This window comes from Bacteroides sp. 1_1_14, from assembly GCF_000162515.1.
In the GTDB taxonomy this organism is placed as follows: domain Bacteria; phylum Bacteroidota; class Bacteroidia; order Bacteroidales; family Bacteroidaceae; genus Bacteroides; species Bacteroides thetaiotaomicron.
Genome location: NZ_GG774702.1, coordinates 869,354 through 926,728 on the forward strand (window position 1 = coordinate 869,354; position 57,375 = coordinate 926,728).

The following is a 57,375-nucleotide window of genomic DNA, read 5'->3' on the forward strand; positions in this document are numbered from 1 at the left end:
TTCGAAAACGGTTGATGGTAATAAAATCCGGATGTTCATTACCGGAAAGCCAGATATAATGAATATCACGTAGGAGAAGCTTCTCTATTTTGCGGCACGAATAGATATTGTTCATGTAGGCGTAGATAATCACCTTAAGCATCATTTTAGGATGATAAGGACAACGACCGGTTGCTTTATAAAGCTTCTTGAAATTGTCAAGATTGAGATTATCAACAACAGTATTAACTATGCGAACCGGATCGTTCGCTGCTATGTTTTCATCAATTCTTCCGGGAAAAAGAACTGTTTGGTTGGGAATGTAAGGACGAAAATGTAACTTTGCCATAACGAAAAACTTTATGCCTAAAGATACAAAAACTTTGGGTAATAACAAAGCCCGGGCTTGTGAAAGTCTGGGCTTTGTGCATAAAAAAAGGTTGTGCCAGCGTTTTGACACAACCTCTTGACCTTGCACGGGAGGAGAGGCTCGAACTCCCGACACCCGGTTTTGGAGACCGGTGCTCTACCAACTGAGCTACTCCCGTGTTTGCGGCTGCAAAGGTAGTATAAACTTCCGAACCAGCAAATATTAGGGTAAATAAATTTCCAATTATTTTAATTTTTCCCATTCATCGGGCTTAAAACCTACCAGAACGAAGCTGTCTGTCACTACTAACGGGCGTTTCACCAGCTTACCGTTTGTTGCCAGCAATGCGATTTGTTCTTCCTCAGTCATGGAAGGCAGCTTCTCGCTCAGTTTCAGCTCCTTATATACCAAACCGCTTGTGTTGAAGAATTTCTTTATTGGCAATCCACTTCGTGGAATCCATGCTTTCAACTCTTCCACCGTAGGGTTATCTTCCACAATGAGCCGATTAGTGTACTCAATGTTATTTTCGATTAGCCATTTCTTAGCTTTCTGGCATGTACTGCACGCCGGATATTGCAAAAATAAAGGTGTCATACTATATACTATTTATCGATTAATACCTAATACTTATTACTTAATACCTATTACTTAAATTACCATCTGCAAATCCTGATACATAATCCGATAGGCGGCGGCTTTTTTATCTAATGCAAGCGGGTACGCCCGTGAGGAAGAAGGCATCCGGTAGAGTCTCATCGCCCGTCCTTCAAACACAAATTCGGCATAGTCTCCTACTTTCGGTTCTTCCACTTCCAGTTGTGCACGGAGCGTATCCGTTGCCTTCTGTCCGGTGGTGACGATCGCTCTGCATTCGGGCAGTTGGCGGAGTAATGCAGCAATGTCCGTCGGCTGCACCACTTCCAGAAATTTGTCCGAAGCGTTATCCTGCAGACGCCGGATAGATGAGGCTGTATCGAACAGGGCGATTCCTTTTTCATTCAGGAAGTCAATAATCTGTTCCCGGCAGAATGCTTTCCGCGTATCGTTCAGAAAGTGATCTTTATCTCCGAAAAACAAGAGTCCGACAATGCGCCACATATCATTGTTCAGGTTCGGATAATAAAAATCCATCGACCACCGTTTTCTTTGTGGCGGAAAACTTCCCAGCATCAGCAGCTTTGCTTTTGGCGGGAGAAAAGGTTCTAAAGGATGTTTTTCGATTTCAATCTCCATATTGATGTAATTTCCTACAAAAATAACGAATCTATTCTTTTCCCTCAAAATAGTTGTGGAAAAAAACAAATTTAAAAATATTTGGCTATTTTTGCACGGAGATGGTGAAAAACAACTTATTGAAATGCTGTTGAAAACAAGAATAATTATAAGTTGCTGTTTTATAAGCTTGTTATCTTTCTTTGAAGAAGATTGTTATGCTTCACGGCCGGGGTCGAAAGAATGTGTGAAAGTTTCCTCTGCCAGTTTTACGGTAAGGGGGCGGGTCATCGATACCTATGGTGAACCACTTATCGGAGCGACAATCAGAGAGAAAGGCGGAGCGAATGGAACAGTGACAGATGTGGAGGGGAATTTCTTTTTATCCGTTCCGGATAGTGCTGTTCTGCAAATTTCTTTCGTAGGTTACGAGTCTCAGGAAGTCAGTGTAAAGGGTAGGTCAATGCTTGAAATATGTCTGAAAGAAAATATTCTGCTGCTTGACCACGTGATTGTAACTGCTTTGGGGCTTGAAAAGAAAGAATCCTCTTTGGCTTATGCCGTGCAAAAGGTGAGGGGAGAAGAACTGAATCGTGTGAAAGAAGTGAATATGATCACGGCTTTGGCAGGAAAGGCAGCCGGTGTGCAGGTCAGCAAGAACTCTTCCGGCATGGGCGGATCGGCGAAAGTCAGTATCCGTGGGGTACGATCGGTGGCCGGTGATAATCAGCCTCTGTACGTGATAGATGGTGTCCCCATGCTAAATTCTACTTCGGAACAGGCTTATTCGGCTATCGGCGGTACGGCAAATGCCGGCAACCGGGATGGGGGAGACGGAATCTCGAATCTGAATCCGGAGGATGTGGAAAGTATCAGCATCCTGAAAGGAGCTCCTGCCGCAGCCTTGTATGGTAGCCAGGCGGCCAACGGAGTCATTCTTATTACTACAAAGAAAGGAAATACCGTAGGACGGAGGGATATTCATTTCTCTACCGGACTGACTTTTGAAAAGGCTTTCTCTCTGCCCGAAATGCAGAACAGCTACGGAGTAAGTGATGTAACAGACAGTTGGGGAGAAAAAGAAAATCTGACGGTTTACGATAATTTGGGTGACTTTTTCCGTACCGGACTGACGTCGATCACTTCTGTATCCGTCAACTCCGGAAATGACAAGCTGCAAACATATTTCTCCTATGCCAACACCACCGGTCGCGGCATTCTGAATGAAAATAAACTCTCCAAACACAATATCAATCTGAGAGAGACCGCCGTCCTCTTCAACAGCAGGCTGAAACTGGACGGTAACGTGAATGTCATGAAGCAGACGGTGAAGAATAAACCCGTATCGGGAGGCTTTTATATGAATCCGCTGGTAGGTCTATACCGCTTTCCTCGTGGCGAGGACTTGTCTTATTATAAAGAGAACTATGAACGTTATGACGAGGACAGAAAGCTGAATACACAAAACTGGCATACTTTTACCGAAGACTTTGAACAGAATCCGTATTGGATACAAAACCGCATACAGAGTAAGGATGCACGTATCCGCCTGCTCCTTTCCCTTTCTGCCAATTTGAAAGTCACTGATTGGCTGACACTTCAGGCGCGTGGCAATCTGGATCACTCTGCCGATAAACTGCGTCAGAAATTTTATGCCTCCACCGCTACGGCACTCTGTGGGATGAACGGGCGCTATATTGAAATGGATTATCAGGAAACGCAGATGTACGGAGACGTGATGGCGATGGTCAAGAAGCAACTGAATGACTTCACATTGGACGTAGCCATTGGCGGCAGTATCAATGACAGAATCACTAACTCCACTCGCATTGATTCCAAGAATGCTTCGTTGAAATATGCCAATGTGTTTAATCTTGCCAATATCGTGATGAGCAGTTCTGCCAGTATCGATCAGAAAATAGATGCCCATTACCAACTGCAATCGGTCTTTGCGACGGCACAGATAGGCTATAAAGAAGGAGTCTTCCTTGACCTGACCGCACGTAACGACTGGTCGTCTACGCTGGCTTACACGAAGTACGAGAAGAAAGGATTCTTTTATCCTTCCGCCGGTGTCTCTTTCCTTCCGGATAAGTGGGTAAAGATGCCCGAATGGGTTTCGTTCTCGAAGTTGCGCGGTGCTTATAGTATCGTAGGCAACGGTGTGCCTCCTTTTATCACCTATCCTGTTTCGTATGTGACTGCCGGTGGAGAGATACTGGCAAGCGATGCGGCCCCTTTCGCCGAGATGAAACCGGAAATGACGCATTCCGTCGAATTGGGTATGGAGTGGAAGTTTTTGCAGCACCGCCTCGGATTGAATCTGACCTATTACCGTACCGACACGTATGAGCAGTTTTTCAAACTGCCTGCGCTTGCGGGCGATAAGTATGCCTATCGATACGTCAATGCCGGAGATATCCGGAATCAGGGATGGGAGATAACGCTGGATGCCACTCCGGTACTGACCCCCGACTTTACGTGGAAAACCTCTCTCAACTTCTCTGCCAATAAGAATAAGATTGTAGAACTCCATGAAGAACTGAAAGAATTTGTTTACGGACCTACCAGCTTCTCGTCCAGTTATGCGATGAAACTGGTGAAAGGCGGCTCTATCGGCGACATTTACGGTAAAGCCTTTATACGTGATGAAGAAGGGCACATCGTTTATGGAACGGACGGAGACTATAAAGGACTTCCGTTGGTCGAAGGCGACGGAAATACCGTAAAGGTGGGCAATGCCAATCCGGTCTTTATGTTGGGGTGGAATCATTCCTTCTCCTACAAAGGTTTCAGCCTTTACTTCCTGCTTGACTGGCGCTATGGAGGTGAAATCCTTTCACAGACCCAAGCGGAGATGGACCTCTATGGAGTATCGAAAGCGACGGCACAAGCCCGTGATAAAGGATATGTTTCGCTGGAAGGTCAGCAGATAAGCGATGTCAAAGGATTCTATAAAAATGTAGTGGGCGGACGCGCCGGTGTGACGGAATACTATATGTATGACGCTACCAACCTCCGTCTGCGGGAAGTATCGCTGAGTTATAGCTTCCCCCGAAAATGGGTACAGAAAACGAATTGTCTGAAAGACCTGCAACTTTCTTTTGTAGCCCGCAACCTTTGTTTCCTGTACAAGAAAGCGCCTTTCGATCCCGATCTGGTACTTTCTACGGGCAATGACAATCAGGGAATTGAAGTGTTCGGTATGCCTACCACCCGCAGTCTGGGCTTTACTTTGACATGTGAATTTTAAGAGCAGGAGGGAAGATGATGAAGAAAAAACATATTTATATATACTTGCTGGGGATTCTGCTGCTTTCTGTTGGCTGTACAGGAAAATTCCGTGAATTTAATACCGACCAGTCGGGAATTACGGACGATGATTTGCTGATTGACGACAATGGCTTCGGTATTCGTCTGGGGATTATCCAGCAAGGCATTTACTTTAACTATGATTTCGGTAAAGGCAAGAACTGGCCTTTCCAGTTGATACAGAATCTGAACGCGGATATGTTCTCCGGTTATATGCACGACGGCAAACCCTTGAACGGAGGTACGCATAACTCGGATTATAATATGCAGGATGGCTGGAACAGCGCCATGTGGACACATATGTATTCGTATATCTTTCCACAAATCTACCAGTCGGAGAATGCCACCCGTGATACGGAACCTGCCTTGTTCGGCATTACCAAAGTGCTGAAAGTGGAAGTCATGCACCGTGTGACAGATTATTACGGCCCTGTTATTTATAAGAATTTCGCGAATGCCCAGAATCAATATCGCCCTGATACGCAGAAAGAAGTCTACTATGAGTTCTTTAATGAACTCGATTCGGCTGTTGTCTCTCTTGCCGATTATATAGACAAGAAGCCCGACTCCAATGGATTCACCCGCTTTGATATCTTGCTGGATGGTCAATATTCCTCCTGGATCAAGTTTGCCAATTCGTTGCGTATGCGTCTGGCAATGCGTATTTCTGCGGTTGATCCGGATAAGGCGCGCGCCGAGTTCCGGAAGGGACTGGAAAATGAATTTGGTGTCTTTGAAGCGGAAGCTGAACGGGTAGCAGTCTCTACGAAATCCGGATTCACGAACCCGTTGGGAGAGCTCAACCGGGTATGGAATGAAACTTATATGAGCGCTACAATGGAATCTATTCTGACAGGCTACGATGATCCCCGACTGAAAGTTTACTTTGAAACCTGTACCGACAAAGCGTATGCAGGAGAGTACCGCGGCATCCGTCAGGGAACCTGCTTTGCGCATAATCATTATGCAGGCTTATCCAAATTGTCCGTCGATCAGAGTACGGATGCCCCTTTGATGAGCTCCGCCGAAGTCTGGTTTCTCCGTGCCGAAGCTGCTTTGCGCGGATGGATTCCGGAAGATGAAGAAGAATGTTATCTGAACGGAATAAAGGCGTCTCTTCATCAACACGGCATTTATCAGATGGACGATTATCTGAACAGTGAGCGGACGGCTGCCGATTTCATCGACACACAAGACTCCGAAAATAACATTCCTGCCCGTTGCCGGGTTTCTCCTAAATGGAATCCCGCAGACGACAAGGAAATAAAGCTGGAAAAGATCATTACGCAGAAATGGATTGCCTTATTCCCGGAAGGTTGCGAGGCATGGGCGGAACAGCGCCGCACGGGATATCCCCGCCTGTTTCCGGTACGCTTCAACCATAGCAAGAACGGATGTATTGACACAGAGACAATGGTACGTCGTCTCAACTTTCCCGGTACGCTGCAAACCGAAGACAGAGAGCAATACCTGGCTCTTGTGGAGGCTCTGGGCGGGCCCGATCATGGAGGTACCCGATTGTGGTGGGATACAGGAAATAATAGTCTGGATTAAAATTTTAGTGTCGGAATGTGAATATATGTATAGGTTTAACTATTTTTGCACCTTCATTTAAACACATTTGTCATGAAAAAGATCATTTCTGCTCTTTTCCTATGTATGCTGTTTTCTGCCGTACCGGAATTGCAGGCACAAAACATTCAGTTACATTATGATTTCGGACGTTCCCTGTATGATAAAGACTTGAAAGGACGCCCGCTGTTGACCTCCACTGTCGAGAAGTTTCATCCCGACAACTGGGGAAGTACCTACTTCTTTATCGATATGGACTATACGTCCGAAGGAGTCGCTTCCGCTTACTGGGAGATAGCCCGTGAACTGAAATTCTGGAAAGGTCCTTTCTCCGCCCATCTCGAATACAATGGCGGACTGGCGAAAGGATTTTCCTACAACAACGCTTACCTGGCGGGAGCCACCTATACCTATAATAACGCTTCTTTCTCCAGAGGCTTCACATTGACAGCCATGTACAAATATATACAAAAGCACCCATCCCCGAATAACTTCCAGTTGACAGGAACATGGTACATGAACTTTTGCAAGGATTTGCTCACCTTCTCCGGTTTTGCCGACTGGTGGCGTGAAGAAACCAAGTATGGAAAAACCATTTTCCTCTCCGAACCACAATTCTGGGTAAACCTGAACCGCATCAAGGGAGTGAATAAAAACTTTAACCTGAGTGTCGGTTCCGAAGTGGAACTGAGCAATAACTTCGGTGGTCGTGACGGCTTCTATGTAATTCCGACACTGGCTTTGAAGTGGACGCTGAACTAAACTTCGAAGTACGAAATTCCCCAACGGATATACATCAATTATTGAATAAAAATATCGAATGAAAACAGATTTGATCTATGGCGTAGAAGACCGCCCCCCATTTAAAGATGCCCTGTTTGCTGCCTTGCAACATCTGCTGGCTATCTTTGTAGCCATCATTACACCTCCTCTTATCATTGCGAGCGCACTGAAGCTGGATGTTGAAAAAACAAGCTTTCTGGTGTCTATGTCCCTTTTTGCTTCGGGGGTATCTACGTTTATACAATGCCGTCGTATCGGCCCGATAGGAGCGAAGCTGCTCTGTATCCAAGGTACCAGTTTCTCCTTTATCGGTCCTATCATAGCGACCGGATTAGTAGGCGGACTTCCGTTGATATTCGGCTCCTGTATAGCTGCCGCACCTATTGAAATGGTCGTCAGCCGTACCTTCAAGTATCTTCGCAATATCATCACTCCGCTAGTGTCCGGCATTGTCGTACTACTAATCGGATTGAGTCTGATCAAAGTCGGTATCGTTTCCTGTGGCGGCGGATATAGCGCGATGGACGATGGCTCCTTCGGTTCGTGGGAAAATCTGTCTATTGCGGCACTCGTACTGTTGAGCGTCTTGTTTTTCAATCGCTGTAAAAACAAATACCTGCGCATGAGTTCCATCGTGATCGGCCTGTGCCTAGGTTATGGACTGGCTTTCGCCTTGGGAAAAGTAAATATGAGCGCACTAAATGTCGAGATGCTGATGAGTTTCAACATCCCGCAACCTTTCAAATACGGTATTGATTTTAATATATCTTCATTTATCGCCATTGGTCTGGTCTATCTGATCACCGCCATTGAAGCCACAGGCGATGTGACAGCCAACTCCATGATTTCTGGACTGCCGATTGAAGGTGATTCTTATCTGAAACGTGTTTCCGGCGGTGTGATGGCAGATGGCTTCAACTCTCTTTTAGCAGGTATATTCAACTCCTTCCCGAACTCCATCTTCGCACAGAATAACGGTATCATCCAATTAACAGGAGTTGCCAGCCGCTATGTAGGCTATTATATTGCCGCTATGCTCGTTCTGCTGGGATTATTCCCCATTGTAGGAGCTATATTCTCTCTGATGCCCGATCCGGTACTGGGAGGCGCCACCTTATTAATGTTCGGTACAGTAGCGGCAGCAGGTATCCGCATCGTTTCCTCACAGGAAATAGGCCGCAAAGAAACCCTAGTCTTAGCAGTCAGCCTATCTTTAGGTTTGGGTGTGGAACTAATGCCGGACGTATTAAAACAAGCTCCAGAGGCGATTCGAAGTATTTTCTCTTCAGGAATCACCACCGGAGGTTTAACTGCAATTGTTGCTAATATGGTAATTAGAGTGAAGTAATAAGTATTAAGTAATAGGTAATAAGTAATAGGTATTAAGTATTAAGCCATGCGGATAAACTAACCAGTAGCTACGGTTATTACCTATTACCTAATACCTATTACTTATTTCTAAATTACTCATTTTATCTGTAATCCGAAAGGGGAAATCTGGATACTCGTAGAGGCTGAAACGAGGTTCGGTTTCCCCTTTTGTATAGCTCCAGATAGAAGCGTAGTCTTCCGGGTCTTCCCCCATCTTGCTGAGTTGGCGTAGATAAGCTGCCAGTGATTTATTCTCTACGATATAGATTTGTCCCATCTGATTGATAATAGGGCTATGGTGACGGGTACCGTCATGTTCGAAGCGAAGAATTCGTTTGCCTTCCTCAGTCAATCCTACCAATTGGAAAGTCATACTCTTGCCGATAGCAGGCAGATTCAGTATACTGCGGTCGGTAGCAAGGAAAGGCAGATGATGCTTTCTCATGAACCGTCTTATTTGTTTGGCGGTGTCAGCATCTTCTTTCGGTTTTTCTTCATTTATACCTGCACTGACTTTGGTTTCCAGTATTTTATACAGTTCTTCCGCCTGTTCCGGAGTCATCTGTCCGTAAATCTTTTCTTCCTGCTGTTCCTGCATTGAGCGACTGTTGGGTGCAAACACCGCATAATTCTCATTAAATCCCTTCACCGAGAACGTATAATAACATACCACTCCCAGTGAATTGAGTACCTGGCGAAGCCGCGTAGTATGTCCTCTGCGTGAGGCAGCCACCGTATATACCAACTGGTTCGTAATAATCCATCCGGCAGAAAGAATTTTCCGAATCGCCTCTTTTGCTTCGGGCGTCACCTCCAGCGGTGTCTGAAAATGGGTCTGAATGATAAACTGCTTGACGCCAACAGCTGAAGCCTTTTCCTTAAACTCCCGCAATATGTCAACCAACTCGTCATTAATACGCATCGGCAAATAAGCCAATAAACGAGAACCCAGTCTCACCCGTTGCAATTCTGCATATTTCTCACCTTCCGGACGTTCAAGATTTGCTCTTTGCTTGCGTACCGCCATACGATACACCGCTTCTAATATATTCTTCAACGTCTTATTCTGACTCATCAGCGCATCGCCTCCCGTAATCAGAATATCGCGTAACTGCGTATCCTGTTCAAAATAAGTCATCAAACGTCGCAACTTACTGTCCCACGACTCCTTCGGTCGTAACGTCTCAAACTCAAAATTCAGCCGTTCACTCTGAAAGTCATACATACGCTGGCAAGATGCACAAAGGCCTCCACAAGCCCGTCCCATCGTATCAGGAATAAGGATAGCCACCTCCGGATACCGTCGGTGAATATTATGTCCGTCCGGCAAGAGCCATCCGGCAGCATTCGGCTTTCCTGCCTCCACAATATCTTCCTTCTCCCATGCACGAATATTGCCATACGTCTCCACTAATCGTGGCGAATAAAGTATATAACTCCGAATCGCTTCATCATTATACCCATACCCCGTCACATTCAGCAACGACAAATAATAAGGCGTAGCAAAGAACGGCATTCCCTTTTTACGTGCCCGATTCAGCAAATACATCGTCTCCGACGAAAGTGAATTTCCTAAAAAGCGATTCAACTCAGCCGGACTTTTCACAGCCATCGACAAATGAAAGCGGAAATCTCCCCACCATTTGCTTACCAACTGATACTTCTCCTCATAACTCATCCCTTCCTCAAAATGAAACCGCACCGAAGGCTTCGACTTCCGGTTCTCAATCTTCTGAATCAGCAGATGCAGCATCCGTTCCTTATTCTCATCACGCATCTCCCGCACTTCCTCATCCAATCCGGTATCCCACCGGTCATTCCGGCTCTTGATGCGCTGCGGAGACGTCAAAGGAACACTTTCCCCTTGCAAACGTTTGAACAACTGGAACAATTCTAGAAACAAATCCGTCGGCATCTCTATATTCTCCAACTTCTCTGTCAGAAACTGATAAAGCAACCGTATCGTCTGTACCGAAATATCCTGTCCCGTAGACAGTTCATGAACATCCTGTCCATCATACTGGAGTAAGAGTCGAATTTGCTCCCTTGCCTCTTCCGCAACCTCATTAACCATCCCGCAACTATCCAGATGTTTTAGCAGACCAGCCTTAAAGTCCTCCACTGTCGGACTCACCGCCGCCATCTCCACCAACTCCGGCATCTCCTGCGTGTAGATTTGTTTCAACTGCGAAAAAGTAAGTACAAGCATTTTCTTTTGTTTCATAAGCATCCTCTATATTATTATATTATTTATTGATTAGTAACGACCTATCCCTCCGCAAGGTTCCCCCGGCCTCGACTGCCCGGCGTCAAGCGCAGGTCTTATTTACGGCGTTAAAAAGGGCAGACTGTTTGAGCGAAGCGAGTTTCTGCCCTTTAGCCGGAAATGAGACCGGAGTAGCCGGGCAGGCGCAGCCTTGATTTTTTCTTTTTGGTACTTTTTCTTTTGCATCAAGGCAAAAGAAAAAGTACATAAAGATAATAAAAAAAGCGGAAGTATGCCACTCCCGCTTTTCCTGCTATGCTATTCTTTACGATTTTCTAACATTTACGCGACCTTATTTTTTCGTTTCCGTGTCGTCGTTCTTTCTTTTCGGTTCCTTTTTGGCGAGGAGTACTATATTATATACATAGTCCGTCATCCACTGTTCCGAATACCCCAGACGTTCCTTGTACTGGCGGACAGTCGCCGCAGTCTTGTGCACATCATCAGCCTTCCACACCGTCTTCGTACAAACATCGTGTACCGTCTTCTGCGTCATCCCGTAAAGCGCCTTCTTGAATATAGACGGCATACGGAACTTCCATTGCATCAGATTTCCCATCAGCATCATCAAGTCGTTGGAGAATCCCTGATACATAAACAGATAAGACTGGATATCATTCTGAGTACGGCAATTACGCTTCACGGAGCTGTCGATCTCCTTAAAGAAACTTTCATTCAGTCCGTAGTCCTGCATTAGCATTTTGCGTGAAGCCGACTTTTCTGCCAATCCCAGCTTACCTCCCTGCGTAGGAATCTTGAACAAACGTTTGAAGTTAGCCACATCCGGTAAAAAGCGGATGTTGGTAATACCTAAGTTAGTAGCGATGACTGACTGGAAATAAACCCGGGTCAGTGATATGAAATCTTCTACATTGCCGACTTTTGTTTCATCGGATTTCTTTTTGAATAAACCAAATAAGCCCATCGTTATATTTACTATTTTATAATTTACAATTTACAAATCGTGTGTGGAGATTTTAATGAGCCGCAAAGGTACGAAAAAGTGTTGGTTTTCACCAACATTCCAAGTCCTTTTCGATGTCCGGCATGGTCTCTTTCCTGAAAACAGGACTTTGGATGCCCGCTTTCTTCTGGGCACGATAGTCCGAGAGCAGGCGGATGGCATACTTTCCGAGAAAGATAATGGCGATCAGGTTGCAGACAGCCATCAGAGCCATAGTGATGTCCGCCAGACTCCATACCAAATCGAGCGTGGCGACAGACCCGAAAAGTACCATGCCGCTGACCAATATCCGGTAGGTGTGGAGCACCCATTTCTTTGCGGTGATGAAACGGATATTCGCTTCGCCGTAATAATAATTTCCCAAGATACTGCTGAATGCGAAGAAGAACAACGCTACGGCAACAAAGATGCTTCCGGAAGCACCGATCTCATTCGTGAGTGCCTGTTGGGTTAGTTGCACCCCATTGGAGGAACCGTCCAAAGGAGCACCGCTGAAAAGAATGATAAATGCCGTACAGGTGCAAATTAATAAAGTATCGGTAAATACTGCCAGCGTCTGTATCAACCCCTGTTTGACAGGATGAGTGACGTTGGCCGTCGCTGCTGCATTCGGAGCCGAACCCATACCGGCCTCATTGCTGAATAATCCACGCTTGATACCCTGCATCAGCGCCATGCCGACACCTCCGCCCAATGCCTGTTCCCAGCCGAAGGCATGGCTAATGATGAGAGATATCACTTCCGGCAGATGCGTGATATTAAGTAATACGATGACCAGTGCCAGCCCTACATATCCTAATGCCATAACCGGGACGATAATGCTGCTTACACGCGCTATCCGGCGGATACCACCGAAGATGATGACAAGAGTCAGAGCGGTAAGCACTCCTCCCAACACCATATGATTGAATCCGAACGCATGTTCGGCAGCAGCACAAATCGTATTGCTTTGTACTGAATTGAAAGCAAAACCGAAAGTAATGCTGATGAGCACAGCGAAAAGCATCCCCATCCACGGCTGTTTCAATCCCTTCTTCATATAATAAGCCGGGCCTCCGACAAAAGAGTCCTTCCCGCGTATCTTATATAACTGTGCCAGGGTAGATTCGATAAAAGCGCTCGAAGCTCCCAGCAGGGCGATCACCCACATCCAGAAAACAGCTCCCGGTCCGCCGATGGCGATGGCGGTGGCCACCCCTGCCAAGTTGCCCGTACCCACACGGCTGGCAATCGTAATAGCGAATGCCTGAAAAGATGAAACATGTTTCTCGCCCTGTTTTCCTTTTCCGGCGGACTCGCTGAGTAATACAATCATTTCGCGAAGCATACGGAACTGTACGAACCGCGTTCGGATGCTGAACCAGACGGCACAGCCCAGTAACATGATAATCAGGATGTATGTCCAGAGTATATCATTTATTTCATTGATAAAGTTCATAGTTAGGTTTTTGAAAAGAATAAATCGTAGTATATCACTCGTTTTTCATTCGGAAATAAAATTTATGATTTTCGAATACGGGCTCTACTATATCATACCGAACAAATTTGGCAAGCAGATGTTCGGCGGCACGTCGGGAAATACCGGTCTGCCGACAATACCGGTTGAGTGAAAGTAGCGTTCCCTGTTCCAGCAGGTCGAGCAGGAGTTGTTCGCGTTCCGTATAGCGGATCAGTTCTCCCCGCGGGCTGCCACTTTGTTGCCATACACGCAGGTGGATAGGGGTAGCCAGTATATTCTCATCCTTGATGCGGAGATAGGCGAGAGGCTTTCCGTTTTCGTCTTTCGCATAGACAGGCTTGTGCGGATTCTCTTCGATGGTGGCTACTAATACCTGTTTGCCTTCCACGATATATGTTTGTAAAGTATAATCTATCTCCGGGATGCAATAAAGTTGTGCGGCTGCTTCAATCATATATTTTTCCTCTTCAGATCGTACGCCGGCTATTCGTCCATTGTCTTTCACGCCGATCAATAGCCGTCCTCCGTCGGTATTGGCAAAAGCCGACAGCGTTTTGGCAATCTTGCGTGCGTCGGAAATTTCGAATTTGAAGTCCTGTTGCTGATGCTCTCCTTCAGCTATCAAAGTATGTATGTAATCCGTATCAGTAAGCGTTTTCATGGCTACAAAGGTAGGGAAAAATGGTGAAAAGCCCTTTTTTTAGCTTATTTTCGCAGATAAATTCAAAAAAAATATTGTTTTTATGCGTTTATTTCGGGAAACAGTGTATTTTTGCGACACATTATTAACGAAAAAAATAAAAGGATTATGAAAGAATTGGTAGAAAAAGTAGCAGCTCTGTATGCTGACTTCTCAAAAGATGCTAACGCTCAGATTGAAAACGGTAACAAAGCAGCAGGAACTCGTGCTCGTAAGGCTTCTTTGGAAATCGAAAAAGCAATGAAAGAATTCCGTAAAGCATCTTTGGAAGCTTCTAAAAACTAAGAAATAGAAGTCTACTAAGATATCAGGAAAAAAGAAGAGGATGTGTCGTGAGATGCATCCTCTTCTTCTATTTATACCTCCTTCTCTTTTCTGAAACCCGAAATATCGGACGAATGTGCTATTTTTAAGATTACATTGAAAAACGGTCACTCTAAAAATAACGAACTAGAGAAAAATCTGCATAAATAAATGCAATAATATACGAAAAAAAACCATTCTTTGCATGAAACTACATGAAATATACACCTTTTCAAAACAAAAAAGTATCTTTTGGTTTTAAACCAAGGGGGTGTTTCTTTAAAACCAACACTTCCTTCCTCACCGACCAACCTGTTTTCCGTCGGTAAGGAAGACCTGAAAAAGCTGTTTTTGCTTAATTTTCTTCTAATTGATCCATAAATACCGGGAAAATAAAAGTGTCATTCGGAACTGTTTTTCTTCAGTAAGCGATCAGAATGATCAGTGAAAAAGAATTATACTTCTGATTTGACCGATAAACTCTTTGAATAGTAAAAAAGAGGAATCCTGTATTTGTGAATGATGGCATTTTTATGCCTTTCTTTAAAGTGGGATACAATTATGCCCTTCTTTCACTGTTTAAATATTCCTTTTTTAAGAAAGGTCCTTTTTTAGTGATCAATAGATGTCGCTATATGTGAAAAGTTATTCATGGTAATTTGAATAAATGAACTCAATCTTTCCCTATTTGTTGTTTCGTTTTTCGGTGATACTGATTTTCGGAGTGTCTTATTCTGAAAATTGGTCGTGTATATGCGTATTAGGCAATTATAGTTGCTGAAATATGTGTATATTTATTGTGTAATATTTAATACTGAGTACAATGTTAAAAGTAGTAGCATTTATGAAGCAAGTAGCCGAAGAGCTACGGATGGGGGGAAACTTTGGTACGGCGCACGTATATCGCAGCAGCACCAATGCCATCATTGCTTATTGTGGGGAAGGGGATTTTTCTTTTGACGAGGTCACCCCGGAGTGGTTGAAAGGTTTCGAGATACACCTTCGTGGGAAGGGATGTAGCTGGAACACCGTTTCCACTTATCTAAGAACATTTCGTGCGGTGTACAATCGTGCCGTCAACAGTAGGATGGTCGTTTATACGCCCCATCTGTTCCGCTCTGTTTATACGGGCACGCGTGCGGACCATAAGAGGGCATTGTGTGATGAAGATATGAAGAAGGTATTCACCAGACTGCCTTCATCTTCCGCCATACCTCTTGCCGTGAGACGTGCGCAGGACATGTTCGTGCTGATGTTCTTGCTTCGTGGTCTGCCGTTTGTCGATCTCGCTTATCTGCGCAAAAGTGATTTGAGAGATAATGTGATCACTTACCGCAGGCGGAAGACAGGCCGGCCCTTGTCGGTGACGCTTACTCCGGAAGCGCTCGAACTATTAAAGAAGTATATGAACCGCGACAGCCATTCGCCCTATCTCTTCTCACTGTTGAAAAGCGGAGAGGGAACAAAGGAGGCCTACAGGGAATATCAGTTGGCATTGCGCAGCTTCAACCAGCAGCTCACGCTCTTGGGGGAGGTATTGGGACTGAACGATAAACTGAGTTCATACACCGCCCGCCATACATGGGCTACAACAGCTTATTATTGCGAAATTCATCCGGGTATTATCTCCGAAGCTATGGGGCACTCGTCCATCAAGGTGACCGAGACTTATCTAAAACCTTTCCGTAATAAGAAAATTGATGAGGCTAATAATCAGATTATTGATTTTGTAAAACATTCAATAGCTGGAGTAGTAGCTTGAAAATGAATCTGTTACTTTCTAGGTAACGGAGCTAAATAGCGTTGCAAAGATGGATATATTTTGGAAAACATGCAAACAAAAAAGATATTTTTTCTGATAAACTACTAAAAAAAGAGAAATAATACGATAAAACAACGGATTTCTTTCTGTTAGGGACCTGTTAACCTCTGATCAAGATACAAAGAATTTCCTCCCCTCTGCCGCATGTCTGAAGCAGGGGTAAATATGTTTCACTGTAAAATAGTCTGGTTTTTCATATAGATAGCTCCACAGGAGTCAGGACAAAGGTTTACCCGTTACCTAGAAAGTAACGGGTAAAGGCTGTTTGGCCCGTATGCTTCATAGTGTATTATATAAGGGAAATAAAGGTTGAATGAATTAAGAAAAGGAGGTCGCACGAGAAATGAACGGAACAACACATGGGATTTAAAATCAAAAGTGAGAAATTATATTTTTATTATTTTTTTAATTTATAAATTAAAAGTTTTTATTATGAACAAAAAGTTTTAAATGCTGTCCTGTTTGGAGCGCTGATAGCGTCCTCGGCAGGTACATTTACTTCTTGTAAAGACTACGATGACGACATCAAGAGTCTGCAGGAACAAATTGACAAAAGCGGAAGCACCGTTGGCGATCTTCAGACTCAGCTGACAACGCTGAAGAGTGCTGCAGAAGCTGCACAGGCTGCTGCTGATGCTGCAAAGACAGCTGCTGCAGAAGCTAAGACTGCCGCAGAAGCTGCAAAAACTGCCGGCGACCAGGCTGCTGCCGATGCTGCTACAGCGAAAGCGCTGGCAGAAGAAGCGAAAGCTGCCGCTGCGCAAGCAAAAGCAGATGCGATAGCGGAAGCCGCAACACAGGTTGAAGCATTGAGAAATTCAATGCAGGCTGCTATTGACAACAAGCTGGATGTGACAGTACACGAAGCTGCTGTAAAAGCACTCGGTGCTCAGATTGAAGGTATCGAAACAGGTTTGAGCAATCTTGCCAACGGAGCAGTGAAAGAAAATACCGAAGCGATCAAAAATGCTCAGGATGCTATCGAAACGTTGATTACAGCAGATAAAGACTTGCAGACTCAGCTCGACGCTTTGAAACTTTATGCAGAAGGTGTAAAAGATATAGCTGACGCTAACAAGGAAGATATCGCGGCAGCGCAGGAAGCTATTGAAGCTGCACAGGATGAGATTAAGAAACTTTGGGATGAAATCAACGGTGAAGGCGGTCTGAAAGCTTTGATCGGTGAGAATAAATCTGCCATTGAAGCGCTGAAGAACTCTACAGCTCAGGATATTGCTGACCTCGAAGATAAGATCAACGATGAGCTGGATGCTATCAAATCGGATATCTCAGGTATTCAGGGTGACATCAGAACCATCAACAGCCAGATTATTACTATCAACGCTGACTTGGTGAGCCTGCACACTTTGATGACTTGCCGTCTGACAAGCATCACGTTTGCTCCCGACTATATCGTAGACGGTGTGGAAGCGATCAAGTTCAACTCATTGAAATATGCTCCGATGGGAAGCGGTGAAAATGCTGCTATTCCTACGAATTATAGTATTTCTACAGCTGCTTTGGCAACTGCAAGCTACCACTTCAACCCGGCTAGCTTCAAGTTGGGCAATGCTGACTATAGCTACTTGGATCGTAGCGCTACAGTGATCAACACTCGCGCGGCTGCCAGCCAGTGGGTTCAGATCAGCGGTACTCCGGTTGCTAACGCTGCAACGGGAACAGTGGACTTCAAACTGCTTCGTCTTAACGTCCATTCTACTCAGCCGGCAGAAGATAAAGTAAACATGGTTGCTTTGCAGGCTACTCTGAAGGGTGATGCTGTAGACAAAGACGAGACTAACGTAGTGGTTACTTCTCCGTATGTATCTATCTATGATGACGTACTGGCTGCACCGGACGTTCGCATCTCTGACAAGGCTACTTTAGTTTCAGGTGCTGACGGTGCTCATTATGCAACTACTTTCACTGCTTGTAAGTCAGAAGCTGTTCGCTATACAACTCCTTACGATCAAGTATTCAACCTGAAAGACCTGGTGGCTACTTGCTTCGGTAACGGTAATCACAAAGAATTCCCGATCGAAGACTATAAGTTGTCATATAAGTTCTCTGTAGCTTCTTCTGATTACAACATCACTGAAGGTGAAACTTCAACCAACCAGCAGAAATGGGTGGTATGTAACGACGCTGCGGCAGGTTTGTACCAGGCAGAAGGCTTCAATAAAGAAGCGATCGGTCGTACTCCTATCCTGAAAGTGGAATTGGTAGACGAAGCAGGCAATGTAGTACGTCGCGGATTCGTGAAGATCGAATTTGGTGTGACGAAGCAAGATGACCTCGTAGTAGGTGACAAGGCTTATGACTTGGTAGCTAAATGTACTGAAACAGCTGCTGAATACACTATCACAGAGCAATTCATCCGTGAAAATGTTTACCGCGTTATTACTAACGGTAAGGAAACAAGCATGAGCCACGAAGAATTCTGGAACTTGTATGATGCTTCCGGTGCTGTTGCTGTAGTGAAGAAGAACAACCTGTCACACACTATGACTCTGCCGAGAATCGTTGACGGTGATACTTCAGTAGGTACTGCTACGAAGAAGATCGTATGGTCATTTAATCATGGTGAACTGGGTAAGATCGGTGCCGGTGGTTCTCAATTTGTTGCAACTGTAACAGTGAAGAACAAGCTGACTTCTTCTGAATATCCTGCAAGCATCACATTCAAGTTCACAGTAAACGTGAAGTTGCCTGAACTTACTTTGGATGCTACTGAAAATGATATTTACTGGACGAAAGATGGTGATGAGTACAAGTACTTCAATGTAAATGTGAGTGTACCTAACTCAGTTGCTTCTCCTGCAAGTGATTGTCAGTTCAGAAGAGCATTGACAGAAGCTTACTCTGCTTACACTGTGAAAGGACTTCCGGGTTGCGAATCTGCTCGTTACAAAGTAATCAAGACTTACTCTAACGGTAACTTGACTTCTCCTGTAATGTCTGGTGTTCAGATCGACGGTAACTATATCACCCTGGATAAGAGCAATGCTGCTGTGAAGGCTGCGTTGAACAGCGCAAACGGTCTGCAAGCTGTCGTTGCACACATCTACACGATGAGCAATGGCGACGAAGTGACTGTTAACGAATTTATGGTTGACTTTATCCGTCCTGTTAACTTGAACATGCCGAGCGGTATTGCAGTAATAGACGCTAAGACTGGCGGTGATGTTGCTGACTTCCAATGGAATGGTCTGTTGACTGACTGGAGAAACGAAGCAATTGTAAAAGATAGCTGGTCATGGGTTGAAAATGTTCATTCTTACTGGAAGAGAGTTTGTACTCCTGAATTCGAATATGTTCAAGGTCACGAAGAAATGGTTACACCGGCTCAGTTGGATGTAGAATATGGTACGATTAAGTTTACTACCACTACTGTGACTACTATGTATACAGGTAAGGCTACTTATAGATACTATAACAGATTGGGTGGATCTACTAAGAAGACTTACACAACTGAAGAGTTCTTGACTCAGGCAGAAGTTGACGCTTCTCTTGAAGCACAGAAATTAGCTGGATGGCCGTTGATATATCCATATGTTGAATTAGATGGCGATATTATATATACGGAAGTTTCTAAACCTGCAAGCACTACTATTGAGTACGACTATGTGAAGAGTATCAACTATGTACCGGCAACTTACAAGTGGGTTGAAGGTAACTGGACAATGGTTCCTCACAGACACACTGAAAAGCCTGCATTCGAAGGAACATCTTACGGACAGATCTCAGGATGTTGGGAATGGACGAAGAAAGAGTGGGGCAGACCGGATTGGAATCCTGGACAATACTGGTTCTTCTATGGTCCGTTCGGCGATGTAACACTGGATTTGAACAAAGTAACTACAAGCTTGGAATACAACGGTAACAAGTTGCCTGATGGCGCTACTTTGGTTCAGACTGGTAACACTGTGAAGTATGTGAATGTTAGCTCACCGGTTGGATATACTTATCAGATATTCATTCCTGCTACAGTAAATTACGGCTGGGGAACTACTTCTTCTACATTGACTATTACAGTTAATCCGAATAACTAAGAATCGCAAATGTCAATGAATTCTTAGACATTCAACAACAAAAGGGTGCTCTAATCAGAAAAGGGCACCCTTTTCACCATAACAAGTACATTCTGTGGAATACTCTGTGATAAGACATTAAATATATAAAATTATGAGAATAAGAAATTTACTAGTAGCCATACTTACTGTCAGCAGCACAGTAGCATTCGCTCAGGAACAGCGACAAATCAAGGAAGAGGGCAAGACAGTGTTCAAACCTCATTGGTTTATGCAAGTTCAGGCTGGAGCTGCACATACGGTAGGCGAAGCCGATTTTACAGATCTGATCTCTCCGGCAACAGCCGTTAATGTAGGGTATAAGTTTGCACCCGCATTTGGAGCCCGTTTAGGCGTAAGCGGTTGGCAGGCAAAGGCAGGATGGGTCACTCCTTCTCAAACCTATCAATACAAATATCTGCAAGGCAATCTGGATATCATGGCAGATCTTAGTACTTTATTTTGTGGTTTTAATCCTAAACGTGTATTCAACGCATATATTTTTGGCGGTGCAGGACTGAATCATGCTTTCGACAACGACGAAGCAAACGCACTGGACACAAGATCTCATGAATTAGAGTATTTATGGCAGGACAAACAAAATCTTATAGCCGGACGTATGGGACTGGGATGTGATCTGCGCCTCAATGACCGGTTGGCTATCAATATTGAAGGAAACGCAAATGCACTGTCCGACAAATTCAACTCGAAAAAGGCAGGCAACTGCGACTGGCAATTTAACGTATTAGTGGGCCTGAACATCAAATTAGGAAAAAGCTATAAGAAAACAGCTCCGGTATATTATGAACCGGAACCGATAGTAGAACAACCCAAACCACAACCTGTCGTGAAACAGCCCGAACCGGAACCTGTGGCAGTGGTAGTGGAACCTATGAAACAGAATATATTCTTTGCTCTGAACTCCGCACTTCTCCAGGAAGACCAGCAATCGAAGATCGATGCAATGGTGGCATACATGGAAAAGTATCCGGCAAGCAAAGTTGCCATAACCGGATATGCCGACAAGGAAACCGGTAATCCGAGAATCAATATGACTTTATCCGAAAAACGTGCGAAGATTGTTGCCGATGCCTTGAAAGCCAAAGGAATAGCGGCGGACAGAATCGTTACGGATTTCAAAGGAGATACAGTACAACCTTTCCGGGTGCCTGAAGAAAACCGGGTAAGCGTCTGTATTGCAGAATAATATTTTCCCACTTCTCATGCGGGTATATACCCCATTCCTCTATTCTATTAATAAAAGTATGAGGGACCTGTATGGGAGGTAAAAGAGGAAGCCCGTGCTTGTGAAAGCCCGGACTTCTGCAATGAACCCTTTCTTCACTTGTTAGTGAAGATAACCCCACAGGGAACAGATGGAAAGCAATGCTTGTGAAAGTCTTCTTTCCCGATATCTGTTCCTTACAGAGGATGCCCCTCACATTTTTCCCACGGGCATCCTCTTTTTTTATATATATAGACTGATTTTATTATAAAGTCTGATTGTTTTGTTTATAGAGAACAAAATACGAGTGATTTGGTTCGTTATCAACCGGCATTCCGATTAAAATCGTATATTTGCGTCTGTAATCAGATTGGGTCCATGAACGAAAATGTCCTCACTAAACTAAAGATACTTGCAGAATCGGCCAAGTACGATGTATCCTGTGCATCCAGCGGTACAGTGCGCTCCAACAAACCGGGCATGCTGGGCAATACCGTAGGTGGCTGGGGAATCTGCCACAGCTTTGCCGAAGACGGACGGTGCATCTCCTTGCTCAAAGTTATGCTGACCAATTATTGTATTTACGACTGTGCCTACTGTATCAACCGGCGCAGTAATGATCTGCCTCGCGCCACGTTATCCGTCTCCGAACTAGTAGAGCTGACGATTGAATTCTACCGGCGCAATTATATCGAAGGCTTGTTTCTTAGTTCCGGTGTGGTCCGTAGTCCGGATTATACGATGGAGCGGCTTGTGCGTGTGGCGAAAGATTTGCGTCAGGTGCATCGCTTTAACGGATATATTCATCTGAAAAGCATTCCCGGAGCGAGCCGGGAACTGGTGAATGAAGCCGGGCTGTATGCCGACCGCCTTAGTGTCAACGTAGAAATCCCGAAAGAAGAGAACCTCAAACTGCTGGCTCCCGAAAAAGATCATAAGAGCGTTTTCGCTCCGATGAAGTATATCCAACAAGGTGTGCTGGAAAGTAAGGAAGAACGGCAGAAGTTCCGTCATGCTCCCCGTTTTGCGCCTGCGGGACAGAGCACGCAGATGATTGTAGGGGCTACCTCCGAGTCGGATAAAGATATCCTTTACCTTTCGTCGGCACTCTATGGGCGACCGACGATGAAGCGTGTTTATTATTCCGGATACGTCTCCGTGAATACGTACGATACACGTCTGCCTGCACTGAAACAACCGCCTTTGGTACGTGAGAACCGTCTTTATCAGGCGGACTGGCTGCTACGTTTCTATCAGTTTAAAGTGGATGAAATCGTAGATGACGCATATCCTGATCTAGATCTGGAGATAGACCCGAAGCTCTCATGGGCTTTGCGTCATCCGGAACAGTTTCCTGTCGATATCAATAAGGCGGATTATGAGATGTTGCTTCGTGTGCCGGGCATCGGGGTGAAGTCGGCTAAGTTGATTGTGGCATCCCGTCGTTTTTCCCGTCTGGGCTTTTATGAGTTGAAGAAGATAGGCGTAGTGATGAAAAAAGCGCAGTACTTCATTACGTGCAGGGAACTGCCTTTGCAGATGCAGACGGTGAATGAGCTTTCTCCGCAGCGGGTACGCAGTCTGCTGCTTCCGAAGCCGAAGAAGAAGGTGGACGACCGCCAGTTGGTACTGGATTTTGGGGAATAAATGGAGTTTCAGATGTTGTAAACCGCAAGATAATGAACGTCTATATCTACGATAAAACTTTTGATGGTCTGCTGACTGCTGTCTTCGACGCTTATTTTCGTAAGACCTTTCCCGATTTCCTGTTGTCGGAAGGGGATGCTTTGCCTTTGTTTTATGATGAATTGCATACGGTGGTCACCGATGAAGAGAAAGCCGCCCGTGTGTGGCGTGGCTTGCAGAAGAAAGTCTCTTCTTCCGCGCTTGGCTGCCTCACCCAGTGTTGGTTGTCGGAATTGCCCGATATAGGGATAGTTATCTTCCGTTATATTCGTAAGGCGATCGACGCTCCCCGTTCTATCGAGACTAACTTCGGCGATCCGGATGTGCTTCTGCTTGCCCAGATATGGAAGAAGGTGGATGGCGAACGGATGCATCTGATGCAGTTCGTGCGTTTTCAGAAAGCGGCGGACGGTACTTTCTTTGCTGCCTTCGAACCGCAGTATAATGCCTTACCACTTACTGTCCAACATTTCAAAGATCGTTTTGCCGATCAGAAGTGGATTATCTATGATATGAAGCGGCGTTATGGCTTTTACTATGATTTGCAGGAAGTGACTACGATTTCTTTTGATGACGACAGCCGGGAAGCTCATCTGATTACGGGTATGCTGGACGAGAGCTTGATGGATGAAAATGAGAAGATCTTTCAGAAGCTCTGGAAAACGTATTTCAAGGCTATCTGCATTAAAGAACGCATGAATCCGAGGAAGCATAAAAAGGATATGCCTGTCCGCTACTGGAAGTATCTGACGGAGAAGCAGAAGTAGGCTTATTCTATCCGCTGCACCGTCACATCCGGAAATTTCTGCATCAACGAAAGTAAATGTCCTTCATCATTGTTCCGTTTCGATTTGATGACCATTGTGACTTGATAAGCTTCCATTTCACCCGAATGCTGTGTTTCCATTTCGTAAGAGACAATCATATAATCTTTTGAATTAAATCTGTCCGCTATCTGTTTCAAAGTATCTTTGTTGTTAGTAGAGAAGGAGATCATCGAACTTTTCATGCCTACACTCTTGAAGATGTAACTGAGCAGTTCCAGTCCGATCAGAGTCAGTACAGTAGTGGCTATGCCGATGGTGTACATTCCCGCGCCGACTGCCAGACCGATGCCGGCTGTAGCCCATATGCCGGCGGCTGTGGTCAGTCCACGGACGATTTGTTTCTGTAGGATAATGGTTCCTGCACCGATGAATCCGATGCCGCTGACTACTTGTGCCGCTACACGGCTGGGGTCGAGCGTTACACTGTTTTCTTTGATGATCTCTTGAAATCCGTATTGCGAAACGATCATGATCAGGGCACTTCCCAATGATACGAGGAAGTGAGTGCGGTATCCGGCTTCTTTGGCGCGATATTCACGGTCCAGTCCGATGATGGCTCCCAGTATTCCTGCCACCAGTAATCTTAACATAAAATCAACGTTCAACATCATAGGTTCGGTCTCCTTTCTTTTCTTTGTTTGTTTCTTCTGTTTTTTTCTTTAAAAACGGTTAGTTCTATAAATATACAATTCTTTTCTCTTTTTGTGCTATTAATTTAGTAATATTTGAATGTAGCATCTGCATTTTATCGTATATTCGCAGACAAAACCATGCATTGCGCCAAAGATTGAATAAGAAATGAAGAAAAGGATATTTTACATCATTAGTTTTTTGGTAATATTTTGTATAGAGGTATTCATAGCGTTGTATATACGTGATAGTTTCATACGTCCTTATATGGGAGATGCTTTGGTCGTGGTGCTGGTATATAGTTTCGTACGTATATTTATCCCGACAGGGGTTCCCCGTCTGCCGTTTTACGTTTTCCTGTTCGCTTGTTTTGTCGAAGTACTGCAATATTTTCAGTTAGTGGAAACTTTGGGAATCACCAACCGTGCATTAAGAATCATTCTGGGTTCCACTTTCGATTGGAAAGATATTGTCTGCTATGGAGCAGGATGTATCTTTATCTTTCTGTTTGAGCAAATATTCAGACGACGTTAATTGGAATAACTGATTCTCTTGTTTGGCGATTGCTTATTGTACGCTCTCTTTATTTTCGTTTTCTGAAGTCGGATTCAGATCGTGTCCGCAATACTTGCAGAACTGCGCATTGTCTTCATGCCCTGACCGATGGCAGTTCGGACATTCTTTGTCTCTTCTCCGTTTATATTCCTTCATCATGGAGGCGGACACAATACCGGTAGGTACCGCAATGATAGTGTAACCGATCAGCATGACGCAAGCCGAAAGAAATTTTCCCAGTCCGGTGACAGGAGTTATATCTCCATATCCTACGGTGGTCATTGTGACAATAGCCCAGTAGATACTGTTCGGAATGTTATTGAATTGAGAATTGGGCAAAGTTCCTTCGATCATGTACATTAACGTTCCGATGGAAGTAACCAGAATCACAACAAACAGAAAGAAGACCGCAATCTTTTTACTACTTTCCCGAAGTGCGGTGAGCAGTCGTTCGCCTTCATTCAAAAAATTGAATAGCTTAAAGACACGGAATACCCGTATCAATCGAAATGCACGGATGATAAGCAGATAGCGCGCTCCCGGAAAGATCAAACCGATGTAAAGCGGCAAGGTAGCCAACAGGTCAACAATGCCAAAGAAACTGAATATGTATTTCTTCGGGCGGGGAGAGCAATATATTCGTGTCAGATATTCAAAAGTAAAGAAAGCAGTGAAAAGGTACTCCATTACGACAAATGGGGTAGTCAGATAGGAGGGGAGCCCTTTCAGGCTTTCTATAATGACTAATAATACACTGGCAAGGATACAGCCGATAAGAACCACATCAAACAGTTTTCCCGAAGGAGTGTCTGACTCGAAGATGATGACGTACAGCTTATGTTTCAGCTTTTGGTCATTCATAAAATAATGGATTCTTTCTTTTAGTTTCATGAGAATAATCAGTTAACAGGCCAATATCCCAATAACCTGTATTTTACCTATTACTTATTACCTGCTACTTATTACCTATTACATTAATCTATTACCCAATGCTTGTTATATGCAACCGTCTTCTTTGGATCATAGTACATTCCCTCTTGTGTAGGTATCTGGAGAACGTATGTTTTTCCGGTCCTGTTTTTTAGGCTTTGTTCGCGTAGCCAAGGATTCGCGTCCCGAAGTTGGGCGTATGTGATTCCCTGCTGTTTGGCAAAATCGCTTAAGTTGGCAATGGGGGTAGTGACCGTTATCTCTTTGTAGGGGATAGGCGGGTACAAGTGTTCCTTTTTCAGCAGGAATCCATATCGCTGAGGATTCTTGAATATTTCTTTGACTGCCAGCAGGCGGAACATATAGCGGGAAGTCTCTTCTACCAGCCATAAGTCCATTGCGTGGCTGGCAAGTTGCTGGTCCAGTTGAGAGGAAATTCGTCCTTGTCCTGCATTATAGGCGGCAGATACAGCCATCCAGTCACCGTATTTGGCATAAGCCTGCTTGAAATATTTGCAGGCGGCTACCGTTGCCTTTTCGATGTGATAACGTTCGTCTACGTTCTCATTTACTTCGAGTCCGAATTCGCGTCCGGTAGCAGGCATGAATTGCCATAATCCGGCTGCACCGGCCGGAGAGCGGGCTATGTTGTTGAGATTACTTTCGATGACCATCAGATATTTGAAATCGTCGGGGATACCGTTCGCTTTCAGAATCGGTTCTATAATCGGGAAGTAACGGTTGGCACGCTTGATAAGCAGCATGGTGGTGGAGTGCATATAGGTGAACGCCATCATCTCCCGATCCATCCGTTCTCGGCGGTCGTAACGGCGGAGGTCGATCGTCTCTCCGTCAAAAGTCACCTGCTCGGGGACGGTAGGTGAGGTGACGCAATAAGGCACTTCCGATTTGGCGGAATGCTGTTCGTCTACATGACTGCTACCGATCAGAATAGGCAGGGTAGCTCCGATGCAGAACACTAATATAAAGGTTAGAATGTAATTGATCTTGGTAAATTTCTTCATTTTCTGTTTTCTTTTAGTCATTTGATTGGTTCTTATTCCAATATCTGGCAACCACGGCAGTAATAGATGCTACCGCCAAGATAATTCTCCTTGACAATGGTTTCTCCGCAACGGGGACAGGCTTTGCCTGCCGTGTCTTTAGAGAGGCAAGCTGTATACTTGCCATTTTCTCCAAACAGGTCCGATTCAGTGTTTCGTCCACCCTGCAGGTAGATATCGTTCATGGTCTCCTTTACTTGATAGAACAAATTTTCTTTCTCTTTGTCCGTTAATGCTGCTATTTTTTTCTTTGGATGGATGTGGGCATGATACAGAATGTCCTGTAATACACCGTTTCCCAGTCCCGGAACAGTCTGTTCAGTAGCCAGAAAGGCTTTGGCGGATTTCTTCTGCGCACTTTCATCATTAATCAGTCCGAGGAAATATTTTTTGCTGAAAGCGTCCGACATGACCTGCGGCTTGCTTTTCGCTGTCCGGTAATATTCGGATAGTACGCCGTTGGCGGCGTCCTTGCTGTAACACATGATTCCTCCATACATGCGCACGGAAGCGATAAGGCAGCTTTCGTCTTCAAAGCCGATCAGGAGTTGATGTTTGGCAGGCAGCTTCGTTCCGGGTGCGTAATACCGGAGATTTACTCCGTCCGTAAGTATCAGCATTTTGTCGCCTATTGTCATCTCTACCATGCCTCCTTGTGAACGTGCGTGGTCTATTGTCTTTCCGGTCAGCCATTCGGCATACTCGTCGGGACTTTCGGAAAACCAAGCGAATTTGTGAGGAGTGAACAGGGTGAATACATTTGTGATTCGTTTTCCCTTGACAGTCTTGTTCAGTTGCTCGCATAGATAGAGCGCTTCGGGTGCCTCAATCATGTTCTTTCTTTTTAATGGTTCTATAAATGTTCTCTTGCAAAGATAATGCTTATTAATCAGAATAGCCCTAATTCGGCAGAACAAAATACATCCGTTTACCGGAGTGTCACTTTCTTCTGAGATGTTGAGAGACGTTATCCGGCATGCTAATACTGCGCCTTGCTTTTACACACTTGTGCCAACAGCTTGTCACAGTTGTGCCAAAGGCTTGGCACGGCTGTGCCACCGCATTGGCACAACTGTGCCACAGTGTTGGCACAAGCATACCTCCGTAGGGGGCAGAGTTTATCAATATATATAACAACTGCAATGAAATAGTTTATTTTACTTTTTTCAAAGAACCTTTTCTGCTTTTGATACGTTTCTCTAGTATAGTTAAAAAAACGAAGAATCAAGATGAATATAGCAATGACCGGAGCCACCGGATATATAGGCAAACATCTTTCTAACTATCTGACCGAAAAGGGTGGACATCGGATCATTCCTTTGGGAAGAGCGATGTTTCGGGAAGGTATGTCCGGACTTTTGGTTCAGACGCTGACGCATTGCGATGTCATTATAAATCTGGCAGGCGCTCCTATCAATCAGCGCTGGACGCCAGAACATAAACAAGAGCTTTTCAATAGCCGGATAACGGTAACACACCGCATTATCCGTGCCTTGAATGCAGTCAAAACCAAACCGAAACTCATGATTTCGGCCTCTGCTGTAGGATATTACCCCTCTTTGGTGGAATCGGACGAGTATACACAGACTCGTGGCGATGGTTTTCTGTCCGATCTTTGTTATGCGTGGGAGAAGGAAGCGAAGCGTTGTCCGCAACCGACCAGGCTTGTCATTACCCGTTTCGGTGTAGTGCTTTCTCCCGATGGGGGAGCGATGCAACAGATGCTTCGCCCGTTACGCGCAACAAAGGTTGCCGCCGTCATAGGGCCGGGTACGCAACCTTTTCCGTGGATAGATATTCGTGACCTTTGTCGTGCCATGGCCTTCTTTATTGAAAATGAAGAGTTGAGAGGTGTTTTCAATTTGGTTGCTCCTCAAGCAGTTTCACAGTCCACGTTTACACGTGCGATGGGAAAGGCGTATCATGCGTGGACAACTTTGATTGTTCCGCAAACGGTCTTTCGTTTGCTCTACGGTGAAGCCGCCTCTTTTCTGACAGCCGGACAGAGTGTGCGTCCTACACGTTTGCTGGAAGCCGGATTCCATTTTTCCGTTCCTACCATAGAGAAGTTGTTTGAGGAGACAGATCACAGTACGGTAGATCGGCTTGATCTGAAACGCTATATGGGGCTTTGGTACGAGATAGCCCGTTATGATCATCGTTTCGAACGTGGGCTTATGGAAGTGACCGCTACTTATACCCTCCGTTCCGATGGAACAATTCGTGTTGAGAATCGGGGATATAAACGCAATTCCCCTTACGATATTTGTAAAACAGCCACTGGACACGCCAAGATTCCCGACCCTGCACAGCCCGGTAAACTGAAAGTCTCTTTTTTCTTGAATTTCTATTCCGATTATTATGTGATGGAATTGGATCAGGAGAATTACAATTATGCTCTTATAGGCAGCAGTACCGATAAATATCTCTGGATATTGAGTCGGACGCCCCAACTGCCGGAAGATATAAAAAAGAAATTAGTAACTGCCGCCGAACGTCGTGGCTATGATACGAATCGGCTACAATGGATTGAACAACTTTAAAATAAACATTATGGATTACAAAATTACTCATCAGCCCGAACAGAAACTGTTCAAGACGGAAGTCGACGGTCGTACCGCATTTGTAGAATATCGCCTGTTAGGTGATTATCTTGATATTATTCACACGATTGTCCCTAAACCGATAGAAGGACGCGGAATTGCTGCCGCACTGGTGAAAGCTGCTTACGACTTTGCACTCGCCAACGGGATGAAACCGAAAGCTACCTGCTCCTATGCAGTGAGGTGGCTTGAACGCCATCCGGAAATGAATGCGGATAGTTGAATAAATAGGGGCTGACCTAAAAGCACGAAAAGTCATTTTCTCTTTGCTGTAATGGATATTTGTGACAAAGATACGTTTGGAAGAAGAATTTTCGGGTCAGTCCCTTTTTAGCCTATTGTTTCCATCTCTTTAGTTGAGGGAAGAACTCTTTCATCGTTGCCCGCGCCTCTTCTATAGTGTACTTTACTTCCGAATCCTTATTAAACTCCTCAAGGTAGTTCAGGTTGAGCTCAATCATTTCATCCATTGTGCATTCTTTGGTAAAATGCCCGTCTGCATAGCAATACTGGCAATACTCTTCATTCTTGCTGCCGTCTGCTTCTGTTCCGAATGTCGTTTCATCAATTGGCATAGCACAACACTGACAAATTTTCTGTTCCATTTTTTATTGATTTTAAGTGAGTAAAAGCATGATAAATAATTCTCTTTTATCTGTTTACAAATATAGTTACTTTCAATAAGTTCTCAGTTATCCGATCTTGCTATTTTGTTTTCACCGGCAAACGTTTCCATATCCATCGGGGAATCATTCGCCAGAAGAATACGAGAATACGATAACGTCCGTCAATGATAGCTACCCGCTGTTTCCGATGAAGTGCGCGTACAATGTCGCGGCCTACCTGGTCGGTTTTCATCAGCATAGGATAATGCTTTCCGTCATTCAGCAAGTCAGTGGCTACAAATCCCGGACGAATATCGGTAAAGTGAATGTTTAACTTTTGCAGGTGGGCGAGTTGTTCAAGAGCATCGATGTATGTATTCTGAAAGCGCTTCGTTGCAGAATAGGCAGGGGCAACTCCCAGACCTTTAGTTCCGGCAATCGAACTGATGACAGCCAGGTGTCCGCCTCCATTGTTCTTAAAATAGGAAAAAGCGGTATCCACCATTCGTGTGAAGCCTTCGACATTGGTACGTGCGGTATTCAGCTCGATTTCCATCTTCAAATCCATATTTTGGAAACCGATGCCGGAACTGAGCAGAAATAAATCCATACCACCCAATTGATGGATAAGCGCATCCAGCTTTCCGGCACTGTCTTCCTGAGTGACGTCCAGTGATTGAATTTTTATCTGTTCCGGTGCGATTTGCCGGAAATCTTCGAGAGCTGACTGGCGTCTGCCCGCTATGCCGATCTGCCATCCTTCGGACAGGAGGCGTTGGGCAACTTCCTTTCCGATACCGGAGGTGGCGCCTATGATAATGGCTCGTTTCATCTTTTTGGAACAAAGATAGTCAAATCTTTCTATTTTGAAAGGGGAACTTTCCATTTTGAAAGCCATCCTTTTCGTTTTGACAGGAAACCTTTTCATTTTGGTAGGGTAGGAGTCTTCTCGTTTTTCAAAGCAGAAATAGTATGTTGCTGATAAATAGTAGCTTAAAAAGAATACGGCTGTTTTGGCATACTATTAGCTATGGGATTCGTGCAGAGTAATTCATGAGTTATGGAAGAGTATATATCAGACAATAGTGTGTATGCGCGTGCTAAAAGCAACAGCATGATCAATCCGAAAATGATAGGACGGGTGCTTGGGACGTTGCTTTTTATTGAGTTGGGAATGTTCCTTTTGTGTGCCGGTATTTCGTTGGGGTACGGAGAGGATGATTATAAGTATTTTCTTTATACGTGTGTGATTAATGCCGTAGCAGGAGGATTATTATTGCTTTACGGACGGGGAGCGGAGAATAAAATGAGCCGCCGGGACGGATATTGTGTCGTCACTCTTTCATGGATATTCTTTACCGTTTTCGGGATGCTTCCTTTTTATTTCAGCGGGAGCATTGATACCATCACCAATGCTTTCTTCGAAACGATGTCCGGATTCACTACCACAGGAGCTACGATACTCGATGATATCGAGTCCCTTTCACATGGGATGCTGTTTTGGCGAAGCCTGACGCAGTGGATTGGTGGACTGGGGATTGTCTTTTTTACGATTGCTATTCTCCCGATCTTTACCACAGGCGGCGTACAGCTCTTTTCTGCCGAGACTACCGGAGTGACTCATGACCGCACGCATCCCAAAATCAATGTAATGGCGAAATGGCTGTGGACTGTTTATCTGATATTGACCGTTTCGGAGACGATCCTGCTGATGTTTGGCGGAATGGATTTATTTGATGCCATTTGTCAATCATTTGCTACTACGGCGACAGGAGGATATTCTACCAAACAAAACAGTATTTCTTACTGGAATTCTCCGTATATCGAGTATGTTGTCGCTATCTTTATGATTATCTCCAGTATTAACTTTTCCTTATTCCTGATGTGTCTGAAAGGAAAAGTCGGCCGCTTGTTTAAAGATGAAGAAACGCATTGGTTTCTGGGCTCTGTCGGGATATTGACATTGCTTATCACTTTGGCACTCGTATTTCAGAACAACTATGGATGGGAGCTGGCTTTTCGTAAATCATTGTTTCAGGTAGCTACGGTGCATACATCCTGCGGCTTTGCGACGGATGACTATAATTTGTGGCCTCCTTTCACGTGGCTGTTGCTGTTTATAGCGATGCTTTCGGGAGGTTGTACGGGATCTACCAGCGGAGGTATCAAGAATATGCGGTTACTGATTGTGGCGCGGACCATCCGGAATGAATTCAAACACCTGCTTCATCCGAATGCAGTGCTTCCGGTACGGGTTAACAAACAAACCGTATCTTCTTCCATCGTAACGACTGTATTACTGTTCTTTGCTTTTTATCTGGTGATTATTCTGATCGGCTGGACGATTCTTTTATTTTTAGGAGTCGGTTTCTCCGAATCGGTCAGTACGGTAATCTCCAGTATCGGTAACGTGGGACCGGGATTGGGTAGTTGCGGTCCCGCATACTCGTGGAATTCTTTGCCGGACTTGGCAAAATGGGTTCTTTCTTTTCTGATGTTGATAGGCAGACTGGAACTTTTCAGCGTTCTGTTACTCTTTTATCCGGGATTCTGGAAAAACCGTTAAGACTATTTTGCCGGTATAGCTTTGCCGCTCAGGAGAATAAATGGCGTATCGCCTCTAAAGGGGCATAGAATAACATTCTGGGACCGGAGAACCGCATAACCTCTCGCATCCGTTTGCGCATGGCAGGCTTATAACAATGTACGGGACACTTCTTGCACGAGCTTTTTTTCTCTCCGAACGGACAATGGTCAAGACGGGCATGTGCGTAGCGGAGCAACTCTTCGCACTTCGGACAAAGGGTTGCATTCTTCTCTTTTTTCCGGCAATAGAGACGGATCATGATCTCTACTGTTCTCTTTTCCTGAGTGATACGCGGTTTTTTATCTGTTTCCATTTGTTTTCTTTTCGCTTTGGAGGCTGGCTTCACTTCGGCAAAGATAATAAACTGATCGTATATTCTGCAAAGAACTTCCGCTGGAATGATTGCCGTTGCTGGAAACTATGCGTATCTTTGCGGCATGAGAAAGTTATTATGTCCGCAATGCAAGATTGCTGCCCTATATGTGGTGAATGACCGTAAAGAGCGTCTTTTGGTCTATGTACTCGAAAATGGAGAAGTTGTGCCTAAAGATCCGGCAGCTTCCACCGATGGATTTGATTTGACGGAAGTTTATTGTCTGGGTTGTTCCTGGCATGGTTCGCCGAAAAGGCTGGTGAAGAGATAGACAGTTTCCGGCACTTCGTCTTTTTTTGATTTATGTCAATAAAAAGAGGGTGCGGGATTAGAATCTTTCAACCGGATTTTTCTGTATCTTTGCAGCCAATTTTTAGGACATAGACGTATGGCAACTTCTAAAGAGATGACGGCAGGGCCGGCATTACCTCTGATTTTTAATTTCACTCTGCCGCTTTTGTTCGGCAATCTGTTGCAGCAAACGTATTCGCTTGTTGATGCTGCAATTGTAGGAAAGTTTTTGGGTATTAATGCGTTAGCCTCTGTCGGGGCTAGTACATCCGTTGTGTTTCTTATTCTGGGTTTCTGCAACGGATGTTGTGGAGGATTCGGTATCCCCGTGGCACAGAAGTTTGGGGCGAGGGATTATAGTACGATGCGCAGTTACGTTTCCGTCAGTCTGCAACTTGCTGTTGTGATGTCTGTGGTCATAGCCATCTTTACCAGTATTTATTGTGCGGATATCCTAAAGATGATGCGTACACCGGAGAATATCTTTGAAGGAGCGTATGCTTATCTGCTTGTTACTTTCATCGGGATACCTTGTACTTTCTTTTATAATCTGTTGTCGAGCATTATCCGTGCTTTGGGAGATAGTAAGACACCTTTCTATTTCTTGGTACTGGCTACGGTGCTCAATATTATTCTCGATTTATTCTGTATTCTGGTACTGGGCTGGGGAGTGATGGGAGCTGCCATTGCTACTGTCTTTTCGCAGGGAGTTTCCGCTTTTCTTTGTTACGTTTATATGTATCGGAAGTTTGACATTCTGCGGGGCACGCCGAAAGAACGGAAGTATCAGTCGAAGCTGGCGAAGACGTTGCTTTCCATTGGTGTTCCTATGGGATTGCAGTTCTCCATTACGGCCATTGGCAGTATCATGCTTCAGAGTGCGAATAATGCGTTGGGTACGGCGTGTGTGGCAGCTTTTACTTCTGCGATGCGTATCAAAATGTTTTTTCTTTGTCCGTTGGAGAGTCTGGGTATGGCTATGGCTACCTTTAGCGGTCAGAATTACGGTGCCGGAAAGCCTGAACGTATTTGGTCGGGGATTAAAGCCAGCACGCTGATGATGGTTATCTATACAGCCGTCACTTTCTTGATTCTGATGCTGGGAGCCAAATCTTTTGCCTTGATTTTTGTTGATCCGTCGGAAATTGAGATTTTGGAGAAAACAGAACTTTTCCTGCATATATCAGTCTCTTTCTTCCCGATGCTTGGGTTACTTTGTATCCTGCGCTATACCATTCAAGGGGTGGGATATACTAATCTCGCCATGTTTTCGGGAGTGTCGGAGATGATTGCACGCATTCTCGTCAGTATTTATGCCGTGCCGGCTTTCGGCTTTATCGCTGTTTGTTACGGTGATCCGATGGCATGGATAGCGGCTGATTTGTTTTTGATTCCTGCATTTATTTATGTTTATCGCAGGTTGAAACGTCAGGTGCTGACAAGTGTCGTTGTATAATTGAAGTGTGTGTCAAAAGTCAATATACCCGTAGGGGAGTTTAGTTACTTTTGACACATACTTTATCATATTTTAGTCTTGTATCGGATACAGCGGGTTACCGCTTTCATCTACATCCGTCCAGTCTTTTACGCTCACGTTACCGAATGATACGGAGTTTTCGTTGATTACTGCACGGAAAAGATATGAATTTCCGGCAGCCAGAATATTGTCTGGCGGGGTAATGGTCGTATTGTAAGTACGTGAGAAACTTTCTCCGTTGACCATCAGTTCCATCGTTAAAGCCATCGGGTCGGAACTTTTCAGCGGAAGCATGATATATTGAACCGTGAAATCATTGATTCCCATGTCGGCAGGCTTATCGTAACTGACTTCTGAAGAAATGATCCCTGTTGACAGATCCATGAAAGCTCCCGGTTTCGTGGGAGTAATAGTGGCGGAGAGTACTTTGTTGAGTGTAATATTCTCACCTCCCGTTATGGTTATCACGACCTGAGTGGCTACGTGCTGGTAAGTGATGGGAATGTTGACTTGTGAACTGGTCACATCCTGATGCAGGGCATGCCACCACAGATAATCCACCCCATTGGATAATGCTTCGGACTTGCCGTTGGTAAAGGTAGGAGCGGGGTTGCTGGAATTACAGGAAACCGCATAAAAACTATAGATATCATTACTGAGATACATTTTATAACTTTGTATTCCCGTCAACACTCCGGGAGAAGAAGTGATATAGTTGCCTTCACCGACAGGCTCTCCCTCTATCGTATTGGTGGTATTGGAAGGGTAGGCACATAACCAACTCTGCAATCCTTTTCCCATCGGAGACATGGCACGCGTTATATTTCTTCCTTCTACGGAAGCACTGAAAGTAATGAGTGCATCTTTTTTGTCAGGATTGTCATTGTTTCCCTCTTCTCCGCCACTATTTTCTTCTCCGTTCGGATAGGCAACATCCATATAAATGTTGTTTTTGGAGCAGGCTCCTAACAGCAGCACCGCCAGTGCGGATACTGCCAGATACTTTGTAATTCGAAACTTAAAATTCATAGTCAGGTTCTTTTTGAAAGTTAGTAATTACCCCTATATACATTTCAAAAAGAATTTAGTTCATATCGGAAGAAACTATTTTTAGAACTCCGCTTCCTTCTGTATGCAGATGATATCGCCGTAAACGGGATGGCGGAACTCAATATATTCAGCATGGAGATAGAGCCTGTCCGCCTTTTTTCCATAGAGTTCATCGCCCAGAATGGGGCAGTTTAATCCTTGATGATGGGCGGCATGTACCCGTAGTTGGTGGGTACGCCCTGTCAATGGATAAAAAGCGATGCGTATGTACTTATCGGAATAGTTCAGAACCCGGTATTCGGTAACTGCCGGCTTGCCGTATTCTTCACTGACCATTTGCCGGGGGCGGTCGAGCGGATTGAGGCAAAGAGGAAGATTGATGGTTCCTGTTTCTTCGAGTTGCTGGTTCAATCCATTTCTATCCAGCAAGGCTACATAACGCTTCTTAATACTGCGATTGATGAACTGTTCCTGCAAGTGTTGATGAACCTCCTTAGTTTTGGCGACAAGTAACAACCCCGAAGTAGCCATATCCAGCCGGTGTACAATCATGGGACCGGTAGCTTCCGGATATTTAGCTTTTACACGATGGTAAACGGAATCTGTCTCCTCTTCCTTTCCGGGGACGGACAACATACCGGATGGCTTATTGACTACCACCAGCCATTCGTCCTCAAAAACGATTTCTAATTCTTTCTTCCTGTGTGCTTGGGGCGAAAGTGGATTCCCGTCTACTTCCAGTCCTTGCAGCATGTGTTGCAGAATCGGTTCGCATTTTCCTTTACACGAAGGGTAATAATAACCGTGATGCCGTACCTCTGTTTTCGGAGAGTTTCCCCACCAGAACTCGGCCATAGCCAATGGCTTCAGTTGGTGAAGGTAGGCATATTGCAGCAATTTGGGCAAGGCACATTCGCCTGCTCCGGCAGGGGGGATTTTGTGTACGGTTTGCTCAAAGATAGTACATAAGTCTTTTATTTCTCCTTTCGCATTCAGCATACGGAACTGTTCGAATAACTTTTGCTGTAAGGCTGCCGAACGTTGCTTTCGTTCGTTTTTTAGTTTTTCTATTTCCGTCTCAAAGGTGATAACCTCTTCTTCCAGCGTTTTGATTCGTTCTTTCCATCCCCGTTCCAATCGCTTGAATTCCGCTTTCTGATATTGGCTTTCACGAACAAGTGCGTCCTGTTCTTCTTTAGACAGGGCAGGGGATGACTTGCGGCGAAGTTCCCTTTCTTTCTTTGCTGTCTTTAGTTCCTCTTTGGCTTGAATAAGAGCCAGCCTTGTTTGTTCCGTTTCCCTGTCCAGTTTTTCTTTTAAGTGCAGATAATGAGGATTAACTTCCAATGCACTGATACGGACATTGATAGCTGAAATTTGTTCTTCTTCTATTTTAAAGAATCCCTGTGGTTGCAGCAAATCGTAAACAGGTGGGACGAAATACGGATGCAGATTCTTTCCTGCCAGATTGCCGGAAAAAGCAGCAAGATAACCGATAGAGGAAGATCCTTCTTCCTGGGTTTGTACGATCAGTACTCCGAACATTTTTCCGAGAGTCAGTTCCTCTAGCCACTCCTTCTTTGTCGAAATATAGGCTTTGACTTCTTCGGCCGCTAATACACATAGCGGATGAGGAGTATAGTTGAAAGGGTATGTAAACCTTTCCGGTAGTGCAATATGGGAAACCGGTTGGTCGAAAAAATGTATCATTGATTCTTATCTGAATATCGTTATTGATTGCAAAAGTAAGGCAAATCCGCGAATTTTATTCTATATTTGTTTTGTAGTTGGAATAAAATAGAGGAATAAAATGGAAGACAAACCAAAATTCGCTTTTGTAGGTAACAGCCACATGGCATTCTGGGCACTGAATGTATATTTCCCTCAATGGGAATGTCTGAACTACGGCGCTCCCGGAGAAGGGCTGGCGTATGTCGAGTCATTTCATGAAGATACATCCGACTGTCAGGTAGTGATTCAGTTCGGGAGCAATGACATTTATCAGCTGAATGAAGAAAATACAGATGATTATGTAGAACGGTATGTGAAAGCTGTTCTTGCGGTTCCTTCCCGAAAAACGTATCTCTTTTGTATTTTTCCCCGTAATGATTATGATGATTACAGTACGGCTGTGAACAAGTTCATCCGCATACTGAATGAGAAGATAGTTGCAAAACTGACAGGGACAGGCGTCATTTATCTGGATGTTTTTGATCAATTACTGATGAACGGCAGATTAAATCCGGAGCTGACTATTGACGATCTGCATTTGAATGGAAAAGGGTATCGGATATTAAGTACGGCGCTGAAGCAGGCATTCAACGGACAGGAGCATCTATGAAATTTTATGTTAACGCTTTTGTCATGTAAATAGGTGGCATATCATTTATTTTTCCTATTTTTGCCCCATTAATCAATATGTATAACCCCCATAAAACGATGAGACGATGGAAAAAGTTATTATCAACTCGTACGAAGAATTTGAAAAGCTGGTAGGGCAACAAATAGGTGTTTCCGATTATGTGGAACTCTCTCAGGAACGTATCAACCTTTTTGCAGACGCAACACTGGATCATCAGTGGATTCACGTAGACACAGAACGTGCAAAAGTAGACAGTCCGTATCACAGTACGATTGCTCACGGTTATCTGACGCTTTCCATGCTTCCTTACCTGTGGAATCAGATTATTCAGGTGAACAATCTGAAAATGATGATCAACTACGGGATGGATAAGATGAAATTCGGTCAGGCTGTTTTGTCCGGACAGAGCATTCGTCTGGTAACTACTCTACACTCACTGACCAATCTGCGCGGTGTGGCAAAAGCTGAAATCAAGTTTGCAATTGAGATTAAGGATCAACCGAAGAAAGCCCTTGAAGGGATTGCTGTGTTCCTGTATTATTTTAATTGAGTAACGACGAAAAGATAAGATAAGGCTGTTTCCTGCAAAGGAAGCGGCCTTTTGTTTTATTTATTGGATGTAAAATATGTAAATACACGGAAATCGGTTAAAATATCAAAATAATAAGAGGTTTGTCATGATTGTGGCATCCATAAGCGCTGCTGAGTGTTTTACATATCATATATGTATTCAAATAATCATGAAGCAATTAAAAAGTGAGCGTTATGTCTTTAAGTAGTCTTTTAATCATATTTTCATCTTCTTTTATGGCATTGTTTCCGGTGATCAATCCTTTAGGAAACGGTTTTGTCGTCAATGGATTCTTTGCAAACCTTGATCCTTCACAACGAAAAACTGCTATTCAGAAACTAACCATTAACTTTATAATGATCGGTGTAGGCACTTTACTGATAGGTCATTTATTCTTATTGATTTTCGGTCTGGCGATTCCTGTGATTCAACTGGGTGGTGGAATACTTATTTGTAAGACAGCGATTGAGCTGTTGGGTGATTCCAATTCTTCCGATAAAGAAGGGACCAGCCAGAATGTGGACAGCTTCAAGTGGAAGAGCATCGAGCAGAAGATATTTTATCCCATCACGTTTCCTATCAGTATCGGTCCGGGCAGTATATCCGTGATCTTTACTTTGATGGCATCTGCCAGTGTGAAAGGCAAACTGTTGCATACCGGAATCAATTATCTGGTCATTGCGCTGGTCATTATTTGTATGGCTGGGATACTCTATGTGTTTCTTTCACAGGGACAGAGGATCATTCAGAAACTGGGACCTGTAGGAAATCAGATTATTAATAAACTCGTAGCCTTTTTTACCTTTTGCATCGGTATACAGATTTCCGTCACAGGTATTTCCCAGATATTCCATCTGAATATATTATGAGTTCGGATGTTCTTTCTTTTTCTTTGCTTGGATAGCTTTCAATGTATTTTTTCTTACTGAACGTATGGCAGGAACCAACAATTCCGGTTCCATTATCTCCAGCATAGTGCGCAATTCTTGCTGTAGCTCGGGGATGGAACAGGTCAGCTGATAGGCAAGTTTGATGCAAAGAGACTGCACTCCTGCCGGCTCATTTCTCGATACCATTCGTTCCATACAGAAATCCAGTAAGTCTACTCGTGGAGGGTCGGCTAGCTGTTGTTGGCATAGCAGGTTCAGTAACATCCTTCGTTTTCCCGAATGCGGGCAGGTAAGTGCTGCGTCTATCAGTTCGTCTTGTTTCAGAGTCAGCCATTCTACTTCAGGCTTTGAGAAGTGCGTACAAACCCACAATGCCTGATAAGAGACAACGTCATCCTCATCAAAGATCAGCCGGTAAATTTCCTCTCTGAGCCGTTCGTCTTCTTTTATATAATGAAGTAGTTCCCGTATATTCTCTATATGGAAGCGTGTGGCCAGTTGTGTGCGTAAATCCATTTTTATTTTGGGTTCAGTATCTTATTTTTTATCGTCGGCCAGTTGTAAGTGCAGGATTGGATACGGCTTGCCCATGCTGTCTGTTTCATCCCGTCCGATGATCTCGAATCCCAGATGCTGATAGAACCGGAGAGCCTGGTCGTTGTCTTCGTTTACATCCACCTTGTCGATCTGTTTCTGGCGGATGGCATACTCTATCAATCGCTTTCCGTACCCCTTTCCCTGTTCGTCGGGGTGTACAAACAGCATCTCGATCAGTTCATCACTCAATCCCATGAATGCGGCAATCTTTCCGTGAGAGTTGCGGATGATAAAGAGCTCTACTGCCGGCAAATAGTGGTTGCGTATCAGTGGCTTATAGAACTGGATACTCTCTTCTGTCAGAAAGTGGTGCGTGGTACGTACAGACTTCTCCCACAGCTGTATCAGTTCATCGTAATCCTGTTCGGTGGGGCGTGCTATATTGGGAATGTAGTAACATTCATGATCATATATATTCCCGTTATAGGTAAGTTCTGCCTGATGAAGTGTACCTTCGTAGATAAATCCGTTTCGCTTCAGCACTTGTTGCGAACGTTTGTTGTGCGGATAACAGTTGGCAGTGATGAGGCTGAGCTGTAGTTCGTTGAAGCCATAGTTGAGCACGGCTTGCACTGCTTCCGACATGTATCCTTTTCCCCAATACGGTTCGTCCAGCCAATATCCCAGCATACGTACCTGAGGATTTTCCCGTTTCGGATCGGGTACGATGCCGATGGAAGCTATCAATTGCTGTGTATCTTTTAATGTAACAGCCCATATACCTTCCTGTCCTATAAATGCGCCGTGAAGGATTTCACGGGATTCATTCAACGTCTTGTGGGGAGCCCATCCGGCATTATTTCCCAAATTGGGGTTCTGGCAACAGGCAAAGAATGCTTCTGCGTCATTCTCCTGAAAAGGGCGCAGTAGCAGACGTTTCGTTTCGATATTCGGGCATAGAGCCGCTTCGGTTCTTTCTGCTTCCGGTTCTTTCTTGTATACACATTCCAAACGATTTCCGTCGGGGTCGAGTACAACGCTCTCAAAGTATCCGTCGCCCGAAGTGCGTGGTTCACCTGCTATGGTATACCCCTCGGAGCGCATTTCTTCCGTAAAGCGAAGAATCTCCTCCTTGCTGGGAAATGTGAACGCAAGATGTGTCAGTCCCCGCCTGTTTTCCTCTATCGGGGTATTCTGCACATCTACCCGACTCATCAACTCCAGAGTGGGACCTTCATCAAAAGAGATAAAGTATGATTCGAATCCCTTCTTGGGATTGATATATTTCTCATTACTTGTCCCGCCCAGAAAGCGGACATAGAAATCTTTTAATTCTTCCAGACGGAAAGTCCAGATGGCGATATGATGTAGCTTCATAAGAATCGTAGTTAATGTTGTTATACTTCTATTTTATTGATGCGTCACATATTCGTAAACGATACGTGAGATGTCCGCAATGATTTTACTGTTCTCCTGATTATTCTCTTCGGAATCTTTGACGAAGACAGCTATACTGTAAGCGTGTCCGTCGGGCAGGAGGACGAAGCCGATATCATTGCAGGCTACCTGTTGTCCTTTGGCATTGCGGTCACCCGTCCCCGTCTTGTGGCCGATTGTAACTTCTTTGCCGAGCAATGGAGCAACCAGTCGATCTTGGCCGGTCTGGCATTCTGTCATGGTCTGATAGATGAAGTCTTTGTATTCCTGTGGGAACAGTGCTTCTTTACGGAATATCTCCAAGAGTCTCGCGGCGGCCAGCGGAGTAGTCCAGTTTTGATAACACAGACTTTCGTCTTGGTGCATATCGTTTTCCGTACAGACAATGGCACAATCCGTAACGCCCAGGGAATGGATGTACTGGTTCACCGTATCTACCCCTCCCTGATATTGAAACAGAATATCACAAGCATTGTTGTCACTTTGTTGCAGGGTGTATTTTAATAAATCCGCAATGTCTATATTGAATCCTCCCTGTGGAAAACTATCCCGCAGCGGACTATAAGTATCGGGTTTTAAATCCTCTTTCTTTATGGTCAGTTCAAAGTTCAATGACTGTTGCTGCTTTCCCATATAATCAGCCAATGCCAACGCCTGATGAAATTTGAATACACTCATCAATGGATAATGAATGTCATTGTTGACAGTTACCGTATCTTTTCCGTCGATAATGACGGCAATACCTATTTCAGCTTTCTTGCCTTTGATAGCCTGTTTGAGTTGGTCCTCCAGAGAAAGATTCTGTGCACAGATAATAGTGGGGATCAGACAGAGAAGCAGGATGAATGAGCGCATACTAATTTTTTCATTAATTGGTTTGTATTTGGGTCTTAAGAGTCACAAAGATATAAATACTAATTTTATCAGCAAATATTTACTTGGAAATAGTAATCCTACATAAGAATTATCTATTTTTGTCGGTAAACAAAATAATAAGCCTTCTATATGTTAAAATGTCATTCAGAGTTGTTTAAATCGTCGGTGAAGTTGGCGGATGGTTTAAGATTGAGTACAAAAGAAGAATTGAAAGATGTAGCACAGTTGCTTCTTCTTCCCATTCCTTCAAAATTGCGAAAAGAAGAGTATGTATCCTGTCTTGCAGAAGCTGTTCTGACTTGTCCGGATATATGGATTCCGCAGTTGACACATTATGAATGGTTGCTCCTTCAAAAATTGGTGAAAGCAGGAGCCAATACCTATGTGGAAGAACCTAATATGATAATGACGAGTACATTAGAATTACTTTCTTTTGTTGCGACCGACCGTGGTTTGAACGGAGACAAGATTCGTTATATGATTTGTGATGAGTTGCGTGAAGCGGTTGCTCCCCATATTGATAAGTTTTTGACATCAACGGAAGAGAACAGCCGTTTTGTGCTGGAGCAGTATGCTTTAGGAATTTTAAATCTTTATGGTCTCTTACCTTATACAGAATTCTTGAAGCAACTGACCGGATACTTGAAGGGCTCAATGACAAAGGACGAAATTGCTAAAGGTTTATCAAATTCAATGTTGATGAGACAACTGACGTTTGATATAGAAGATATATATAATTCTGTTATGTATGTTCGATCTCCCTTATTATTGGAAGTTGAGGACTTGGAGGAAAGATTATATGCACATCGTGCTATAAAAAGTTTGAAGAAGTTTACCGTCGAAGAGGTTTTGTCGGCTGGAACGATGCCTGTGTTCTATATTTCCAATCCGCATTCGGATCAACTGAAAGGATTTATGATGAGGAAATTAGGTTATAATGAAGAACTGGCTGAGGCCAAGATACAGTGGCTGTGGTATGCAATACAGATGGACGAAAATCCGATGTCTGCTATTGTTTCGGCAATAGACACGAAGGTTCTTTCTATGCAAGAACTTCAGGAAGTGGTTGGAATAGCTGTAAACTATTGTAATGATTGTCCCCGTTGGTTCTTGAAAGGTCACTCATCCACCGAAGCATCTGCTTTACTTGGTAGGGGTGAATCGGTGAAAACTCCTCCTCGTATCGTTGCCGGACCAACGATGAAAGCAGCAGGCATGGATATCACTCCTAAAATGCAAACAATGGTTGATGGTATGTTTTATGATACATTCTCCGGAACGAAAATCGGACGGAATGATCCTTGCCCTTGTGGGAGCGGAAAGAAATATAAGAAATGTTGCGGCAGGGATAACTGAAAAGGGACTGTTCGTAGAGATGCTATGTCGGTATAGGCGGACTGTTCTTTGATACTTCCCGCCATCGAATAAATGAACAGTCTGAAATGGATCATTCATATAAGATTTTTGGTATCCTTGTTGGCTTGGTATGGTAAAGTTCTTACCTTTGTAAGGTCATCAAAATAAGTGTTCATGAAGAAGTCTATAAAACATTTGCCCAAGCGAACGCAGGAAGAACTGACAGTTCTGCTGGACTTAGTCTGCAAAAGCGTCGATAACTGTCAGATGATTATCCTGTTCGGGAGTTATGCCAGGGGTAATTATGTTTTATGGGATACTAAAATAGAGTTCGGTGTTCGTACCTCGTATCAGAGTGATTATGATATTCTTGTCATCACCAACGGAGCAGTCAAGCGGGCAGAAAGAAAACTGGAGCGTATCACTAACAAATATCATGATTTGTTTGAATACCGTCGTCACGCTTTTCCGCAATTCATTGTCGAACATATAAATACGGTTAACAATAATCTGGAGGTTAGCCAGTATTTCTTTACAGATATTGTAAAAGAAGGAATTTTGCTTTACGATAGTGGCAAATATCAATTGGCTAAACCACGGAAGTTGAGTTTTAGGGAGATTCGGGATATTGCACAAAATGAATTTGATAAACTTTTCCCTTATGCTTGTGACTTCCTAACTGGTGTAAAGGATTATTTTATACTTAAAGAAAAATACAACCTTTCTGCCTTTATGCTTCATCAATCCTGTGAGAAACTTTATAATACTATATTGATGGTTTTTACGAATTACCGTCCGAAAAGTCACAGACTTCAAGACCTTGGTGGAATGGTAAAGCGCTTTTCGATGGAACTGGTAACGGTTTTTCCTCAAAATACGGATGATGAAAAAGAGTGTTTCGATCTGTTATGCCGGGCCTATATCGAGGCCCGCTATAACAAAGATTACAAAATTACACGCGAACAGCTGGAATACTTAATTTCACGTTTAGAGATTCTAAAGGAAATGACTGAACGTCTTTGCAAAGAGAAAATTGCAGAATATAATGCGATGGCGGAAAATGGTTGAACACACGAAATATTTTAAAGTCTTATAACTTTGCATCCGTCTGGCTGTCACTCCCTATAAATTAAAAAGAAGAATATATCTGTCATCTGTCACCGATTTCATTCTAACTATCAGATTATAAATAGTTAATGATGTGACAGCAGTAGGTGACAGCACTGTGATGGCAATTATGCTGTCACCCTTGTATTTGTGATTCGGGATATGTTTTGAAGTCGTTGATTTCATCACGGTATGTAACTATCTTTTCTACTGTAAGAAACAGTTTGTTTTAAGTAATGAAACTAAGTATTTTTCTACAATTTACAAAGGTAGCGAAAACCAATTAACAATCAAATAGTTATCATTTTTTATTGTTGGTTGATGGTAGAGAAAGCGAGCATTATGGGAGATGTTTTGCTGCGACTTCCGTTACTTATCCGTTACCTTGCAAATACAGGTATTTCATGGATTTTAAACGGTTATTTTTCAATATATTGCGTTGCTTTTCATAACTTCAAAAAGCTCGATATTTATTAATTTTGTAACTAAAAGAAGCGAGTTTATGAGAAGTACATTTTCCGTGTTGTTTTACACCAAGAACCAATCGTTGAAAGATGGTAGGGTTCCCATCATGGGACGTATAACCATCAATAGGACTACCGCCTGCTTCAGTTGTAAGCTAGAGGTTTCACTGGCATTATGGGATGCTAAAGCCAATAGAGCGAAGGGGAAATCCGACGAGGCCAGACGGTTGAACCAGAAGCTTGACCATATCAAGGCCCAGATAACAAGACATTACCAGTATATCTGTGACCATGACAGTCCGGTGACTGCCAAAAGTGTCTATAATCGCTATCTTGGTTTTGGAGATAGTTATCACACCCTTATGGGGCTGTTTAGGGAGGAGCTTGCCTCTTACAAGGAAAAGGTGGGCAAGGAAAAGGCGGCAAGTACCTATCGCGGGCTGGTGGCAGACTACAACAATCTACTGCTTTTCCTCAAAGAGAAGAGGCGTATCGAGGATATAGCCATCGCTGACCTTGACAAGAAGTTCATCGAGGACTATTACAACTGGATGCTGGGGACATGCGCTTTGGCTAGCTCGACGGCTTTCTGCCGGGTCAACACCCTAAAATGGCTGATGTATACCGCCCAAGAAAGAGGCTGGATAAAGCTTCATCCGTTCATCGGTTTCGACTGCCTGCCCGAATACAAGCGGCGTTCCTTCCTCACCGAGGAGGACTTACAAAGAGTCATCCATGTCAAGTTGAATTACAAGCGCCAGCGTGCCATCCGTGACATGTTCCTGTTCATGTGTTTCACTGGTCTGGCGTATGCGGATCTGAAAGAGATCACGTATAAGAATATCCATACGGATTCCGAGGGTGGTACATGGCTGATGGGCAACCGTATAAAAACCGGTGTGTCCTATGTGGTGAAGCTGCTGCCTATCGCCATCGAACTGGTCGAGAGGTATAAGGGTGAGAATAAAAAGAAAAGTTCGCCTGACAAGGTGTTTCCCGTAGGCGAATACCAGACTATGGTATCCAGTCTGAGGGTTCTGACTCAAAAGTGCGGCTGCTCGACCGAGATAACCCCGCACATCGGGCGTCACACCTTTGCCGTTCTGGCCATTTTAAAAGGGATGCCGCTGGAAACCCTGCAGAAAGTATTGGGACACAAATCCATCCTTTCTACCCAGATTTATGCCGAGCTGATCAATCCGAAAGTCGGTGAAGACACGGACAAGCTGTGTATGAAGATCGGTGACGTATACCGGCTTACCAACTAAAGAAACCACCAGGTATGAAAAAACTCCTTCAGCGACTTTGGACCGAAGGAGTTTTTTCATGTAAAGTATACGTCATTTATCTTATATACTTTCTGAAGTCCTTGTAATTCTTTTTTAGAACCTCGTACAATCCGCTTTCCGGATAGAGCAATTTACCTCCCGCCGCGGTGACGGAGGTATAAGGAATTGCTTTCTCGTCTCTGAGGGCCTGCAGTGTCCTTTTGGAGATATGCAGTTTCTCACAGACTTCCTCCCCTGAGAGATAATGTTCATCGGCTATGCCCGGGCGTATTCGTGCCGTTGCTTTTTCCAGTGCTCTTCCGGTTCTCTTAATCCATCCGGTGATTTCCTTAAACTCTTCCGAATCTTTGGTAATGATTTCTGCCATCTGTTATTTTCTGTTTCTTATTAAACCTTCTTCCAGTATTTTCTGTATGTCCGCTTCATGGTAGAAATATTTTCCACCGATATGGGAGCAGGGAATCAATCCCCTGTTCCGATGTGCCTGAAGGCATCTCTTTGAGATACCCAGAGCCTGACACACCTCTTGCGCGTCAATCCATTTATCCGGAGACGGCGGGGCAGTTTTCCGGTTGAATTCTTCCATTTGTACAGACAGTGTGCTAAGCTGTCGTTTTAATTCCAGATAAGCACTTGTTTCCATAATCGTTATTTCCATAATTTAATGTTTTTAATAAATTCAGATGCAAGATACTGAAGATGAAATCATTTCTTTTTTGTGTCATGCATAGTCATGTATTGTCACCAATGGCCGGTCGTTTTTCCAAAAAGGCTGCCGTAAACCGCTATACCCTTTGTTGGCAGCCTGTTCCGCTTCGGTATGATGGACGGGCTTGTCCCTTATTTATTTCCTATCATATAGGCCGGACCTAGGATCTTCAAGGGAAACCCCGGCCCTTTCTTCTGGAAACTGACCGGAAACGAATCCTGCCAAAACGACGTTTACCGCCTAAGTTACAGCTATGCGGGATGCTGTCAGTCCGCTATCCTTCAGGTCTTCTGTCCTTGAATGTAAGCTCCACCTTGTAATTCTCATCCATTCTGAGCGATGCCTCATAGGGTTTTCCCGCCTTGGTGGTGAATTTCAGGAAGGGGGTAGCTTCCCCTGCCATCAGCCGTGTCATATCTTCGTCTGTCATCGTCCGTCCGTTGAACATGCGCGGAAGATGGAACGCGCAGTCGGGATCTCCGCATTTGGCCACCCTGTCGTAGAATGTCACTGTTCCTGTTCCACATTTCGGGCAGGTACACTTTGTCACACTCGGGTTCCTGACTTGCAGGGCGAGCAGTTCGGATACGATCTTCCGTGCATACTCATGTATCCCTTTCATGAACTTCCCGGCACTAAGTCTTCCTTCCTCGATTTCACGTAGCGCTTCTTCCCAGGCGGCCGTCATAGCCGCATCGGCGATCAGTTTGTCTCCTACGATGCCGTATATCTCAAGCCCCTTCTCCGTCGGGATGAGACGGTTTCCGATACGCTCTACGTATCGGCGGGCCACCAGCAGGTCGATGATTCCTGCACGGGTGCCCGGCGTCCCGAGTCCACACTTCTCCATTCTTTTCTTTTGTTTTCACTGTCCGCCGTGCTGCCGGCGTTTTCCATGGCGGCCAGTAGTTCGGCTTCCGTGAATGGAGGCTGCGGCTTTGTACAGTCTTCCAGTATTTCTGTTTCCAATACCGCCAGTATCTCTCCCTGATGGAACTGCGGCAGGGATTTGCCTTCTTCTGCCATGTCCGGTCCGTTATAAATGTCCCGCCATCCCGGATACTTCACACATGAGGTTTCGGCCTCGAATTCCATTCCGCCGTAATCGACCCTGACACGTACGATCTCCCTGACACATCCTTCGGAAAATGCTTCCAGCATCCTCCCGGCGATCAAGGAGTAGATGTTCTGCTCGTCCGGGGAGAGTCCTTCGGGCACCTCTCCCGTGATGAGAAGGGCATGGTGTTCCGTTACGCTGTTCCCGTCCACCGCATGAGGGTTCAGTCCTTTCTCGAGCAGCCTTTCTGCGTGCCTTCCGAACCGGGGATGTCCTTTAAGGGAGGCGACGAGCGTGGGCGCCTGTTCGAAGATATCTTCCGGAATGTGGCAGCATCCGGTTCTCGGATATGAGACGTATCCTCTTTCGTATAGCCTTTGGACGACGGCGAGGGTCTGTCCGGCTGCCATGCCCAGACGTGTATTAGCCTCCTGTTGCAGGCCGGTCAGATCATGCGGCAGAGGCGGATCCTCCATATTCTCTTTCTTTTTCACGGCAAGGACCGTACAGCGGCTTTCGCCCTCCAGTCTGGACCGGGCTTTTTCCGCATCCTCTTTTCTTTCATACTGAAGAGGACATGTGAAAAGAACTTTCTGCCCGTCCTTGCAGACTCCGGTCTGCAGATGGTAACAGTTCACGGGCACAAAATCCCTGTTCTCAAGATAACGGCGGCAGACCAGTGCCAGCGTGGGTGTCTGCACCCGTCCGAGCGAGTGGTTGCTCATGCCGGCGACTATCCCCAGGGCGATGCTCGCGTTCACGCCCAGTATCCAGTCCGCTTCCCTGCGTGCCCTCGCCGCCAGGGCGAGGTTGTCGAAGTCACCGTCCTCTCTCAGATTTTTGAATCCATTCAGGATGGCCTTTTCCGTTAAGGAGGATATCCACAGGCGCAGGGCCGGTTTGCGGTAACCGAGGTAGTCCAGGAGATACCGGCTGACCAATTCTCCTTCGCGTCCCGCGTCCGTGGCTATGACCACCCCCTCGGCGTTTTCGAGCAACCCGCGGAGCACTCCCAGCTGCTGGGTGGCTAGCGGGTCGGTGACATACCCTTCCTCCGTCCTGACTTGTCTGACAACGAGGCGGAACGGGACCGGAATAAGGGGAAGCGCCTGCCGTTCCACACGGGCGGGCCCGTAAGCGGACGGCGGTGCCTGTGCCAGCAGGTGGCCGTAAGTTCATGTGACGGCATACCCGTTACCGTAAAGATATCCTTCCGCCTTTTCGTTGGCGCCCAGTACGGAGGCGATGCTCCTTGCCATGGCTGGCTTGTCTGTAAGTACGATTCTCATAATTTTTGTTTTTATCAGGTAAATAATTAATTACATTCTTATGCCTTTGTTTTTGGCTTTTGTATTTTTGACTTTTGTGTTCTGGACCGTTCTCTTCTCCCTTGCGATATTCCTCCCGTTTTTTTCCATCTTTTCGGAGAGCGGTACGGCCTCTTCCGCCCCTTGGGAAACGGAAGGGTCCTTTGGGCCGTCGGGCCGACGGGCGGGAAGCATGTCATACCCTCCCGGGCCGGCATCCAGCCTCACGTGTTCCAGAGGACGCAGATATTGTTGCCCTTTCCCGCCAGAGGCGAACTCGTAGATGACCGTCTCCCTTCCTTGCAGCAGGCTTTCGTAATTCTGGTAATACAGGCTCTCCGGCGGCACACCGTTCTGCCGCAGCATCCCGCAGATTCCGTCCGGACAGAGGGCACTGAACCGCCTGTCATGGGGAGCCATGAATATATACCTGTAGGTGGAGAGCAGCACCCTCTCTGTGAGCAGGCTGGGACAATGCTCATAGCCGGTCATCCGGTTTATCATCCTTCCGACACGATCCAGCCTTTTGGCAAGGTCACGCGGTCTGGAATGCAGTGGGATGCTCCCCAGCTCTTCCAGCGAGAGGTTGATACGGCCGATGACCGCCCTTTCCCAGTCCGCTGTCAGGTCCGCGCGGTTCTGCCGGAAGTTGTCGCGAAGAATCCGTAGCGGGTTTCTGGTGCCGAGGAACAGCCTGACACGTTTTCAGAGTGTCGGTTCCCTGAGATTGGATGCGCTCCAGCGGATGACGTTGAAACGGTAGGCGTCCATGAACTGCCGTAGCGGGTTACGGTACGAGAAAATGTCCCTCAGTGTCCGCATCAATGCCCGCCGGCCGACAGCGCGGCGGCTCATGTCGACGGCCTCTTCCGGGGTGAGTGGTTTGTTGGTTGCCATATATGCTTACAATTTACAGTTTTACTTGTCTTCCTGCGGCATGTTTCCGTTTGGAAGAAGGTTGTTTTCTCTTTTTGCCGGTATCGGATCCCCCGAGGGTATCCGCCGGACTCCCCAGCATGCGTGATATCCTGTCGGCATACCTCGTTTCTGACCGTGGCATCCCTGTTCGGACTCCCTCCCTTACTAACAGGTCGGCGGCGATCTTCCTGGAAGTCTCCCGGAGTTCCGCCATCCTCTCCCCGAGAGGAAAGTCCGGATGGAGCTTCTTTTCCCTGGATAGCCTTCCGAGTTCTTTTTCCACGGGGGCGAACTCCCTCCTGTAGCGGAACGGTTCCTCCAGCGTCAGGTGGGCGTATCCTTTTTCTGCGATGTCCTGCAGGGTCATGATATCCAGATTGCGTCTGGAAAGTTCCAGGGAGCCGGCCGTAATGAACCTGTCGAGGTTGGCTGCCGTGGGTGACAGGTCGAAGGAGGCTACCGGACGGTAATTCCCGAACACTTCCAGTCCGGGCTGGGAGGCGGGGAAACATCTTCCGGGTTGCCGGGACATCTCCATCAGCCGTTTTGACGAGGTCTCGATGCGGAATATGGACAATGTCCCCGGTCTCTTTCCACAGGGTGAGTAGAAATTGTCGGCAATTTCCTGCAGGTATTCGCGTAGGTGGCGCGGGCCGTGCAGCCCCCTGTTGAACACCCTGACACCCTGGTCTGTCTTTACGGCGGTCACGAGGAACCGGGCGTTCTTTCCTTGAAGGATGCGCTCCCGTGCGGTCTCGTGTGCCACGAAGTCTTTGTAGCCTGGCGAGTGTTCCAGCCCCTCCAGATTCCTGCGGTCCGTTTCCACACCGTGTGCCTCCAGATAGGCGGCTCGTCTCAGCGGGACGGAGTTGCCGTCCGTGATCCCGCCGTTTTCGATGATAAAACGCCATGCCTGCCTGGGTTCCTTCTCCAGCAGTCCGTTGGAAGGAGGCAGCTCCTCTTTCCGGATGCCGGCATAGAAGAGCAGCAGGTTGTCAGGGACACCCCGGGCTTCCTCAATTACGGCTTTACGGGCCGCTTCTTTGACGAACTGGATGAAGGGGTTCCCGCTTCGGGGCGTATGGTCCGTTATCATGAAGGAGGCTATCCGGTTGTCCGGACACAGTTCCAGACAGAAGTCCTTCAGCTCTTCTTTTGGGGGACGCGTTCTTTGCAGTCCCAGCTTTTCCAACCACGAGGCCATATTATCTTCCTATTTTAGTTTTTTTACCTGTCTTTTCCGGTTTCTTTTCCCGTCTGCGCCTCGTATCCGGGGTGGGCAATTCATATCCCCGCACGTCGTATTCGTTCTGCAGGATGCGCCGTGCCGTATCGCTGACGGCTTGTCTCATGGAGCTCCCGAGCAGCGTGTCCGCCTGTGAGGAGAGGAAGGAATGGTTCATCTGCAAGTGCAGGGAGGAAAAGCTGCAGAAATGCCTGAAGTTTCTGTTTTCCGGCATCTCGTCAAGATTTCCCGTCCTGCACAGCCTGTCCAGTATGCCGATGTTGAAGGCGGGCTCACTTTCCCTAAGCTTGAATGTCTTCAGCATCTCCCGGTATCGGGCGAGGTCGGGGAACATGTCGCACTCCACGGCGGGCTTGCATCCCCGCAGGATGTCCGACCGGAGGAATTCCGCCTTGGCAGGGATGAAACGGCACCGGTCATCAGAGGTGAACATCCTGCCGCACTCCCGCGCCTTTTCCACCAGCCTTGCGTTGTCCGTACTGAAATAATAGACGCCCAGTTTGTCGGTATTCCGGTGTATCGGACTGAAGAAGTTGTCCGCATTATACTGGAGATAGCTCTCTGCCCGCTCCAGTCCCCGGCCTGTGTCATCGAAGAGCAGCACGCCTTGTCCGGTCTGTATAGCCGTGAGCACACGGTTGCCGGTATCCTTCTCGCGGATCCGGTGGAAGTCGTGGTAGGCTTCCAGCAGCCTGCCCGCCCTCCCGTTGTGGAGTGTCCGTTCAAGCTCGCCGACAATAAAGTCCCGGCTGTCGGTCCTCCTGTAGGAGTCGGCCGTTTCATGGACAAATCCGATATCCCGCAGCCTCTGGTAGTCGTCGGAGGGCCATGCACCTCTGTCAATTATATTCCGCACAAGGGATTCCACCTGGTTGCCATCTTCACCGGCGGCCTCGATGCAGTAGATCCTTTCCTCGGGCAGGTAGGCCCCTTTCAGCTGTCCTCTGACCTGACTGAAACAGAACTCCCCGAACCGGCGGTCCAGGTCATTTACGTCAGAAGACAGCATCCGGCAGTATTCCAGCTCGTTCCTGCCGTTCAATATGAATCCAATATACATGGTGGTACTGTTTTAATTTATAATTTTCTGCCGGAAGGTTTCCGTCCGGCCCTTTTCCTTTTCTCTGATGCCTCCTCACGCTGCCCTGCCGGATGACGGATACCGTCCTTTACCCGGTAGGTCCTGATAGGGAACGGTTCACCGGATACCAGCAATTTGTTCCGTGTAAAATCCGCCATGCAGTAGAGCAGGTGCCGTGAGGCGGGGCGGTCATTCTCCGGCAGGTACAGGGCGTGGCCTTCGGAGAGTACCCTGAACTGCTCGTTCTCCAGCCTCACGTTTCCCACAAGCAGGGCGGTGTCGGGATTGCCGAGGTATTTCTCCAGCGACCGGTGTCCCCTTACGTCAAAGTCCCGGCGAAGGATATCGTCCGCCTTTTTCCTTATCTGGGATGAAAGCTCCCTGAAAGCCTGGGGGTCAAACAGCTCCGCAGCTTTCACCTGCGTCACCTCTTCGAACCGTTCGGCCAGGGGAAGTAGCTCCCTGTAATAGGTGAACGGCCGGTCATGGATATTCATGTAGCCGCGTTCCCTGATCGATAGCAGGCGGTATATATCCTCGTTTTCTCCCCTGGAAGAGAGTTCGAAGCCTGTGTATCCCCTCACTTTAGAGAATAGTCCCCGGTATTCGTCGGCTGTCGGGTTCATCGCGTGGTAGAGCCTTGGCTCGAGGCTCTCGGCAAACCCGGCGGGAAGGGCCTCCCGTGGAATGTATTCCGCCTTTCCCGTTCCTTCCCGGCAGGACATGCCATGTCCGCCACCGTTGATATGGGGCATCAGCTCCCTGCGCCGCCCGGAGTACTCATAGAGCTCCAACGCCCCGTCATGAGCATGCGGTTCGAAGTACCTGTCAGCGGCACGCTGGAGATATCTCTTGAGGGCCTCCTCGCCGGCCCTGCTGCCGGAGAACAGCAGGTAACCGTGTTTTCGAAGCACCACTTTTAAGGGTGCGGTCCTGTTGCTTTTTTCCATTGTCATCTGTTTCTTATTTTACATTTTGGGACGTATCTCGGTCCTTTTACGTGTTTTTCCTGGCGGGCTGTACAGCCTCTTCTCGACCTCCGGTCTGATCCTGACGGTTTTCCGGTCCACTGGCGGGTTGCCGCCGAAGATGATCCGGTCTGTAGCTTGGTCCACCCACGCGTAGGCATGCGAGGGGTTATTCCCGCTTTCGTGCGGCAGGTACAGCCCAAGGCCCTCTTTCAGTACGCTCCTGTGAGGTCCGTAGAGCGGGACTCCTTCCAAGATAACGCACTCTGCCGGGTCGTCCAGTATCCTCCCGGCCGTCCGGTATCCCCGGACATCATAGGCGGAATCCATCAGTTTCTGCAGCTGCCTCCTGGTCTCGAGGGTCTGCAGTAATTCCTCCCTGTCCCGGGCGGATTTTGCGGGTATCCGTTGTAACTCCTCCGCCTGGCGGTCATAACGCTCCAGGGCATCCAGGGTGTCCGTGATATTAACGTTGCGGGCGCTTATCTCACAGCCCGCGTTATGGCAGAAACTGCGGAAGTCCTCCGCAGTGGGTCTCATCTGATTGCTGTAGAGGAGTTCCATCCGGCTGCCATGGGGCTTCGGACCATAAGGGTACTCGTCCGGCCGCATCCTCCCCGGGTTGACCCAGGGTCGGTTACCAAGTTTCCCTTCGGCCCTGTAGACATGTAACGCTCCGGAATTGAATGCCGGATTGAAATAGGCGTCGGCCGTCTGTTGCAGGAACTGCCGCAGCTTTCCCCTGCCTTCTGCCGTGTCGGTAAAGGCGAGAAAGCCGCCCCAGGTCTCTATTGCTGTGTAGGTCTGCTCCATGATGTCTATAACTTTAAATTGTTCCTCTTCCTGTTTCTCTTTGCCCGTGATTTATCCGTTTTTACTGCCTTCGCCTCATAAGGGACGATCTTACCGTCCTTGACCTGGTATACAGGCTTGAGCCCCGGGGGATTCTTATAAGCCATGACCCGGTCGCAGGTCCTATCGGCATGGATGTAACGGAGTCCGGGCATTTTTGCCGATAGTCCGGGGAAGTAAATCCATTTCCCTTCAAGCAGCGCCCTTCTCAAAGTGTCATCGGCCTCGTGGTCACCGATGAGGAACGGCACGCTGCAGTCATTCAGAAGCCGCTCCAGGGTACGGTGCCCCCTTACGTCAAAATCCGTTTTCAGGATACGCCCCGCCTTGCCGTGCATGTCGTCCAGTATCTTTCCCATGTCATCGTCGCCGGGATTTCCCCGGAGAAAGCTGTCCATGCGTTCCACGAACTCCCGGAACTGATGCCGGTAGGAAAAAGCGGGGTCAAGAATGAGTTGCCGGTCGAAGTGGCGGGTAAGGGAGAGCAGTCGGTAGATATCCGCGTTGCATCTGTTCATCCCGCATCCGGAAAACTCCGTGAGGTTACGGTATCCTTCAGCGGAGGGTGTCATGTCGGTAAAGAAGACCGGCTCCAGTTTTCTTTCATCGGGCAGGTCCGCTCGTACCGGGGAGTCCGTGAACTCGTACACGTATCTCCCGGTATCGGGATCTTTCCTGCAGGAGGCGTCAATCAGCGGGGCCAGGCTTGCCGGAACGGAATGCATGTCATATTGTTTGACCGGTCCCGGTTCGCTATGTATCCACCAATAGTTGTCCGCTAGGTGCTGGTAGAACTCCTCCAGCCCTTTCTGGCCCGCCGGTCCGTCACTGAAAACAAGTATCCCCCTTGATGTTTCCACGATATGCAGGGGCAGCTTGTAAGCGGGATCATAACCATATAGCCGTGCCTTCTCGTCCTGCAGCAGGCGGAAATCCATCAGGCGGTCGATTTCTGCGGCCGTCAGCCGCAACCGTCCGCCCGGTTCCATGGGCCGTTTCAGGGCGGACCTCATGAACACCGCATCACGTAGATTGACGCTTACTACCGGTTCCAGGCCATATCTTCGGATATGGGGCAGCAGTTTGTCCGTGATGTATTCCCTTACGGGGATATCCCGGGATATGGAAGGGACATCGGACATGCGGGGGAAGCGGTAGATCTCCAGGCGGGTATCGGGGACGAAGGCCGATATCCGGGCGGTCTCCACCCCGACATGCAGCAGGCCGAGGAACTGGTAGGTCATGCCGTCTTGTTCCGGATTGACAGGATAAAGTTGGTAGGAAATCGCGGCATGGGGCTTGTCCATGCCGGTTTCGTACCCGATGAGCAGGCACCCTCTGCCGTCCTGCCTGAACAGCTCCTCCAGTTGTTCCATGTTGTCTTTTGGGGATGCCATGCCGTTACATTTTCGGGGTTATCTTTGATTTGCGAGCATAGGTCCTCTTTTCAGGCTTCTGCGTTTTCTCCGGCAAGCCGTCTTTCTGTTCCAGCCCCTGTCTGTTCTCCAGTTTCTTGGTGCTTCTTTCCCACAGGAACTCGGTCCCGCGTTCGGCGGCGCTCATCTGGATGGAGGTTCGCAGGATTTTCCCGTTCGATGACTTGAACTCGATGGGGACCTCCTTGCCAGCCGTATAGTCAGCGTACTCCTGCTGCGAGAGCGTATAGTCCTTGATTTTTTTAGAACAGCGCGCCTGGTCTGCCGGAAGGAAGAACATCTCGTTGGTAACCGGATCTTTTGAAAGGTAGCACGGTTTCGTCTCCTTGCTGCGGAAGTCGACGACCAGGTCCACCAGCCTTCCGGCGTTGCCCGTCCGGTTCAAGGCGTCCAGTACGTCCTCCTCCAGCTTGTATCCCCGGTATTCCTGTCCTACCTTGGGGGCCTGGCGGATAAAGTGCAGATCGAACTTGGCCAGGCCGTTCTCGTCACGGAAAAGCGAGAGTTTGGCATCCCCTTTCTGGCGTCCCAGCTCGGTGTTCATGGAGATGTCATAGGCTATGCCGGACTGTCTGCCCTGTAACAGCCTTTCCATGTCGCCTGTCTGTCTGAGCACGTCTGGGGTAAGCCCGTAACGCTCGGCCTGCTGCCAGTTGATCTCGCGCTCATTGAAAAGGTGGTTGTTGTAGATTCGGTTATCCCGGGAGAGCTCGCGTCTTAAAGACTCGTTCTCGGGGAGCTGGCCCTGCTCGATCCTGCGTTTCGCTTCCTCCACCGGAGTCTTCTCCTCCATCCGATACAGCGCGTAGCGTGTCGGATGGTT

At 46.3% G+C, this 57,375-nt stretch carries 53 protein-coding genes, 1 tRNA gene and 1 pseudogene (1 of these 55 running past the window's edge); 23 read left to right on the plus strand and 32 right to left on the minus strand.

From position 1 onward, the window contains the following. From HMPREF9007_RS21055 to HMPREF9007_RS21040, 4 genes are all read right to left on the minus strand, one after another. Positions 1–328 (minus strand): IS1182 family transposase (locus tag HMPREF9007_RS21055; protein WP_008760123.1); only part of this gene is annotated, 328 nt, incomplete at its 3' end. 126 nt (positions 329–454) lie between these two features. Beyond that, positions 455–527, minus strand: a tRNA-Trp gene (locus HMPREF9007_RS21050). Positions 528–592: 65 nt separating this feature from the next. Continuing rightward, complete coding sequence (locus HMPREF9007_RS21045) at positions 593–946, minus strand: arsenate reductase family protein (RefSeq protein WP_008760124.1); 354 nt, start codon at positions 944–946, stop codon at positions 593–595. Positions 947–1,000: 54 nt separating this feature from the next. Beyond that, complete coding sequence (locus tag HMPREF9007_RS21040) at positions 1,001–1,585, minus strand: uracil-DNA glycosylase family protein (RefSeq protein ID WP_008760125.1); 585 nt, start codon at positions 1,583–1,585, stop codon at positions 1,001–1,003. Between the two features lie 124 nt (positions 1,586–1,709). Between HMPREF9007_RS21040 and HMPREF9007_RS21035 the strand changes: the two genes are divergently transcribed. The 4 genes from HMPREF9007_RS21035 to HMPREF9007_RS21020 all read left to right on the plus strand — a co-directional run bounded on the left by HMPREF9007_RS21035 (position 1,710) and on the right by HMPREF9007_RS21020 (position 8,579). After that, positions 1,710–4,817 (plus strand): TonB-dependent receptor, encoded by a 3,108-nt coding sequence (locus HMPREF9007_RS21035; protein WP_032850112.1) that lies wholly within the window; start codon positions 1,710–1,712, stop codon positions 4,815–4,817. A gap of 17 nt (positions 4,818–4,834) precedes the next feature. Then, entirely contained in the window at positions 4,835–6,430 is a 1,596-nt protein-coding gene (locus HMPREF9007_RS21030; RefSeq protein WP_008760127.1) for a SusD/RagB family nutrient-binding outer membrane lipoprotein, read from the plus strand. A 72-nt stretch (positions 6,431–6,502) separates the two neighbouring features. Beyond that, positions 6,503–7,210, plus strand: a complete 708-nt coding sequence (locus HMPREF9007_RS21025; protein ID WP_008760128.1) for a DUF5020 family protein — start codon at positions 6,503–6,505, stop codon at positions 7,208–7,210. Between the two features lie 58 nt (positions 7,211–7,268). Next, positions 7,269–8,579 carry a nucleobase:cation symporter-2 family protein gene (locus HMPREF9007_RS21020; protein WP_008760129.1) on the plus strand — a complete coding sequence of 437 codons (1,311 nt, stop codon included), beginning with the start codon at positions 7,269–7,271 and terminating at the stop codon, positions 8,577–8,579. 90 nt (positions 8,580–8,669) lie between these two features. On the opposite strand, the gene HMPREF9007_RS21015 is transcribed toward HMPREF9007_RS21020, so the two are convergent. The 4 genes from HMPREF9007_RS21015 to HMPREF9007_RS21000 all read right to left on the minus strand — a co-directional run bounded on the left by HMPREF9007_RS21015 (position 8,670) and on the right by HMPREF9007_RS21000 (position 13,952). Continuing rightward, on the minus strand, positions 8,670–10,826 hold the full coding sequence (locus HMPREF9007_RS21015; protein ID WP_008760130.1) for a KamA family protein: 2,157 nt from the start codon (positions 10,824–10,826) through the stop codon (positions 8,670–8,672). Between the two features lie 334 nt (positions 10,827–11,160). Next, positions 11,161–11,793, minus strand: a complete 633-nt coding sequence (locus tag HMPREF9007_RS21010) for a hypothetical protein (RefSeq protein ID WP_008760131.1) — start codon at positions 11,791–11,793, stop codon at positions 11,161–11,163. A gap of 88 nt (positions 11,794–11,881) precedes the next feature. Next, complete coding sequence (locus tag HMPREF9007_RS21005; protein ID WP_008760132.1) at positions 11,882–13,270, minus strand: alanine/glycine:cation symporter family protein; 1,389 nt, start codon at positions 13,268–13,270, stop codon at positions 11,882–11,884. 34 nt (positions 13,271–13,304) lie between these two features. Further along, a complete protein-coding gene (locus tag HMPREF9007_RS21000) occupies positions 13,305–13,952 on the minus strand; it encodes an ATP-binding protein (RefSeq protein WP_008760133.1) in 648 nt (215 codons plus the stop codon). A gap of 147 nt (positions 13,953–14,099) precedes the next feature. On the opposite strand from HMPREF9007_RS21000, the gene HMPREF9007_RS20995 reads away from it, so the two are divergent. The 7 genes from HMPREF9007_RS20995 to HMPREF9007_RS20970 all read left to right on the plus strand — a co-directional run bounded on the left by HMPREF9007_RS20995 (position 14,100) and on the right by HMPREF9007_RS20970 (position 23,864). After that, positions 14,100–14,276, plus strand: coding sequence for a histone H1 (locus tag HMPREF9007_RS20995; protein WP_008760134.1), 177 nt, complete (start codon positions 14,100–14,102; stop codon positions 14,274–14,276). A gap of 841 nt (positions 14,277–15,117) precedes the next feature. Continuing rightward, positions 15,118–16,056 carry a site-specific integrase gene (locus HMPREF9007_RS20990; protein WP_008760135.1) on the plus strand — a complete coding sequence of 313 codons (939 nt, stop codon included), beginning with the start codon at positions 15,118–15,120 and terminating at the stop codon, positions 16,054–16,056. 663 nt (positions 16,057–16,719) lie between these two features. Next, positions 16,720–16,899: a hypothetical protein gene (locus HMPREF9007_RS27435; protein ID WP_277754612.1), complete on the plus strand. Its 180-nt coding sequence runs from the start codon at positions 16,720–16,722 to the stop codon at positions 16,897–16,899. Between the two features lie 26 nt (positions 16,900–16,925). Then, positions 16,926–20,168 carry a cell surface protein gene (locus tag HMPREF9007_RS20985; RefSeq protein ID WP_277754613.1) on the plus strand — a complete coding sequence of 1,081 codons (3,243 nt, stop codon included), beginning with the start codon at positions 16,926–16,928 and terminating at the stop codon, positions 20,166–20,168. Positions 20,169–20,301: 133 nt separating this feature from the next. Then, positions 20,302–21,393 carry an OmpA family protein gene (locus HMPREF9007_RS20980; RefSeq protein ID WP_008760137.1) on the plus strand — a complete coding sequence of 364 codons (1,092 nt, stop codon included), beginning with the start codon at positions 20,302–20,304 and terminating at the stop codon, positions 21,391–21,393. Between the two features lie 396 nt (positions 21,394–21,789). After that, the gene (locus tag HMPREF9007_RS20975) at positions 21,790–23,058 is read left to right on the plus strand and encodes a putative DNA modification/repair radical SAM protein (protein ID WP_008760138.1); all 1,269 of its coding nucleotides are present in this window, start codon (positions 21,790–21,792) and stop codon (positions 23,056–23,058) included. Positions 23,059–23,090: 32 nt separating this feature from the next. After that, the gene (locus HMPREF9007_RS20970; RefSeq protein WP_008760139.1) at positions 23,091–23,864 is read left to right on the plus strand and encodes a TIGR03915 family putative DNA repair protein; all 774 of its coding nucleotides are present in this window, start codon (positions 23,091–23,093) and stop codon (positions 23,862–23,864) included. A 2-nt stretch (positions 23,865–23,866) separates the two neighbouring features. Here the strand turns inward: HMPREF9007_RS20970 and HMPREF9007_RS20965 are convergent, their stop codons facing one another. Continuing rightward, a complete protein-coding gene (locus HMPREF9007_RS20965) occupies positions 23,867–24,535 on the minus strand; it encodes an MgtC/SapB family protein (RefSeq protein WP_008760140.1) in 669 nt (222 codons plus the stop codon). A 187-nt stretch (positions 24,536–24,722) separates the two neighbouring features. On the opposite strand from HMPREF9007_RS20965, the gene HMPREF9007_RS20960 reads away from it, so the two are divergent. Then, positions 24,723–25,088: a DUF2809 domain-containing protein gene (locus HMPREF9007_RS20960; RefSeq protein WP_008760141.1), complete on the plus strand. Its 366-nt coding sequence runs from the start codon at positions 24,723–24,725 to the stop codon at positions 25,086–25,088. Positions 25,089–25,121: 33 nt separating this feature from the next. On the opposite strand, the gene HMPREF9007_RS20955 is transcribed toward HMPREF9007_RS20960, so the two are convergent. The 3 genes from HMPREF9007_RS20955 to HMPREF9007_RS20945 form a co-directional block, all read right to left on the minus strand. After that, the gene (locus tag HMPREF9007_RS20955; RefSeq protein WP_008760142.1) at positions 25,122–26,000 is read right to left on the minus strand and encodes an ion transporter; all 879 of its coding nucleotides are present in this window, start codon (positions 25,998–26,000) and stop codon (positions 25,122–25,124) included. An 83-nt stretch (positions 26,001–26,083) separates the two neighbouring features. Continuing rightward, on the minus strand, positions 26,084–27,064 hold the full coding sequence (locus HMPREF9007_RS20950) for a lytic transglycosylase domain-containing protein (protein ID WP_008760143.1): 981 nt from the start codon (positions 27,062–27,064) through the stop codon (positions 26,084–26,086). A gap of 32 nt (positions 27,065–27,096) precedes the next feature. Then, positions 27,097–27,936, minus strand: a complete 840-nt coding sequence (locus tag HMPREF9007_RS20945) for a DNA-formamidopyrimidine glycosylase family protein (RefSeq protein ID WP_008760144.1) — start codon at positions 27,934–27,936, stop codon at positions 27,097–27,099. Between the two features lie 396 nt (positions 27,937–28,332). Here HMPREF9007_RS20945 and HMPREF9007_RS20940 point away from each other — a divergent pair, with 396 nt between their 5' ends. Together HMPREF9007_RS20940 and HMPREF9007_RS20935 are read left to right on the plus strand one after the other, a co-directional pair. Then, entirely contained in the window at positions 28,333–29,646 is a 1,314-nt protein-coding gene (locus tag HMPREF9007_RS20940) for a TIGR01777 family oxidoreductase (protein WP_008760145.1), read from the plus strand. Positions 29,647–29,656: 10 nt separating this feature from the next. Further along, positions 29,657–29,929, plus strand: coding sequence for a GNAT family N-acetyltransferase (locus HMPREF9007_RS20935; RefSeq protein ID WP_008764645.1), 273 nt, complete (start codon positions 29,657–29,659; stop codon positions 29,927–29,929). Positions 29,930–30,041: 112 nt separating this feature from the next. Here HMPREF9007_RS20935 and HMPREF9007_RS20930 read toward each other — a convergent pair whose 3' ends face one another. Both HMPREF9007_RS20930 and HMPREF9007_RS20925 read right to left on the minus strand, forming a co-directional pair. After that, on the minus strand, positions 30,042–30,311 hold the full coding sequence (locus tag HMPREF9007_RS20930) for a zinc ribbon domain-containing protein (protein WP_008760147.1): 270 nt from the start codon (positions 30,309–30,311) through the stop codon (positions 30,042–30,044). 100 nt (positions 30,312–30,411) lie between these two features. Continuing rightward, positions 30,412–31,143 carry an SDR family NAD(P)-dependent oxidoreductase gene (locus HMPREF9007_RS20925; RefSeq protein WP_008760148.1) on the minus strand — a complete coding sequence of 244 codons (732 nt, stop codon included), beginning with the start codon at positions 31,141–31,143 and terminating at the stop codon, positions 30,412–30,414. A 228-nt stretch (positions 31,144–31,371) separates the two neighbouring features. On the opposite strand from HMPREF9007_RS20925, the gene HMPREF9007_RS20920 reads away from it, so the two are divergent. After that, a complete protein-coding gene (locus HMPREF9007_RS20920) occupies positions 31,372–32,877 on the plus strand; it encodes a TrkH family potassium uptake protein (protein ID WP_008760149.1) in 1,506 nt (501 codons plus the stop codon). Between the two features lie 28 nt (positions 32,878–32,905). Here HMPREF9007_RS20920 and HMPREF9007_RS20915 read toward each other — a convergent pair whose 3' ends face one another. Further along, a complete protein-coding gene (locus tag HMPREF9007_RS20915) occupies positions 32,906–33,211 on the minus strand; it encodes a nitrous oxide-stimulated promoter family protein (RefSeq protein ID WP_008760150.1) in 306 nt (101 codons plus the stop codon). Positions 33,212–33,296: 85 nt separating this feature from the next. On the opposite strand from HMPREF9007_RS20915, the gene HMPREF9007_RS20910 reads away from it, so the two are divergent. Both HMPREF9007_RS20910 and HMPREF9007_RS20905 read left to right on the plus strand, forming a co-directional pair. Next, the gene (locus tag HMPREF9007_RS20910) at positions 33,297–33,542 is read left to right on the plus strand and encodes a hypothetical protein (protein WP_008760151.1); all 246 of its coding nucleotides are present in this window, start codon (positions 33,297–33,299) and stop codon (positions 33,540–33,542) included. A gap of 117 nt (positions 33,543–33,659) precedes the next feature. After that, positions 33,660–35,018 carry an MATE family efflux transporter gene (locus tag HMPREF9007_RS20905; protein ID WP_008760152.1) on the plus strand — a complete coding sequence of 453 codons (1,359 nt, stop codon included), beginning with the start codon at positions 33,660–33,662 and terminating at the stop codon, positions 35,016–35,018. 72 nt (positions 35,019–35,090) lie between these two features. On the opposite strand, the gene HMPREF9007_RS20900 is transcribed toward HMPREF9007_RS20905, so the two are convergent. Together HMPREF9007_RS20900 and HMPREF9007_RS20895 are read right to left on the minus strand one after the other, a co-directional pair. Continuing rightward, complete coding sequence (locus HMPREF9007_RS20900; protein WP_008760153.1) at positions 35,091–36,068, minus strand: fimbrillin family protein; 978 nt, start codon at positions 36,066–36,068, stop codon at positions 35,091–35,093. Between the two features lie 81 nt (positions 36,069–36,149). Beyond that, entirely contained in the window at positions 36,150–37,799 is a 1,650-nt protein-coding gene (locus HMPREF9007_RS20895) for an RluA family pseudouridine synthase (RefSeq protein ID WP_008760154.1), read from the minus strand. 100 nt (positions 37,800–37,899) lie between these two features. On the opposite strand from HMPREF9007_RS20895, the gene HMPREF9007_RS20890 reads away from it, so the two are divergent. From HMPREF9007_RS20890 to HMPREF9007_RS20880, 3 genes are all read left to right on the plus strand, one after another. Then, the gene (locus tag HMPREF9007_RS20890) at positions 37,900–38,430 is read left to right on the plus strand and encodes a GDSL-type esterase/lipase family protein (RefSeq protein WP_008760155.1); all 531 of its coding nucleotides are present in this window, start codon (positions 37,900–37,902) and stop codon (positions 38,428–38,430) included. 106 nt (positions 38,431–38,536) lie between these two features. After that, positions 38,537–39,001 (plus strand): MaoC family dehydratase, encoded by a 465-nt coding sequence (locus HMPREF9007_RS20885; protein ID WP_004308264.1) that lies wholly within the window; start codon positions 38,537–38,539, stop codon positions 38,999–39,001. A gap of 215 nt (positions 39,002–39,216) precedes the next feature. Beyond that, entirely contained in the window at positions 39,217–39,891 is a 675-nt protein-coding gene (locus HMPREF9007_RS20880) for a MarC family protein (protein WP_008760156.1), read from the plus strand. Here HMPREF9007_RS20880 and HMPREF9007_RS20875 read toward each other — a convergent pair. Genes HMPREF9007_RS20875 through bla form a run of 3 tightly spaced genes read right to left on the minus strand, consistent with a single transcriptional unit; the run spans position 39,886 to position 42,741 of the window. After that, the gene (locus HMPREF9007_RS20875; RefSeq protein ID WP_008760157.1) at positions 39,886–40,428 is read right to left on the minus strand and encodes a hypothetical protein; all 543 of its coding nucleotides are present in this window, start codon (positions 40,426–40,428) and stop codon (positions 39,886–39,888) included. The genes HMPREF9007_RS20880 and HMPREF9007_RS20875 overlap by 6 nt on opposite strands. Positions 40,429–40,449: 21 nt before the next feature. Then, positions 40,450–41,826, minus strand: coding sequence for a GNAT family N-acetyltransferase (locus tag HMPREF9007_RS20870; RefSeq protein WP_008760158.1), 1,377 nt, complete (start codon positions 41,824–41,826; stop codon positions 40,450–40,452). Between the two features lie 33 nt (positions 41,827–41,859). Continuing rightward, positions 41,860–42,741 carry a class A beta-lactamase, subclass A2 gene (gene bla, locus HMPREF9007_RS20865; protein WP_008760159.1) on the minus strand — a complete coding sequence of 294 codons (882 nt, stop codon included), beginning with the start codon at positions 42,739–42,741 and terminating at the stop codon, positions 41,860–41,862. Positions 42,742–42,891: 150 nt separating this feature from the next. On the opposite strand from bla, the gene HMPREF9007_RS20860 reads away from it, so the two are divergent. From HMPREF9007_RS20860 to HMPREF9007_RS20850, 3 genes are all read left to right on the plus strand, one after another. Continuing rightward, complete coding sequence (locus HMPREF9007_RS20860; protein ID WP_008760160.1) at positions 42,892–44,118, plus strand: SEC-C metal-binding domain-containing protein; 1,227 nt, start codon at positions 42,892–42,894, stop codon at positions 44,116–44,118. A gap of 174 nt (positions 44,119–44,292) precedes the next feature. Continuing rightward, a complete protein-coding gene (locus tag HMPREF9007_RS20855) occupies positions 44,293–45,186 on the plus strand; it encodes a HEPN domain-containing protein (RefSeq protein ID WP_008760161.1) in 894 nt (297 codons plus the stop codon). 541 nt (positions 45,187–45,727) lie between these two features. Beyond that, the gene (locus HMPREF9007_RS20850) at positions 45,728–46,957 is read left to right on the plus strand and encodes a site-specific integrase (RefSeq protein ID WP_008760162.1); all 1,230 of its coding nucleotides are present in this window, start codon (positions 45,728–45,730) and stop codon (positions 46,955–46,957) included. A 76-nt stretch (positions 46,958–47,033) separates the two neighbouring features. Here the strand turns inward: HMPREF9007_RS20850 and HMPREF9007_RS20845 are convergent, their stop codons facing one another. The 12 genes and pseudogenes from HMPREF9007_RS20845 to HMPREF9007_RS20805 all read right to left on the minus strand — a co-directional run. Then, positions 47,034–47,345: a helix-turn-helix domain-containing protein gene (locus HMPREF9007_RS20845; RefSeq protein ID WP_005805292.1), complete on the minus strand. Its 312-nt coding sequence runs from the start codon at positions 47,343–47,345 to the stop codon at positions 47,034–47,036. 3 nt (positions 47,346–47,348) lie between these two features. Next, on the minus strand, positions 47,349–47,636 hold the full coding sequence (locus tag HMPREF9007_RS0124585) for a helix-turn-helix domain-containing protein (protein WP_032850079.1): 288 nt from the start codon (positions 47,634–47,636) through the stop codon (positions 47,349–47,351). 325 nt (positions 47,637–47,961) lie between these two features. Further along, positions 47,962–49,865 (minus strand): annotated as a pseudogene (locus HMPREF9007_RS28025) (DNA topoisomerase). A 54-nt stretch (positions 49,866–49,919) separates the two neighbouring features. Beyond that, entirely contained in the window at positions 49,920–50,033 is a 114-nt protein-coding gene (locus HMPREF9007_RS25770; protein ID WP_005805286.1) for a hypothetical protein, read from the minus strand. Between the two features lie 30 nt (positions 50,034–50,063). Further along, positions 50,064–50,555 carry a hypothetical protein gene (locus tag HMPREF9007_RS27455; protein WP_277754615.1) on the minus strand — a complete coding sequence of 164 codons (492 nt, stop codon included), beginning with the start codon at positions 50,553–50,555 and terminating at the stop codon, positions 50,064–50,066. Between the two features lie 201 nt (positions 50,556–50,756). Continuing rightward, a complete protein-coding gene (locus HMPREF9007_RS27460; RefSeq protein ID WP_224241243.1) occupies positions 50,757–50,948 on the minus strand; it encodes a hypothetical protein in 192 nt (63 codons plus the stop codon). A 13-nt stretch (positions 50,949–50,961) separates the two neighbouring features. Continuing rightward, the gene (locus tag HMPREF9007_RS20830; protein ID WP_277754616.1) at positions 50,962–52,161 is read right to left on the minus strand and encodes a DUF6047 family protein; all 1,200 of its coding nucleotides are present in this window, start codon (positions 52,159–52,161) and stop codon (positions 50,962–50,964) included. A 13-nt stretch (positions 52,162–52,174) separates the two neighbouring features. Continuing rightward, the gene (locus HMPREF9007_RS20825; RefSeq protein WP_008760165.1) at positions 52,175–53,275 is read right to left on the minus strand and encodes a DUF6047 family protein; all 1,101 of its coding nucleotides are present in this window, start codon (positions 53,273–53,275) and stop codon (positions 52,175–52,177) included. Between the two features lie 17 nt (positions 53,276–53,292). Beyond that, positions 53,293–54,252 carry a DUF6047 family protein gene (locus HMPREF9007_RS20820; RefSeq protein WP_008760166.1) on the minus strand — a complete coding sequence of 320 codons (960 nt, stop codon included), beginning with the start codon at positions 54,250–54,252 and terminating at the stop codon, positions 53,293–53,295. 12 nt (positions 54,253–54,264) lie between these two features. Next, positions 54,265–55,077, minus strand: coding sequence for a DUF6047 family protein (locus HMPREF9007_RS20815; RefSeq protein ID WP_008760167.1), 813 nt, complete (start codon positions 55,075–55,077; stop codon positions 54,265–54,267). 5 nt (positions 55,078–55,082) lie between these two features. Further along, positions 55,083–56,513: a DUF6047 family protein gene (locus HMPREF9007_RS20810; protein ID WP_008760168.1), complete on the minus strand. Its 1,431-nt coding sequence runs from the start codon at positions 56,511–56,513 to the stop codon at positions 55,083–55,085. 4 nt (positions 56,514–56,517) lie between these two features. Further along, positions 56,518–57,375: the 3' portion of a DUF4099 domain-containing protein gene (locus HMPREF9007_RS20805; RefSeq protein ID WP_008760169.1), read on the minus strand. 231 nt of this gene lie beyond the right edge of the window; the window shows 858 of its 1,089 coding nt (coding positions 232–1,089); its start codon lies off the right edge, out of view; its stop codon occupies positions 56,518–56,520.

What these genes read in the sequence shown, in the direction of transcription:
- HMPREF9007_RS20870 (WP_008760158.1), bottom strand. Translation starts at nt 41,826, where the DNA reads ATGAAGCTACATCATATCGCCATCTGGACTTTCCGTCTGGAAGAATTA.
- HMPREF9007_RS20815 (WP_008760167.1), bottom strand. Translation starts at nt 55,077, where the DNA reads ATGGAGCAGACCTACACAGCAATAGAGACCTGGGGCGGCTTTCTCGCC.
- HMPREF9007_RS20960 (WP_008760141.1), top strand. Translation starts at nt 24,723, where the DNA reads ATGAAGAAAAGGATATTTTACATCATTAGTTTTTTGGTAATATTTTGT.
- HMPREF9007_RS20920 (WP_008760149.1), top strand. Translation starts at nt 31,372, where the DNA reads ATGGAAGAGTATATATCAGACAATAGTGTGTATGCGCGTGCTAAAAGC.
- HMPREF9007_RS20885 (WP_004308264.1), top strand. Translation starts at nt 38,537, where the DNA reads ATGGAAAAAGTTATTATCAACTCGTACGAAGAATTTGAAAAGCTGGTA.
- HMPREF9007_RS20860 (WP_008760160.1), top strand. Translation starts at nt 42,892, where the DNA reads ATGTTAAAATGTCATTCAGAGTTGTTTAAATCGTCGGTGAAGTTGGCG.
- HMPREF9007_RS21000 (WP_008760133.1), bottom strand. Translation starts at nt 13,952, where the DNA reads ATGAAAACGCTTACTGATACGGATTACATACATACTTTGATAGCTGAA.
- HMPREF9007_RS20855 (WP_008760161.1), top strand. Translation starts at nt 44,293, where the DNA reads ATGAAGAAGTCTATAAAACATTTGCCCAAGCGAACGCAGGAAGAACTG.
- HMPREF9007_RS20935 (WP_008764645.1), top strand. Translation starts at nt 29,657, where the DNA reads ATGGATTACAAAATTACTCATCAGCCCGAACAGAAACTGTTCAAGACG.
- HMPREF9007_RS25770 (WP_005805286.1), bottom strand. Translation starts at nt 50,033, where the DNA reads ATGAGAATCGTACTTACAGACAAGCCAGCCATGGCAAGGAGCATCGCC.
- HMPREF9007_RS21005 (WP_008760132.1), bottom strand. Translation starts at nt 13,270, where the DNA reads ATGAACTTTATCAATGAAATAAATGATATACTCTGGACATACATCCTG.
- HMPREF9007_RS20930 (WP_008760147.1), bottom strand. Translation starts at nt 30,311, where the DNA reads ATGGAACAGAAAATTTGTCAGTGTTGTGCTATGCCAATTGATGAAACG.
- HMPREF9007_RS20875 (WP_008760157.1), bottom strand. Translation starts at nt 40,428, where the DNA reads ATGGATTTACGCACACAACTGGCCACACGCTTCCATATAGAGAATATA.
- bla (WP_008760159.1), bottom strand. Translation starts at nt 42,741, where the DNA reads ATGCGCTCATTCATCCTGCTTCTCTGTCTGATCCCCACTATTATCTGT.
- HMPREF9007_RS20890 (WP_008760155.1), top strand. Translation starts at nt 37,900, where the DNA reads ATGGAAGACAAACCAAAATTCGCTTTTGTAGGTAACAGCCACATGGCA.
- HMPREF9007_RS27460 (WP_224241243.1), bottom strand. Translation starts at nt 50,948, where the DNA reads ATGGCAACCAACAAACCACTCACCCCGGAAGAGGCCGTCGACATGAGC.
- HMPREF9007_RS20900 (WP_008760153.1), bottom strand. Translation starts at nt 36,068, where the DNA reads ATGAATTTTAAGTTTCGAATTACAAAGTATCTGGCAGTATCCGCACTG.
- HMPREF9007_RS20925 (WP_008760148.1), bottom strand. Translation starts at nt 31,143, where the DNA reads ATGAAACGAGCCATTATCATAGGCGCCACCTCCGGTATCGGAAAGGAA.
- HMPREF9007_RS20965 (WP_008760140.1), bottom strand. Translation starts at nt 24,535, where the DNA reads ATGATGTTGAACGTTGATTTTATGTTAAGATTACTGGTGGCAGGAATA.
- HMPREF9007_RS20945 (WP_008760144.1), bottom strand. Translation starts at nt 27,936, where the DNA reads ATGATTGAGGCACCCGAAGCGCTCTATCTATGCGAGCAACTGAACAAG.
- HMPREF9007_RS20905 (WP_008760152.1), top strand. Translation starts at nt 33,660, where the DNA reads ATGGCAACTTCTAAAGAGATGACGGCAGGGCCGGCATTACCTCTGATT.
- HMPREF9007_RS20880 (WP_008760156.1), top strand. Translation starts at nt 39,217, where the DNA reads ATGTCTTTAAGTAGTCTTTTAATCATATTTTCATCTTCTTTTATGGCA.
- HMPREF9007_RS27455 (WP_277754615.1), bottom strand. Translation starts at nt 50,555, where the DNA reads ATGATAAACCGGATGACCGGCTATGAGCATTGTCCCAGCCTGCTCACA.
- HMPREF9007_RS21020 (WP_008760129.1), top strand. Translation starts at nt 7,269, where the DNA reads ATGAAAACAGATTTGATCTATGGCGTAGAAGACCGCCCCCCATTTAAA.
- HMPREF9007_RS20990 (WP_008760135.1), top strand. Translation starts at nt 15,118, where the DNA reads ATGTTAAAAGTAGTAGCATTTATGAAGCAAGTAGCCGAAGAGCTACGG.
- HMPREF9007_RS20825 (WP_008760165.1), bottom strand. Translation starts at nt 53,275, where the DNA reads ATGTATATTGGATTCATATTGAACGGCAGGAACGAGCTGGAATACTGC.
- HMPREF9007_RS20970 (WP_008760139.1), top strand. Translation starts at nt 23,091, where the DNA reads ATGAACGTCTATATCTACGATAAAACTTTTGATGGTCTGCTGACTGCT.
- HMPREF9007_RS21040 (WP_008760125.1), bottom strand. Translation starts at nt 1,585, where the DNA reads ATGGAGATTGAAATCGAAAAACATCCTTTAGAACCTTTTCTCCCGCCA.
- HMPREF9007_RS20940 (WP_008760145.1), top strand. Translation starts at nt 28,333, where the DNA reads ATGAATATAGCAATGACCGGAGCCACCGGATATATAGGCAAACATCTT.
- HMPREF9007_RS21010 (WP_008760131.1), bottom strand. Translation starts at nt 11,793, where the DNA reads ATGGGCTTATTTGGTTTATTCAAAAAGAAATCCGATGAAACAAAAGTC.
- HMPREF9007_RS20955 (WP_008760142.1), bottom strand. Translation starts at nt 26,000, where the DNA reads ATGAAACTAAAAGAAAGAATCCATTATTTTATGAATGACCAAAAGCTG.
- HMPREF9007_RS21045 (WP_008760124.1), bottom strand. Translation starts at nt 946, where the DNA reads ATGACACCTTTATTTTTGCAATATCCGGCGTGCAGTACATGCCAGAAA.
- HMPREF9007_RS20975 (WP_008760138.1), top strand. Translation starts at nt 21,790, where the DNA reads ATGAACGAAAATGTCCTCACTAAACTAAAGATACTTGCAGAATCGGCC.
- HMPREF9007_RS0124585 (WP_032850079.1), bottom strand. Translation starts at nt 47,636, where the DNA reads ATGGAAATAACGATTATGGAAACAAGTGCTTATCTGGAATTAAAACGA.
- HMPREF9007_RS21015 (WP_008760130.1), bottom strand. Translation starts at nt 10,826, where the DNA reads ATGAAACAAAAGAAAATGCTTGTACTTACTTTTTCGCAGTTGAAACAA.
- HMPREF9007_RS21035 (WP_032850112.1), top strand. Translation starts at nt 1,710, where the DNA reads ATGCTGTTGAAAACAAGAATAATTATAAGTTGCTGTTTTATAAGCTTG.
- HMPREF9007_RS20820 (WP_008760166.1), bottom strand. Translation starts at nt 54,252, where the DNA reads ATGACAATGGAAAAAAGCAACAGGACCGCACCCTTAAAAGTGGTGCTT.
- HMPREF9007_RS20810 (WP_008760168.1), bottom strand. Translation starts at nt 56,513, where the DNA reads ATGGCATCCCCAAAAGACAACATGGAACAACTGGAGGAGCTGTTCAGG.
- HMPREF9007_RS20980 (WP_008760137.1), top strand. Translation starts at nt 20,302, where the DNA reads ATGAGAATAAGAAATTTACTAGTAGCCATACTTACTGTCAGCAGCACA.
- HMPREF9007_RS21030 (WP_008760127.1), top strand. Translation starts at nt 4,835, where the DNA reads ATGAAGAAAAAACATATTTATATATACTTGCTGGGGATTCTGCTGCTT.
- HMPREF9007_RS20915 (WP_008760150.1), bottom strand. Translation starts at nt 33,211, where the DNA reads ATGGAAACAGATAAAAAACCGCGTATCACTCAGGAAAAGAGAACAGTA.
- HMPREF9007_RS20850 (WP_008760162.1), top strand. Translation starts at nt 45,728, where the DNA reads ATGAGAAGTACATTTTCCGTGTTGTTTTACACCAAGAACCAATCGTTG.
- HMPREF9007_RS20995 (WP_008760134.1), top strand. Translation starts at nt 14,100, where the DNA reads ATGAAAGAATTGGTAGAAAAAGTAGCAGCTCTGTATGCTGACTTCTCA.
- HMPREF9007_RS20895 (WP_008760154.1), bottom strand. Translation starts at nt 37,799, where the DNA reads ATGATACATTTTTTCGACCAACCGGTTTCCCATATTGCACTACCGGAA.
- HMPREF9007_RS20950 (WP_008760143.1), bottom strand. Translation starts at nt 27,064, where the DNA reads ATGAAGAAATTTACCAAGATCAATTACATTCTAACCTTTATATTAGTG.
- HMPREF9007_RS20845 (WP_005805292.1), bottom strand. Translation starts at nt 47,345, where the DNA reads ATGGCAGAAATCATTACCAAAGATTCGGAAGAGTTTAAGGAAATCACC.
- HMPREF9007_RS21025 (WP_008760128.1), top strand. Translation starts at nt 6,503, where the DNA reads ATGAAAAAGATCATTTCTGCTCTTTTCCTATGTATGCTGTTTTCTGCC.
- HMPREF9007_RS20910 (WP_008760151.1), top strand. Translation starts at nt 33,297, where the DNA reads ATGATTGCCGTTGCTGGAAACTATGCGTATCTTTGCGGCATGAGAAAG.